The organism is Nocardia sp. NPDC005366, from assembly GCF_040606855.1.
GTDB lineage: Bacteria > Actinomycetota > Actinomycetes > Mycobacteriales > Mycobacteriaceae > Nocardia.
This window is the reverse complement of the sequence record NZ_JBEXFQ010000033.1, coordinates 1-57,671: the sequence shown is the minus strand read 5'-3', so window position 1 is coordinate 57,671 and position 57,671 is coordinate 1. Positions and strand designations below refer to the sequence as shown.

The window sequence follows — 57,671 nt, the reverse complement described above, 5'->3', positions numbered from 1 at the left end:
CCGCGCCGGGTGGGACTGACGGTGTAAACCGGGCCACCTCTGCCAATATCGTCCGCCCGCGCACCATTCGCGGGCAGTTGGCGCGAATTCTGTTGGTGTCGTTGGTATTGGTGCTGACCCTGCTCGGGGTGACGATCACCCGCGAGGTCCAGGCGTATCGGCACAGTGGTGACACCGTGGACGCGGTGGTACTCGCGCTGGCGGTGCAGGATGTGCTGCACGAGGCGCAGCGCGAACGCGGTCTCAGCAACGGGTGGCTCGGTGGCGACGGTCGGTTGCAGAATTCGGTGATCGATCAGCGCGGCAATACCGATCGGGCATTGCAGGCGCTCGACAAAGCGCTGGACGGTCAGAAACCGGGTGCGGCGCAGGTGCGTTCCGCGCTGGGCCAATTCGCGGCACTGAGCGCGACCCGAGCCGAGATCGATGCGAGGCGTATCGCCAGACCCGCTGCCTTCCAGTTCTATACCGACGGCATCAACGCGCTGAATCACCTGCGACTTGGCCTGGATCAGGCGGGTGACGCCGAGGTCAGGCACGGGTTGCAGACGCTCTACGCGCTCGGCGAGGCGAAGGAGCAGACCGCCAAGGAACGCGGCTTCCTCAACGGTGTTTTCGCGGCGGACGAATTCGGCCCCGGTGAGTACGTGCAATTCCTCGATATCCGTGCCGCCAAGATGGCAGGTCTCGCCGCCTTCGCCCGGGATGCCACCTCCGACCAGCAGGCCCGGCTCGACGCCGTATTGGCGGGTGAGAACGCGTCGAGAGCGACCGAATCGGAGAATGTCGCGATCCAGTCCACCGCGGGACCACTGGTGCGTTCGGTGGATCCGTTCGACTGGTGGTCGCGGATGACCGCGGTGATCGACGAGGAACGCGCGGTGCAGCAGGTGGTGGGCGACGCGGTCCGGGACCGTGCCGCGGATCTGCGTCGGGACGCCGCGTCGACTCTCGGCGGTTTTCTCGTCGCCGCGCTGCTCGCGATCGCCGCGCAGATCGCGCTGGTCGTCGCCAGTATGCGGGCCATCGTCAGGCCGCTGGCCGCGCTGGCCGCCGAGGCAGACCAGGTCGCGAGCCATCGCCTGCCCGAGGTGATCGCGGCCTGGCATGACGCGGGTGACAACCCGCCGGACCCGCCCGCGCCGGTATGTACTCCGCCCGGCGCGAGTAGGGAAATCGCCGCCGTGGCAGGGGCTCTCGATCGCGTGCAGAGCACCGCGTTCGAACTCGCGTCGGAACAGGCGGTGATGCGGCGTAACAGCACCGAGTCCATGTCGAATCTGGCCAGGCGCAACCAGAATCTGGTGCGCCGCCAGCTGGGATTGATCAGTGAATTCGAGCAGGAGGAATTGGATCCGAAGGCGCTGTCGAACCTGTTCGAACTCGACCATCTCGCGACCCGCATGCGTCGCAATGCCGAAAGTCTGCTGGTCCTGGTGGGTGAGGGCAGTCCCCGCCGCTGGGCCGAGCCGATTCCGCTCACCGATGTGATCCGCGCGGGACTGTCCGAGGTCGACGACTACCGCCGGGTCATGTTGCGCCGCATCGACGATGTCGCCATCACCGGCGCGGTGGTCACCGAATTGGCGCATATGCTCGCCGAACTCATCGAGAACGGATTGGCTTTCTCCCCACCGGATCTGGAGGTGGAGATCTACGGCCGCAAGTTGCCGAACGGTTATCTGCTCGCGGTGGTCGATCACGGCGTCGGCATGCCCGCCGACCAGTTGGCCGAGGCCAATGCCCGGCTGCGCGGCGAACGTGACTTCCTGGTCGCACCGACGCGCTACCTGGGACATTACGTGGTCGGCCGTCTCGCTCGGCGGTTGAATATCGACGTCGAATTGAATACCTCACCGGTGAGCGGCATCGCGGCGCGATTGCTGATTCCGGGGGAAATCCTCGACGGTGAGCACGGCAAGTCCGACCCGAACAAGGGCGAGCGCGCGGCGCGCGAGGAGTTGTCGCTGTTCGCCTTCACCGATCCGGAGGGCGGCGTCGTCGCACCCGCGGCTGCTGGAACAGCCCCGGCTCATTCGACAGATCCCGGCGAAACGGCGGACGGTCGTCGCCCGGCGCATTCCGCTCCCGACGGAGCGGGATTCGGTCTTCCGGCGGCGGCTGCCCGCAACGGCTGGACCGGACCGGGCCCCGCGCACGCGGCGGGAGGTTCGCCCCGTACGACGGATGCCGGGCATCGGGCCGATGATCTCGGGCACACGGTCGGAGATTCGATGCGGAACGGGCGCGATATCGCGCCCACGGTCACCGCAGCGGCTTCCGCGACGCCGACGCCCGATGAGCGGAGACATTACTCGAACACGCCGGTGGACTCGGCGCAGAACGGGCACGGGGCGATGGGGCGAGAAGCGGGCGCACCCGGCCGCGGCGCGGAGCAGGCCCCCGAACACCCCACCAAGTGGTGGAACGTTCCCGAAAATGACACTCCGGCAAGCGACTCCGCCGCTCCGGTGCAGCGCACCCGCAACGGACTCGTCAAACGCAACAAGCGCCATCGGGTATCCGAAAACGTCGCGGCGGTACGCCCGATGCCACCCCGCCCCCCGGCGCCCGAACGGTCGCCCGAGGATGTGCGGGGCATGCTGTCGGCATTCCGCACCGGAATTCAGCGCGGTGCGGTCCCGGTCGACCGTGCCGCCGACGGTGTTGCGTCGCCGGGGGCGCGGCCGTCGATCGTCTCACCGGATGGCCCGTTGCCCTCGGCGGTGTCCACCGCGACGCGCGGCCAGGAGTCGCAGGTCCGCCCGCCAGGGCCCACGGGGGGAATGCCTTCCGCTCACGCATCGCCCGCCGCACCGGCATCGCGCTCGGACGGGTCACCGATCCCGCACCGCAGGGCGCTGTCGCTCGACACGACCGTCCACCCGGCATCCGGTGCGCGCACCGGCCCGAACACCGCAGGAACATCCGAATCCGCAACGCGCGCCGGTGATCCGGCGCGCGGCCCGCTCGACAACTGAGTACCGAAGGGGAGTTTCGTGACCACCTATACGCAACCCGCGACCAGCACCGACCCGCAGGCCTTCAACTGGTTGCTGGCGAAGTTCGTCCGTGATACCGATGGCGTCCGCGATACTGTCGCCGTCTCCTCCGACGGACTACTGATCGCCATGTCCGATGGTCTGGACCGGGCGGGCGCGGATCGTCTCGCCGCCATGGTCTCCGGTTTGGCCAGCCTCGCCAAAAGCGCTTCGCGCAGTTACGCGTTCGACGGATTGAAGCTGATCATGATCGAGATGAAACGTGGATTTCTGCTGGTGTCGGCGCTCGGCGACGGCAGTTGCCTCGGTGTCATCGCCGACGGCGGCAGCGATGTCGGACTCGTCGGTTACGAGATGGCGGTGCTGGCCGAGCGGGCGGGCACGCTGCTCGACCCCGCGTTGATCACCGAATTGCGAGAGACGTTGCGCAGATGAGAGATCCTGACCGGCCGCGGCTGCCGGATCCGCGGATGATCCCGGTGACCCGATCCACGGGGCGGTTCGATCCGCCCCGACCCGGCGCCCACGGTCCGGCCGAGTCCGGCGTGGACCGCGACGAAACCTTTGTGCGCCCCTTCGTCATGACCGCGGGGCGTACCACCCCGCTGGTGGACGGGCTGCGTATCGAAACCCTGGTGCAGGCGCTGCCCGCGGCGCTGTCCGCGCCTTTGCGCTTCGAGCAGCGCACCGTTGTACAGCTTTGTCAGACACCACATTCCATCGCCGAGATCGGCACCGTGCTGCGGGTGCCGGTGGGCGTGGCACGAGTCATCGTGAGCGACCTCGCGATCCAGGGGTATGTCACGGTGCGTGCCGCTGCCGAACTTTCCACCGCTGCCATCGAGAGGATCAGGGACCTTGTACGGGCACTCTGAATATCGGCCACCGACCGCGACGGCACAGAACATGCCGATGCCTTCCTCGGTGAAGATCGTGATCAGCGGTGGATTCGGGGTCGGGAAGACCACGTTCATCGGGGCCATCTCCGAGATCGAGCCGCTGGTCACCGAGGCCGCGATGACCGAAATGGCGCTCGGCGTCGACGATCCCGGTCGTCGCGCCGACAAGACCCAGACCACTGTCGCGCTCGACTTCGGCCGCATCACACTCGACAGTTCGCTGATCCTCTACCTGTTCGGCACTCCCGGCCAGGACCGATTCGTCTTCCTGTGGGACGACCTGGTGGACGGTGCGCTGGGGGCGGTGATCGTGGTGGATACCAGCCGGGTCGAGGACTGTTACCCGGTACTGGACTATTTCGAGGAGCACAACACCCCGTTCGTGGTGGTGGTCAACCGATTCGACAACGGCGCGGTTTTCGACGTGGACGAGGTGCGCGAGGCGCTGGAGCTGGACGACTGGATTCCGGTGCTCGAATGCGACGCACGGCAGCGCGATGCGGTCAGAGATGTATTGGTGGCCCTGTTGGAGCAGGTGTTGTTGCACCGTCTGTCGACCCCGCACCTGCGGTCGAGGTCGGTCGGCTGAGGGTGCCCGTCGGACCGGAGGACATCGGTGCGACGGTCACGGCCCTGGGCGGCGCGGCTCGAGCGGTTAGCCTGACCGGATGGGTGAGCAGAGGGATCGGATGCTGCGCGGCGAGCTCTACCGGGACAATGATCCGGAATTGGTCGCGCAGCGGATACGCGCCCAGGGGCTCTGCGACGAATTCAACCGGACCGGTCCGGGGGAGACCGGGCTACGCACGTCGGTGCTGCGTGAATTGCTGGGCGCATTGGGGGAGGGCTCGTGGATCATGCCCCGATTCCAGTGCGACTACGGATATCTCATCGAGATCGGCGCGAACAGCTTCCTGAACTACGACGCGATCCTGCTGGACTGCGCACCGATCGTCATCGGCGACGACGTGTCGATCGGCCCCGCTGCCAGCTGCTGACCGCCCTGCATCCGATGGAGGATCACGAGCTGCGCAGGCAACGGTGGGAGTCGGCGGCACCCATCAGGATCGGCGACAACGCGTGGTTCGGCGGCGGGGTGATCGTGTGTCCCGGCGTCACCGTCGGTGATGACACCGTCGTCGGTGCTGGCAGTGTGGTCACCCGGGATCTCCCGCACCGGGTTTTCGCCGCGGGCAATCCGGCGCGAGTAATCCGGCAGCTGTAGCTCGGTCTGCGGAGCGGAAGAATTTCTCGATCAGGACCGATGATCTTTCCTCGCGGGCTCCGTCCTCAGTACTGTCCCGCTCGACATCGAGGAAAGGCAATCACATGAGCAACGGCAAAGATTTCGCGCTGACCCACGTATCCATTCTGGTCGGCGACCAGGACGAGGCGTTGGAGTTCTATCGGGATGTCATCGGTTTCGAGGTGCGCCAGGATGTGGCGTTTCCGGGTGGCCGGTGGCTGACGGTGGGCCCGGTGGCGCAGCCCGGCCTCGAATTTCTCCTCGAAAACCCTGATATGGTCCCGGTTCCCGCCCTGCGGGAGGCGGCGCTCGCCCGGCTCGCTTCCGGCGCCCAGAGCACGCTGATCTTCACCACCGAGGACGTGGACGCGACCTTCGCCCGGCTGCGCGACGCCGGTGTCGGCATCGATCAGGAGCCGATCAGCCAGCCGTATGGCGTGCGGGACTGCGGTTTCCGGGATCCGTGGGGCAATCACCTGCGTTTCTCCCAGATCCTGGGCTGAGGCAATCCCGCCGGTCCGGCTGCTGGAGAGCGCGGACGCCACGGTCTCGACGGATGTGATCTGCGCAGATCCGAGCGCTTGCTCGGGGTCTTTCGGCAGTAGTGTCGGAGGATGACCGAACCGCGGATCGAGACCGAACAGGACGCCATCCGGCCGCTGCGCGATGACATCCGGTTTCTCGGAGGAGTGCTCGGCGACACCATTCGCGATCACGAGGGCCCCGAGGTCTTCGACCTGATCGAACAGGTGCGCACCGAGGCCTTCCGGGTCAGGCGCGAGGAGGTCGGTCGCAGCGCGGTGGCGCGAAAACTGGAGGGCGTCGACATCTCGGTGGCATTGCCGCTGATCCGGGCGTTCAGCTATTTCGTGCTGCTGGCGAATCTGGCCGAGGATATCCAGCGCGATCGACGTCGTGCCGCGCACGAGGCGGCGGGGGAGCCGCCGCAGGATTCCTCGCTGGCCGCCACCTACCGCAAACTCGACGCCGCCGCGCTGGACGGCGCCGCTGTCGCCGACCTGCTCGCCGACGCGTTGGTCTCCCCGGTGATCACCGCGCATCCGACCGAGACCAGGCGGCGCACGGTCTTCGACGTGCAGACCAGCATCACCGACCTGATGCGCCGTCGTCAGCGCTACACCGAAACCGAGCGCGAACGCCTCGCGTTCGAATCACAGATCCGCAGGCAGGTGCTCGCCCTGTGGCGCACGGCGCTGATCCGGTTGCAGCGGTTGCGGATCCAGGACGAAATCGCGGTGGGTCTGCGCTATTACGAACTCACGTTGTTCGACGTGATTCCGGCGATCAACGCGGAAGTGCGGGCGGCCCTGCGGTCGCGGTGGCCGGGTGTCGAATTGCTGCCGCGGCCGATGCTGCGGCCGGGATCGTGGATCGGCGGCGATCGCGACGGGAATCCCTATGTCCAGGCGGAGGTGGTGCGCCAGGCGGCGGGGCAGGCCGCGGGGGTGGCTTTCGGCCGCTACCTTCGGGAACTGGAGGAATTGGAGAAGTCGCTCTCGCAATCGGCGCGTCTGGTGCCGGTGAGCACGCGTGTCGCGGAACTGGCCGCCTCGGGCTATCCGGATCCGGCGCCCCACGCCGACGAACCGTATCGCCGTGCGCTGCATGCCATTCGGATCAGGCTCTCCGCGACGGCGGCGCGAGCGCTCGGCGCCGTCGGGGCCGGGGTGTCGGTGGACGCGCTGCCGGGTGCGGTCACCGGTCGGGACACGGAGACGGCACCCGTGTATGCGACGCCGCAGTCGATACTCGACGATCTCGACGCGATCGACGCGTCCATGCGTGCGGGCGGCGACGATCTGCTGGCCGACGATCGGCTGGCCGCGCTGCGCCATGCGGTGGAAACCTTCGGATTCCACCTGCAGGGTCTGGATATGCGGCAGAACTCGGAGGTGCACGAACAGGTCGTCGCCGAGTTGCTGGCCTGGGCGGGGGTGCACCCGGATTACGCGAGCCTGACCGAACACGAACGGGTGGAACTGCTTTCGGCAGAATTGCGCACGAGGCGACCGCTGCTCGGCCCGCACGCCAGGCTGAGCGAACTCGCCACCAAGGAACTCGGAATCATCCGCGCCGCACGCGATGTCGTCGCCACGCTCGGACCCGAGGCGGTGCCGAACTACATCATCAGCATGTGCACCTCCGTCAGTGACATCTTGGAGGCGGGGCTCCTGCTCAAGGAGGGCGGCCTGCTCGACCCGGGGGAACCCGACGGTCCGCCGAACTGCACGGTGGGTATCGTGCCGCTGTTCGAAACCATCGAGGATCTGGGCGCGGGCGCGGCAACCCTGGCCGCGGCGCTCGAAGTGCCGGTGTACCGGGAACTGGTGACCGCCGCGGATATGCGCCAGGAGGTCATGCTCGGCTACTCCGATTCCAATAAGGACGGCGGATATCTTGCCGCGAACTGGGCGCTCTACCGGGCCGAACTGGATCTGGTCGAGGTGGTGCGCAAAACCGGGATCCGGTTGCGGCTGTTCCACGGTCGCGGCGGCACCGTCGGTCGCGGCGGCGGTCGCAGTTACGACGCGATCCTCGCCCAGCCCGCGGGTGCGGTGCGCGGTTCGCTGCGACTCACCGAACAGGGCGAGGTCATCGCGGCAAAATACGCGGAACCCGGTGCGGCGCACCGCAATCTGGAGTCGTTGATCGCGGGCACGCTGGAGTCGACACTGCTCGATGTCGAAGGTCTCGGCTCCGAGGCCGAGCCCTCCTACGAACTGATGGACGAATTGGCCGCTCGCGCCCGCGCGGCCTACGCCCGACTGGTTCACCAGACCCCCGGTTTCGTGGAGTATTTCCGGCAGTCGACCCCGGTCGCCGAGGTCGGCGACCTCAATATCGGGAGCAGGCCCGCCTCGCGCAAACCCACGAGTTCGGTATCGGATCTGCGTGCCATCCCGTGGGTGATGTCCTGGAGCCAGGCCAGGGTCATGCTGCCCGGCTGGTACGGAACGGGGACGGCGCTGGAGGAGTGGATCGGCGGCGACGACGAGCGGCTGGCCACGCTGTCGGATCTGTACCGGCGCTGGCCGTTCTTCCGGACCGTGCTGTCCAATCTGGCCCAGGTGATGGCCAAGAGCGATCTCGACATCGCCGCTCGTTACGCCGAACTGGTCGTGGACGAGACCTTGCGCGACAACATTTTCGGCATGATCCGCGACGAGCACGCCCGCACCATCCGCATGCACGCGGCCATCACCGGTAACGATCATCTGCTCGCGGACAACCCGTCGCTGGCCGAGTCGATCCACAACCGTTTCCCCTACCTGGAGCCGCTGAACCAAATGCAGGTGGAACTGCTGCGGCGGCTGCGTGCGGGCGATGATTCCGAACTGGTCAAGCGCGGCATCCTGCTGACCATGAACGGCCTGGCCACCGCGCTACGCAATTCGGGGTAGGGAAGTACGCCGCTCGATGGGAGACGGAGGGAAGGCGCGGTGACGATCGACGCGAAAGCCGTTGTGGCGCTGGCGGATCGACTACTCGGACCCGAACACAAGAGTGTGCCGCCGACGGCATGGGGTCGTACGGTGCGGGATTTCCTGGAAACCGCACCGTACCTCGATGATTTCGAAACACCCCTGCTGACCATCGATCGCGCCGCACTCGACACCAATATCGCGGTGATGCGCGATTGGGCGGACGCGACCGGGGTGCGGTTGGCTCCGCACGGCAAGACCACGATGGCTCCCGCCCTGTGGGCCGAGCAGTTGGCGGCCGGATGCTGGGGCATCACCCTCGCCACCGGGTGGCAGGCGCAGATCGCCCGATTGTTCGGGGTCGCTCGGATCGTGCTGGCGAACGCGCTCGTCGATCCCGTCGGATTGCGCTGGGTGGCGGCGGAATCGGAGCGAGATCCGGCATTCGAGTTCGTCAGCTGGGTGGATGGTGTCGAGACTGTCGAAGTGATGGATCGGCACCTGCGCTCGGCCCCGGGTTCCGCGCGCATACCGGTGCTGGTCGAACTGGGCGGTCCGCGGGGCAGGACGGGGGTGCGTCGAGTCGAGGACGCGCACGCTGTCGCCGAGGCGGTGACGCGGTCGCACCGACTGGTGCTGGCCGGGGTCGGCGGATACGAAGCGGCGCTGGCAGAGGATCGGACGCCGGAATCGATCGCGGCCGTGCGCCACTATCTGGGCGAACTCGCTCGTCTGCACCGGGAATTGGCCGATCGCGGTCGCTATCCCGGTCCCGCGATCGTCACCGCCGGTGGCAGCGCCTATCAGGACCTGGTCGTCGAACATCTGGCCGAGCTCACGGATGAGCAGGGCGCACGGGGTATTCCGACCACCGTGGTACTGCGCTGCGGCGCGTACCTCATCCACGATGACGGTTTCTACGCGAAGATCTCACCTTGGACGGCCGCCCGATCGGATCGCCCGTTGCGCTCGGCGATGCACGGCTGGGCGCGGACCGTGTCACGCCCGGAACCGGAGTTGGCGCTACTGGACGCGGGCAAACGCGACCTCCCCTATGACAAGGGGCTTCCGGTTCCGCAATACGCGGTGGCGCAGGGTGTTTCGGTACCGTTCGATTCGTCCGCCGCCGTCACCGCGCTCAACGATCAGCATGCCTTCCTGCGCCTGCCCGGTGCGTCAGCGGACGACCTACCAGTAGGAACCGTCGTGCGGCTCGGCCTGTCCCATCCGTGCACGGCCTTCGACAAATGGCGGTTGATACCGGTCATCGACGACGCCTCGTCGGCGCGTCCCCGCGTGGTCGACCTCGTGCACACCTTCTTCTGACGCCGCGGCGGCCGTGCGCGTGCGAGGTGACGTTCGCCGCCTCACGCCAGAAGCGCGCGGACCGTCCTGCTCAACGCCGGGGATGGATCGAAAGCCCTTGCCGGACTGATCAATTGATGCAGGATAACGCCGTCTAAATAGTCGACCAGGATTTTCGGGACCGAAGGGTGCGCCCCGAATGCGTCCAGCATGGTCGCGGCCCATGCGGTCAGCCGATCATGGCCGCGCCGCACCGATTCCAGCAGGACGGGCGACGTCTGGGCCTCCACGAACAGCGCGTAGCGCGCGAGGGTGCGAGTGCGGTCGGCGCCGGCGGCGTGAACGGCGAACAGCGCGAGCCCGTCGACGAGCTGTTCGACCGTGGTTGGCGCGGGCAGTCGGCTCAGGACCGCCCAATCCGTGTGGTCGCGTTCCTCGAGGCGTTCGGCCACACCGATCAGCAGTGCCTGCCTGGTGCGGAAATAGTTCGACGCCGAGCCCGACGGCATGGCCGCGGATTCGTCGACCGCGCGGTGAGTGAGGGCGCGGAGTCCGCGGGTTCCGAGCAGTTCGATCGCCCCGTCGAGAACGAGTTCACGTTTCGTAGGCACGGCTGCACACTATGTCAAGGGTGGTGAGACTACAAATGTTGTATGTGAACTACATATGTAGTAGATTTCCTCTCGGTCGGACGGATCGCGGGCGACCCAGTCGGTGGAAGAGGAGAGCGAGATGTCCAAGGCGGTCATAGTCGGCGGCGGCATCGGCGGTCTCGCCACGGCTATCGCCCTGAGTCGGCGGGGTTGGGATATCGAGGTGCTCGAGCGGGCCGCCCGAATCGAAGCGCTCGGTGCCGGATTGTCACTGTGGCCCAATGCGCTTCGCGCGCTCGACGCGCTCGGCGTCGGCGGTGAGGTGCGATCGCGGGCCAGGGAGGAAGGTTCCGCCGGGATCAGGGACGATCGGGGGCGTCTGCTGTCGCGCACCGATGTGGCGGCGATTCGCGATCGCTACGGCCTGCCGATCATGCTGCATCGCGCCGACCTGCTGGAGATCCTGCGTGCGGCCGTCCCGGAAACCGCGGTGCGAACCGGTATTTCGGTGACAGGTGTCGCCGCGGACGGTGTGGTGACGCATGCGACGGGCGAGGTCACCGGCGATCTGATCGTCGGCGCTGACGGTATCCACAGCGTGGTGCGTCGCGCGGTATGCGGCGATATCGCGCCGAAGTACGCCGGCTATACCGCCTGGAGGGTGGTGCTCGCCCCGACCGAGCCGATGGGCGATCTCGGCGAAACCTGGGGCCGGGGTGAACGTTTCGGCTTCGCCGCGCTGCCCGACGGGCGTGTCTACTGCTTCGCCACGGCGAATCTGCCCGCGGGCACCGAAACAGATGGACTCGCCGAACTGCGTCGCCGCTTCGGCGACTGGCACGACCCGATTCCGGCGCTGCTCGCCGCCGCCGATCCGGCCGCGGTCCTACAGCACGATATCTACGAACTGCCGCCGTTGCCCACCTATGTGAGCGGACGGATCGCGCTGCTCGGCGACGCGGCACACGCCATGACCCCGAATCTCGGCCAGGGCGCTTGCCAGGCGCTGGAAGACGCGGTGATCCTGGCGCGCGTCGCCGACGAGGATGTCGACCTCACCCGCTACGACCGCGAACGTCGCCCACGCACCCGGATGATCGCGGCGCGCTCGGGCCGCATCGGCGTCGTCGCCCAGTGGTCATGGCGACCGGCGGTGGCGGTCCGCAACACCGTGCTCCGACTGGTTCCGGCGTCGGCGCAGGTAGGGGCGCTCGGTACGGTACTCGACTGGACCTGTTGAACACGTCGCTGATCCCGGCGAGGTGGATCGCTACGGCGACGTCAGGCCATCTGTGGGCGCGACGGCGCCGTAGCGCTTCGCCATCGCCGCGGCGATCGCCGATATCTGCGCGCGCAATTCGGGTGGTCCGAGGATTTCCACGTGCTCGCCGATCATCAAAATACCGTGCAGGAGAACCGGATACGATTCGGAGGCGACGGTGATCTCGACCCAGCCCCGCGCATCGGGTTCCGACATCGACGCGTAGGCCTCCGCGACGGCGACGGGTTCGAAACTCAATCGGAGCATGCGCATGTGCTCGGCATCGATGCGGCATCGCGCGCGGACACGCAACATCGAGCGGGCGAAATCCTCCTGAGCCTCGGACCAGTGTGCGGACAGATCGAAATCATCAGGGCGGGTGAAGAATTCGTCGGTGGCACGGGCGGTCTCGATACGGCTGACCCGATACGAACGAATATCGGAACGCTGTCGCGCCACCAAGTACCAGGTGCCCGCCTTCAGTACCAGGCCGAGTGGGTCTATCAGGCGCTCGACGACGCGATCACTGCGGCGGTAGCGCACCTGGAGTCGGCGGTCGTGCCACAGCGCGTCGGTGACGGTGGCGAGGGTCGGGGTTTCGTCGGGCCGATGGAACCAGCCTGGCGCGTCCACGTGCACTCGTTCGGCGATGCGGGTGGCGCGCCCACGCAATTCCGGCGGCAGGGCCGCCAGCACCTTCAATTGTGCCGTCGCCAGGACGGTGCCAAGGCCCAAGTCGGCGGCGGCATCGGGGAGCCCGGCGAGCAGCACCGCATCGGCCTCGTCGGAAGTCAGGCCGGTCAGGCGGGTGCGATAGCCGTCCACCAGTCGCACCCCACCATTGCGGCCCGGCTCGCTGTACACGGGCACGCCCGCCGCGGACAGCGCCTCGACATCGCGGTACACGGTGCGCACCGACACCTCCAGTTCGGCGGCGAGTTCAGGGGCCGTGACCCGGCCCCTGGTCTGGAGGATCAGGAGCAATTGCACCAGCCGACTCGCGCGCACCGTTCGACAATATCCGCCCGAACCTGACAGAAGATGACAGGTTTTCGTCGTACCGTCGTCCCTATGACCACTTGGAGCGAGTTCACCGCGCAAGCACCGAAGATCGCGACCATCTTCGAACGTCGGCATCGGGCCACGGGCAACCTCTGCATGCTCGCCACTCTGCGCGCCGACGGCTCCCCGCGAATCAGCCCCGTCGAACCGCGCATATTCGAGGGCATGCTCGTCATCGCGGGTATGCCGAACACCACCAAATTCAAGGATCTGGCCCGCGACCCGCGTTTCTGCCTGCACACCGCGACGGTCGACACCATGGTCGGCGACGGTGACGCGAAACTGTTCGGCACCGTCACCGACCTGCCGGACAGGGAGGTCCACCGGCGCTTCGCCCAAGATCTTTTCGAGGAGAGCGGTTTCGACATTCGCGGAGAGGAATTCGATCACTTCTATGTGGCCGAGTTGACCGGGGCCTCCACCGTCGAAGTCGGAGACGACACACTGCACATCACCATTTGGAAGCCGGGCGAGGGAGAGCGCGTCGTCGAACGCTGAACACCGCGGATCGGCCTCGCGCACCACCGTGGTGGCACCGGGTGGATGCAGTCCGGCGGCGAAAACCCACGCACCCGCCCGCGCGGATCTCTTCGTTGACCGCCGCCAGATCCCCGCATGATCTCCTAGGTCTTCTCCGGCGGCATTCTCCGGCGGCATTGTTCGGCGGCATTGTTCGGCGGCCTACATCATCCGGTTGATCGGCACCGTGGCCGACATTCATCGCGCGTGGTACTGCACGTCGCGGTAGGTCGGGATCCCGCCTGCCACCGGCGCGCCGTCGCGCACCGCGCAGGCGATATCCACGGTCGCCGCCAGCGCCGCCCGGTACAGCAGCGATCCGGTGCTCACCCGCCGCACACCGAGGGCGGCCAGTTCGGCGACCGACGGCCCGGTCGTCAGATAGAGGATGTTGAGGGGCAGCGGCACCGCCGTGACCACCGCACCGATTTCCGCGGGATCGCTCAGCCCTGGCACGAAGATGCCGTCCGCGCCCGCTCGAGCGTAGGCGTCGGCGCGTGACAGAGTGGATTCCTGTTCGAGTTGGAGCCAGTAGGTATCGATCCGCGCATTGACGAATATCTCCGGTGCGACAGCCTTGATCGCCGCGATCACCTCGGCCTGCTGTCCCGGCACGGCCAGGGAGGTCTCGGTGCGGCCGTCCTCCAGATTCACCCCGGCGATGCCGATTTCGGCCAGCCGAGCGACGTAATCGGCCACTGCTCCCGGATCGTCACTGAATCCGCCCTCGATATCCACGGTCACCGGTACCGACAGGCGCGCGAGCCGGGTGGCGATGGTCAGGGTTTCGTCGCGGGTGACGCCGGCGCCGTCGGTGAGTCCGGCTCCCGCGGCCACGCCGAGGCTCGTGGTTCCGACGGCGGGGAATCCCTCGGCCACCAGCATGGCCGCCGAACCGAAGTCCCAGGCGTTGGGCAGGACGAGGGGGGTGTCGCGATGGTGCAGCTCGTGGAAGACCTTGGTCTTGGTCATACCCCGACGGTATCCCCGATGCGGTTCGGTAGGTTGCCGAATTCGCCCCCCGTTAATGAATGGGATTGCATAGTCGTGCATAATCATTTCATGGTTGATACGTCGGGCGAACCTGTCACGCGGGTCGCCGTTGCCGGTGCGAGCGGATACGCGGGCGGCGAAGTGCTGCGCCTGCTGCTCGGTCATCCCCGATTCCGCGACGGTCGTCTCGAGATCGGGGCGGTGACCGCGGGGTCGAACGCGGGCAGCAGACTGGGTAAACACCAGCCGCATCTACTGCCGCTGGCCGACCGCGTGCTCGCGCCGAGTACCGCCGAGGAACTGGCCGGACACGACATCGTCTTCCTCGGCCTTCCGCACGGCCAGTCGGCGGCGCTGGCCAGGGCCCTGCCCGAATCGACCGTCATCATCGATTGCGGCGCCGATTTCCGGTTGCGTGACGCGGCGGCGTGGACCAAGTACTACGGCGGCGAGCACGCGGGCAGTTGGCCGTACGGCCTGCCCGAACTGCCCGGCGGTCGCGAAACCCTGCGCGGTGCGCGGCGGATCGCGGTGCCCGGCTGCTATCCCACGGTGGCCAGCCTTGCGCTCGCGCCCGCGATCGCGGCGGGAATCGTCGAACCGGCGGTGCATGTGGTCGCGGTCAGCGGCACCTCCGGCGCTGGTCGCAAACTCGACGTCGGCCTGCTCGGTTCGGAAGTGATGGGCTCGGTGCGCGCCTACGGGATCGCGGGCGCGCACCGGCACACCCCCGAGATCGCGCAGAATCTCGGCGCGGTGGGCGCAACCGATGTCGCGGTGTCGTTCACCCCCGTGCTCGCGCCGATGCCGCGCGGCATCCTCGCGACCTGCACCGCGCCGGTGCGGGTCGATGCGGCCCAGGCCCGCGCCGTCTATGAAAAAGCCTATGCCGACGAACCTTTCGTGCACCTGCTGCCGGAAGGGGTGCTGCCCCAGACCGGCTCGGTCCTCGGTTCCAACGCGGTCACCCTCCAGGTGGCCGTCGACACCGACGCGGGCCTGCTCGTCGTGATCGGCGCGATCGACAACCTGACCAAGGGCACGGCGGGAGCCGCGGTCCAATCCATGAACCTGGCCGTCGGATTCGACGAGACCGAAGGACTTTCCACCGTAGGAGTGGCACCGTGACGACAGTCGAGAGTGCGAGCGGCAAGCTGATCCGGACCCAGGGCGTCACCGCCCCGCTCGGCTTCCGCGCGGCGGGTATCGCCGCGGGTATCAAAGCCAGCGGGAAACCTGATCTGGCACTGGTATTCAGCGAGGGCCCCGATTACGCGGCGGCCGGTGTCTTCACCCGCAATCAGGTGAAGGCGGCCCCGGTCCTGTGGTCGCAGCAGGTGTTGACCTCGGGCCGGTTGCGTGCGGTCATCCTGAATTCGGGCGGTGCGAACGCGTGTACCGGGCCCGGAGGTTTCCAGGACACCCATCGGACCGCCGAAGCTCTCGCCGCGGCGCTGAGCAACTGGGGAACCGAAACCGGTGCGGGCGAGATCGCGGTCTGCTCAACGGGTTTGATCGGTGACCGGCTCCCCATGGACAAACTGATCCCGGCGGTCACCGAGATCGTGCACGAAATGGGCGGCGGCCTGTCCGGCGGTCTCGACGCGGCGCACGCCATCATGACCACCGACACCGTGCCCAAGGAAGCGGCATTCCACCACCGCGACACATGGAATGTCGGCGGGATGGCCAAGGGCGCGGGCATGCTCGCGCCCTCACTGGCCACCATGCTGGTGGTCCTGACCACCGACGCCCGCGCCACCGCCGAACAGTTGGATCACGCGCTGCGCAATGCCACCCGGCTCACCTTCGACCGGCTCGACGTGGACGGCTCCTGCTCCACCAACGACACCGTGCTGCTACTGGCCAACGCCGCCAGCGGAGTCACGCCGTCGCAAGAGGAACTCGACGCGGCGGTGCTCGCGGTCTGCGACGATCTGGCCGAGCAGTTGATGGCCGACGCCGAAGGCGTCACCAAGCGGGTGCGGGTCACCGTCACCGGCGCGCTCAGCGAGGACGAGGCGCTGATCGCCGCGCGCGCCGTCGCTCGCGACTCCCTGGTCAAAACCGCGCTGTTCGGGTCCGACCCCAACTGGGGCCGGGTGCTCGCCGCAGTGGGCATCGCGCCGATCACCCTCGACCCCGACCGGATCTCGGTGTCGTTCAACGGCAATCCGGTCTGCGTCGACGGCGTCGGCGCACCGGGTGCGCGTCAGGTCGATCTGTCCGGCATGGATATCGAGGTGCGAATCGACCTCAATGTCGGCGAGGGAACCGCGACGATCCGCACCACCGATCTCTCGCACGCTTACGTCGAAGAGAATTCGGCCTACAGCTCATGAACAGCCCACTGCTGCACGAACTCTCGGCGGTGGACAAGGCGCATGTCCTCGCGGACGCGCTGCCATGGCTGCAGAAGTTCCGTGACAAGGTCGTCGTCGTGAAATACGGCGGCAACGCCATGATCGACGATGATCTCAAACGCGCGTTCGCCGCGGATATGGCGTTCCTGCGCACCGTCGGGGTGCATCCGGTGGTGGTGCACGGCGGCGGCCCGCAGATCAGCGCGATGCTGAAGAAACTCGGGCTGCAGGGGGAATTCCGCGGCGGATTCAGGGTAACCACACCCGAAGTGATGGATGTGGTGCGGATGGTGCTGTTCGGTCAGGTCGGTCGCGAACTCGTCGGGTTGATCAACGCGCACGGCCCGTACGCGGTCGGCATCTCCGGTGAGGACGCGCGTCTTTTCACCGCGACTCGCCGCACCGTCGACGTGGACGGCGAGCCGACCGATATCGGTCTCGTCGGCGACGTCACCCGGGTGAATCCCGATGCGGTGCTCGATCTGATCGGCGCGGGACGAATCCCCGTCGTCTCCACGATCGCCCCCGATATCGACGGAGTCGTGCACAACATCAATGCCGACACCGCCGCCGCCGCGCTCGCCGAGGGTATCGGCGCCGAGAAATTGGTGATCCTCACCGACGTCGAGGGCCTCTACACCGACTGGCCGGACCGCTCCTCGTTGACCAGCAGCATCGACGCCGTCGATCTCGCGGCCTTACTGCCGCACCTGGACGCGGGCATGGTGCCGAAGATGGAAGCCTGCCTGCGCGCCGTCGAGGGGGGTGTGCCGACGGCGCACGTCATCGACGGGCGCGTGCCGCATTCGGTGCTGCTCGAACTGTTCACCGGCGAGGGGATCGGCACGATGGTGACACCCGCCGCGAGTAGGGCCATGCCATGAAAGCCATGCCATGAAAGCCCAGTCATGAACGAACCTGTCAGCGATACGGGCCGCAGTGCTGTGAGCCGCGAGGTCCTGGGTCCGAGCGAATACGGAGTCGACGAATGAGTACAGCAGACCTACAGCAGCGGTGGTCCGCCGCGCTGATGAAGAATTACGGCACCCCGAAGATCGCGCTGGTGCGCGGCGCGGGGGCTGTGGTCTACGACGCCGACGGCAACCGTTATGTCGATTTCCTCGGCGGTATCGCGGTCAACAGCCTCGGCCACGGGCATCCCGCGATCCTCGAGGCGGTGACCAACCAGTTGGGCACCCTCGGGCACACCTCCAACCTCTACGCGAACGAACCGGTCATCGAATTGGCCGAGCGGCTGCTCGCGCATTTCGGCGACGGCGAATTCGGCGACGGGCACGGCCGGGCGTTCTTCTGCAATTCCGGCACCGAGGCCAACGAAGCCGCGTTCAAGATGGCGCGGCTGACCGGGCGGCGCAAGATCGTCGCCTGCGAGGAGGCGTTCCACGGCCGGACCATGGGCGCGCTCGCCCTGACCGGGCAGCCGTCCAAGCGTGAGCCGTTCGAGCCGATGCCGCCCGGTGTCGTGCACATTCCCTACGGCGATGCCGCCGCGCTGGAGGCCGTCGTCGACGAGGACACCGCCGCGGTCTTCCTCGAGCCGATACTGGGGGAGAGCGGCGTGGTGGTGCCACCGATGGACTATCTGGTCAAGGCCAGGGAGATCACCGCGCGGCACGGCGCGCTGCTGGTACTCGACGAGGTGCAGACCGGGATCGGTCGCACCGGGAAGTTCTACGCGCATCAGTCCTGCGGCATCGTGCCGGATGTGATCACCCTCGCCAAGGGGCTCGGCGGCGGCCTGCCGATCGGCGCGGTGCTCGCCACGGGGCCCGCCGCCGACCTGCTCACCCCCGGCCTGCACGGCACCACCTTCGGTGGTAACGCGGTCTGCGCGGCTGCCGCCCTCGCGGTGCTGCGGACCATCGATGAGCAGGATCTGCTCGCCCATGTCGAATCGCTGGGCAAGCGGCTCAGCGACGGGATCGAACTGCTCGAACATCCGCTCGTCGACCACGTGCGCGGCGCGGGATTGCTGCTGGGAATCGTGCTCACCCAAGATATTTCCGCCCAGGTCGAGAATCGGGCAAGGGAGGCGGGCTATCTGGTGAACGCGCCGAAGCCGAATGTCATCAGGCTGGCCCCGCCCCTTGTGCTCACCGAAACCCAGTCCGATAATTTCGTCGCCGACCTTCCGGGAATCCTGGACGGCGCGGCCGACGACGCGAAGGGAACCACGGCATGAGCGAGGCAACCGCGCGGTTACGGCATTTCCTGCGCGACGACGATGTGTCCCCGGCCGAGCAGGCCGAAATCCTCGCGTTGGCAGCCGAACTCAAGAAGTCGCCGTTCTCGCGCCGCCCCCTGGAAGGTCCGCGCGGTGTCGGGGTGATCTTCGAGAAGAATTCCACCCGCACCCGTTTCTCCTTCGAAATGGGCATCTCCCAGCTCGGCGGGCACGCGGTCGTCGTCGACGGTCGCGACACCCAACTGGGCAGGGAGGAAACCCTCGGCGATACCGGCAGGGTGCTGTCGCGCTATGTCGACGCCATCGTCTGGCGCACCTTCGAGCAGGTCCGCCTCGACGAAATGGCCGAGGCGGCAACGGTTCCGATGGTGAACGCGCTGTCCAACGAGTTCCATCCGTGCCAGGTGCTCGCGGATCTGCTGACCTTGAAGGAGCGCATAGGCGAACTCGCCGGGCGCAATCTCAGCTACTTCGGTGACGGCGCCAACAATATGGCGCATTCGCTACTCCTCGGCGGCGTCACCGCGGGCATGAATGTGACCATCGCCGCGCCTGCGGGTTTCGAACCGCTGCCGTGGATTCTGGAGGCGGCGCGCAAGCGGGCCGCCGAGACCGGCGCGACCATCACCATGACCGGCGATCCGGTGGCCGCGGCTTTCGGGGCGGACGCGCTCGTCACCGACACCTGGACCTCGATGGGCCAGGAGAACGACGGTCTGGACCGGGTCGGCCCCTTCCGTCCCTTCCAGCTGAATTCCGAGCTGCTCGCCAAGGCGCAGCCCGATGTCGTTGTGCTGCACTGCCTTCCGGCTCATCGTGGCGAGGAGATCACCGACGAGGTGCTCGACGGCCCGCGCAGCGCGGTATGGGACGAGGCCGAGAACAGGCTGCACGCACAGAAGGCGCTGCTGGTGTGGTTGCTGGCCGCACATCGCGGAGACGCGTTGTGAACGAACGAACCGGTGGCGTGGCCGCTTCGGCCGCGCCACCGGCTGATTCAGAGCGGCCCTCGGGCCGCGGCGAGGTGAGAGCATGACCGTGCAACCGGACAACGGCAGAGGCGCTGTCGCCAAGGGCGCGGCGATCGCCCGCACCCGCGCCGGTCGTCAATCACGCATCATCGAACTGCTTTCGGCTCACGCGGTCCGCAGTCAGACCGAACTCGCGGCCCTGCTCGCCGCCGAGGGGATAGAGACCACCCAGGCCACGCTCTCGCGTGACCTCGATGAACTCGGCGCGGTCAAACTGCGTGCCGCCGACGGTGGTGCGGGCGTCTACCTCGTCCCCGAGGACGGCAGTCCCGTCCGCGGGGTCACCGGCGGCACCGACCGGCTGTCGAAACTCCTCGGCGACCTGATGGTGTCCACCGATTCCAGCGGCAATATCGCCGTGCTGCGCACGCCGCCGGGGGCCGCGCACTATCTCGCCAGCGCCCTCGACCGTGCCGCCCTGCCCTTCGTCGTCGGGACCATCGCGGGGGACGACACCATCGCCGTCATCGCCCGCGAACCGCTCACCGGCGCGGAACTGGCGGCGAAGATCGAAGAACTCGCCTGAATCCGCCGAATTGTCCCGGGATCCGGCACTTGGACGCAATGTATTGACGTAATGATCACATCAATGCATCATGGGGTGATGTTATATCCGACTCCGCAGCTGACCGGACAGGACAAGCAGGTCTTGGCCGAGGTCGACGGCATGCGTGAGCGGCTGCGTCATCAAGTACAGAGCGTCCCCGTGAAGTGGACGGGCGGGCTTCGGAAGTTTCTTACAGCCGATGCTGTAGCGGCGTCGAACTCGATCGAGGGATTCAAGGTCTCGACGGTCGACGTCGAGGACCTGATGGCCGGTGAGCAGGATGTCGACGTCTCCGACGAGAACCGCGAGGAAACCCTCGCCTACCAGCGGATGATGACCTATCTGCAAACGTTGCACGATGCCCCGGACTTCCGATTCGGTAAGGGGCAACTGAACGCGCTCCACTGGATATTGCAGGGCCATAGGCATACATCCCGAAAGCCCGCCGGTCAGTGGCGCTGCGGTCCGGTCTACGTAACGGACGCGCGTGACCCCAGCATCGCGGCCTATACCGCCCCGCGCGCCGAGCAGATACCCGCACTGGCAGATGAACTGGTGGACTGGCTGAACGCTCCCGATGACACGCATGCCCTCGTTCGGGCGGCCATGGCACACCTGCATCTGGTGTCGATTCATCCCTGGTGTGATGGCAACGGCCGCATGTCGCGTTCCTTGCAGACATTGCTGATCGCACGCGAAGGTGTGCTGGCGCCAGAATTTTCGTCGATCGAGGCGTGGCTCGGACGTCCTGGCAACACCTGGGAGTACTACCAGGTCCTGGCCCGCCGTGGCGCCCACTACCGGCCGGATCAGGATGTCTCCGAATGGATCAGCTTCAACTTGCTCGCGTATCACCAGCAGGCACAGACGGTGCGCGCGAGGTTCGAGCGGTCAGGGCGGGTGTGGGAGCGATCGTCGGAGTTCGCGACGCAGTCCGGACTCGACGAGCGGGTGGTGTCCGCACTGCATGACGTGGCGATGGCGGGCCGGGTTCGCAGGTCTCGGTACGGAGCGAGTGAAGGGCTGAGCGTGCAGCAGGCTCAACGAGACCTGAAGGTGCTGACGCAGCGGGGCGTGCTGACGCCGGTCGGGCGGACGAGGGCGCGCTATTACGTCGCGGGAGAACGGTTTCCGAATGCTGTGCTGGAGATCGCACGAACGCCGATCAGCTTGGTTGATCCGTATCGGCCGTAGTGGGCGATCTTCGTCGAGATCGGCCATTTGGTGATCGCGAACGTGTATGTGCGGGATGCGTCGGTGACAGGTTGTCGCAGGGGTGGTGAATGAATCTGAGTGCGGGCGTATCGACCATGACGTTCGGCGCGGGTCGCGCAGTTCTTGGACGAGCGTCAACATAAAGCGTGATGCCCCTCGCGCCGGGCAATTGGCCGTCAAAATCGAAGAACTTGCCTGAGGCCATAGGGATGCCCCGGGATCCGGCTCGGGCGAACAGTCCTTACTGGATTCGACGGGTATTCCCGCATCCCGCGACGGCGAATGTCGGCTCAGGCCGACCCCGGTCTGTCAGTAATGTCCGGGCGGGTATTCGGAGAAGAACTGCTGAAGCAGCGGAGTGGCCGCGTCGAGGCCCCATTTGGTGATTCCGAGGACATTGTGCCACCTGGTGGCACGATGCGGCACATCGGCGTATCATGGTCCTCATGAGCGCTCCCGAGATCACCCAGCGGGACCTGCGCAGCAGGTCCCGGGAAATCATGGACGCCGTCCAGAACGGGCAGTCGTTCACGGTCACCCGCGACGGGCATCAGATCGGCCAACTCGTCCCTCTGCGCCGCCGCCGCCGTTTCGTCTCCCGCGCGGAATTCGCGGCGATGTCCAGGACCGCCCCCGAAATCGACCTCGATGCCTTCCGGGCAGACCAGGACGCCACCGCCGAGGCTTACGCGGACGACCCCTATGACCGCTGAACCACATTCTCTCACCCAAGGTTTGGTCGACACCAACATCATGATTCTACGGCGGTGGTTGGATCCGGCCGAACTCCCGGACGAAATGGCGATCACCGCCATCACCCTCGCCGAATTGTCCGCCGGCCCGCACGAAGTCCGGCGCGGTGACGAGCAAAGCGGCTACGACGAACATGCCGAACGCGCCCGCCGCCTCGATGTGCTGCAACGCGCCGAGAACGAATTCGACCCCATCCCGTTCGACGCGGAGGCAGCTCGCATCTATGGTCGCGTCAGCGCGGCGGTGATCAGCGCTGGACGCAAACCACGGCGTCGTATCGCCGACCTGATGATCGCCGCGATCTCCATCGCTGAAGACCTACCGCTGTTCACCACCAACCCCAACGATTTCAAAGGACTCGAAAACCTGCTCACTGTCGTGCCCGTCACCCGACCGGCGGTGCCCCAGGAAAGCTGACCAGCGATTCCCCAGTACGGCACGCAGGAAATCGAGAACCGAGCCGGCCGGGCCAGAAGCCGGTTATCGCCTGCGTCCGAACCTCTTCCGCGCTCCCGCGGACAAGCTGTGAATATGATCGATTCAGCCGCCTCCGCACACTTATCTCCGGACACGGCCCCGACACGCCGGTCGCGATCGTCGGACCGGGCCGAGCGGTCGGGGCGTTGCGCTAACGTCGAGGTCCCGCTTCGAGTCGGTCCCACGGAGGCATTCGACCACGAAGATCACAAGCGGCTGGGTTCGCTGGGCCACCCGATCAATTCGCCGACGTCACTCGCAGTTGCGGCTTGATCCCGGGAGGCTGGTCCGGGGTGAGCACCGTTCCAGGATGGACTACCTGCGTGCCGGTTCGCCGGAAGTCGAGTTCGTTGTCTGTGGGGAAGAGCCACGACGCCGCCCGCAAAGGTATGCCGTCCCGGAGGTACAGGTAGTAGGCCGTCGTCGCCACGTCCTCATCGTATGAACCGTCGGGCAGGTTCTCCCAGCAGGTATCGATGATGTTCGTGAGTTCATTCAGCCGGTGCGGTGTCATCGACGGCGTGATGACGACCACGGTGTCCCATTCGTCCAGGAATCCCGCGGCTCGGGTGATTTCGGCCATCGTGACCGGAGTGTTTCCCGTTGCCGCGTGTTGAGCGGCCGACAGCAGCGTGAAGCTTTTACCGGGTGCTTTCCCGCCCACCGGGACATCGAAGGTGTTGCGGCAGTCTCCGGGAATCGCTTTACCTGTGGCCGGGGGCCGATTCGAGTGGGTCACGGCGAATATCATCACGGTAAGCAACGCCGAGGCGGCAACGAATGCGACAGCGGAAGCAGTAATACTCGAACGACTATTGGTAAGGCGGGATATCACTCGAGCAGTCGCCAACCCGTCGCCACCTGAATATGCACGCCGTGCTCGACGATCTCGGACCAGTCGGCCAGGTCGCCGAGCGGCAGACGGGACGAGTCGCGTCGGGTGACCGTGGTGTACCAGTCGCCGTCCGGACGGCCGTCGTCGATATTGAGCGCGGCCAGATAGTTCGAGCCGATCGTGAAGCGGACGACGGCTCGATGTTCCAGGATCCGTGTGTCGCCGTGCGTGCCGACCGGTGCCCAGTCGGTGGCGATGTCGAAAGTGCGCACTCGTGACGCCAGATCCGACCAGGTCATCACCTCATCTATCGCGGCGCTCATGGAGGATGTTGTCTCCCAGTGAGTTCCGCGGCGGACCGCGACGTAGGTGTAGCTCCCGCCTTTCGTGAACCGGACGACCGACCCGTCCACGGGTTCGATCGGAATTGGCCTCGGCGGAACCGGTGGCGGCGGAGGAAGTGGCTCGAGGTGGGCTTGCATGGCGGTCAGGTCGTAAGCGAGCGGATCGCGCATTGCCGGGAGCAGACGGGGGACAGTGACCGGCGGACCGTCCAGCACGTCCGGGCTCGCCTCGTTGGCTTTGATCGCGTCGATCCGCACTTTTGCCGCGACCGCCGATCCGGTGATCTCGCCCCAGCACGCGGTGACGAGACCCCGCGACTCCAGATGCCGGATCATCGGCAGAAAACGCTGGCTCATCTGCGGAGTCAACTGCCCGATCCGTTCGTCGTCGATGCGTACTTCGATGTGAGGATTGGCTCGGCTGCCCTGTGTCGAGTTCTCGTGCAGAGTGACGAACAGCAGGCCGATCCCGCCCTCAGGCACGAACTTCGACAGCGCGTCGAAGTGTTCGTGTTCCTTCGTCACCTGGATGATTCTCGATCGCGGGAGCAAGGTGTAGGCGGAGTTCGGGGGATCGTTGACGGGGATCGCCAGGCGCGGGTCTTCGAGACCGATGAACACATTCGCGCGCAGATCGAGGCCGCCGTCCCAGGTCTCGTACTCGCTGACCCACATCTTGCTCGACGTCGTCGGTAGGTATCCCGAAGCAAGGATTCTCCGGAGAACCGCCGACCAGTTCTGTGCATCGTCGTCGTTCAGGTACCCGATCGTCCGGCCTCCGGTCCTGATCGACACCGCATATGCCCCTCGCGGCCCGTTCGGCTCGGGAATCAGTTGGGCCTCGGGAGACGAGTTGCCGTCAGAGTCGGAAAGCTCGCGGGGATACAAACTTCGGATCGCAGGCAGGAACTCGTCATCGATGGTCAACTCATAGCTCTGCCAGCCCCGGTTCTGTCCCCACAGTCGATAAGCCGAGTCGGCGGGCTGTTCGACAGAGCGCTGGGGCGCATCATTGCGTACGACTTCGGAGGGACCGGCGTCGTCGTCCACGGATACCCCGAAGTCTGTAGCCAGGCCCGCTAATCCGGTATCCCAGCCCTGTCCGACAGCACGTACCTTCCATGCGTCGGCCCGGCGGTAGATCTCTCCGAACAGGTATGCGGACTCGGTGGTGGCCTCGTGAGTGACGAACTTCGCCAGAGTGCTGCCTGTGTCATCGAGGATCGTCAACGACAGCTCGCCCAGTGTGCCGAAGGTATCGGAATCGATGCTGCCTACGAGCGCGATGGTGTGTACCTCATCGGGCACTGCTGGCAATTCGATGTCGATCGTTGCCTGGTTGCTGCTCGCATCGCCGACTCGAAACCGCACGGATCCATCCGCGGATCGCGGCTGGTTGTAGAACACGAAATCGGCGTCGGACCTGACCTTTTGATCTGCTCCGAGCAGCAGCGCCGAGGCATCCACTTCGGTGCTGGAGTCGGCCCAGCCGATGACCGCGACGACGCGGCGAACGGGTGCGGGCAAGGTGAGGTTCTGTCCGCGCGACAGTATCGGAGACGTCACAGCGGACGACCTTACTAGCTCGCGAAATGCATTGTCCCTGAAAGCTTGTTGCCGAATGTCAGCTGGAATAGAGGTGGAGCACGATCGTGCGTGTCGTCAAGTCGCCACTGCGGGCCCTATCTCGGTGCGACCACCTGCGGAGTCAGCGCATACCCCTGAGCTTCGGCGCGTACCGCCACTTGGCCGCCCGCGATGATCTCGACGCCATCGTGCACCTCGGCGACTACATCTACGAAAACGACGGTACGGGCGGGGGATAGCCGACCCGTGGGGCAAGCGCAGTGTCAGTAGTGCCCCGGCGGGTATTCGGAGAAGAACTGCTGCAGCAACGGGGTCGCCGCGTCGAGGCCCCATTTGGTGATTCCGAGAATGCCATTGCCGAGCCCGATGACGACGAAACCGATCAGATCGCGATTCTGTTCGGCCAGATCCCGCAGGGGTTCGATGATGTTGGTGAACATCGGTCGCTCCTAATCCGAGTCGGATGGATAGGTCCAGAGTTCCACAGCACCGGGGCGCGTCCAAGGCTTCGTCGGGCACAATCTGTGCAGGTAGCGGGAGTTCGACACCCCGATTATGAATGAGCTTGCATCATCGTGCATAATCATTTGTATGACGGCGCGGGCCGGTCGAGGTGGTCCCGCCGCGCCGGGTTCGGGCTGTGACCGCCGCCCACGGCCCACCGCTCAGGCGCGGGCCTCATACTGCTGAGACACGAAGAGAACCGAGGAGCACACAGACATGTCCGATCGCGTCGTACTCGCCTACTCCGGTGGGCTGGACACCTCCGTCGCCATCAGCTGGATCGGCAAGGAGACCGGCGCCGAGGTCGTGGCCGTCGCCATCGATCTCGGTCAGGGCGGCGAGGACATGAACGTGGTGCGCCAGCGCGCCATCGACTGCGGCGCGGTCGAGGCGATCGTGGTCGACGCCCGCGACGAATTCGCCGAGGAATACTGCCTGCCCACCATCCAGGCCAATGCCATGTACATGGGCCAGTACCCGCTCGTCTCCGCCATCAGTCGCCCGCTGATCGTCAAGCACCTGGTGGAGGCCGCCAAATTCCACGGCGCCACCACCGTCGCGCACGGCTGCACGGGCAAGGGCAACGACCAGGTCCGGTTCGAGGTCGGCATCGGCGCACTCGCGCCCGATCTGAATGTCATCGCACCGGTCCGCGACTACGCCTGGACCAGGGAGAAGGCCATCGCCTTCGCCGAGGAGAACAAACTCCCGATCAACGTCACCAAGAAGTCGCCGTTCTCCATCGACCAGAACGTGTGGGGCCGCGCGGTCGAGACCGGATTCCTTGAGGATCTGTGGAACGCGCCGACCAAGGACGTCTACGACTACACCGCCGACCCGACGGTCAACTTCGAAGCCCCCGACGAGCTGATCGTCACCTTCGACAAGGGTGTGCCGGTCGCCATCGACGGCCGCCAGGTCAGCGTGCTCGAGGCGATCGTCGAGCTGAACCACCGTGCGGGCAGGCAGGGCGTCGGCCGTCTCGACATGGTCGAGGACCGGCTCGTCGGCATCAAGAGCCGTGAGATCTACGAGGCGCCGGGCGCGATCGCGCTGATCACCGCGCACCAGGCCCTCGAGCACGTGACCATCGAGCGTGAGCTGGGCCGCTACAAGCGTCAGGTCGAGCAGCGCTGGGGCGAGCTGGCCTACGACGGCCTGTGGTTCTCCCCGCTCAAGCGCGCCCTCGACGCCTTCGTTCAGGACACCCAGCAGCAGGTTTCCGGCGATATCAGGATGGTGCTGCACGGCGGTACGGCCGTCGTCAACGGCCGCCGCTCCGAGCAGTCGCTCTACGACTTCAACCTGGCCACCTACGACGAGGGCGACACCTTCGACCAGTCGCTGGCCAAGGGTTTCGTGCAGATCCACGGTCTGTCCTCCAAGGTCGCCGCGCGCCGGGATCTGAACCAGAAGTAGCGGCGGAGACGTCGGCGGTCCGATCGGGTCGTCGGCTCCGTTGTGGGCGCACTCGGCCCGATGAACCGACGTCCCCCCGACTTGGAGGAGAGCACACGATGACACCGAGCGAGCACTCGTCGCAGAGCGGCGGCACGAACGAGGGTGCGCTCTGGGGTGGCCGTTTCGCGTCGGGCCCCGCCGCGGCCATGGCCGCGCTCAGCAAGTCGACGCATTTCGACTGGGTGCTCGCGCCCTACGACATCCGCGCGTCCAAAGCGCACGCGCGGGTGCTGCACAAGGCGGGACTGCTGTCCGACAGCGATCTGTCCGGAATGCTCGTCGGACTGGATCAGCTTGCGGCGGATGTGGATTCGGGTGCGTTCGGTCCGCTGGAATCCGACGAGGACGTGCACGGCGCGCTGGAGCGCGGACTCATCGAACGGGTCGGCACCGAACTCGGCGGCAGGTTGCGGGCCGGCCGTTCCCGCAACGACCAGGTCGCCACGCTGTTCCGGATGTGGTTGCGCGACGCGGCCCGCCGCGTCGCCTTCGGCCTGCTCGAGGTCGTCGACGCCCTCGTCGCACAGGCCGCCGCGCATCCCGACGCGGTGATGCCGGGCAAAACGCATCTGCAAGCGGCGCAACCGGTTCTGCTCGCCCACCATCTGCTCGCGCACGCGCACCCGTTGCTGCGCGATATCGACCGGCTGCGCGATTTCGACAAGCGCGCCGCCGTCTCGCCCTACGGTTCGGGTGCGCTCGCCGGTTCCTCGCTCGGCCTCGATCCGGAGCAGATCGCGGCGGAACTGAATTTCTCCGCCGCCGCGGCCAATTCGATCGACGCCACCTCGTCGCGGGATTTCGCCGCCGAGGCCGCCTTCGTCCTGGCCATGATCGGCGTCGACCTGAGCCGGATGGCCGAAGAGGTCGTCATCTGGAGCACACCGGAATTCGGCTACATCACCCTCGCCGACGCCTGGTCCACCGGCTCGTCGATCATGCCGCAGAAGAAGAATCCGGACGTCTCCGAACTCACCCGCGGCAAGGCGGGCCGGCTCATCGGCAATCTCACCGGCCTGCTCGCCACCCTCAAGGCGCAGCCGCTGGCCTACAACCGTGACCTGCAGGAAGACAAGGAACCGCTGTTCGACTCGGTCGCCCAGCTGGAACTGTTGCTGCCCGCCATCGCGGGTCTGGTCGCCACCCTCAGCTTCCACACCGACCGAATGGCCGAATTGGCCCCCGCCGGATTCACCCTCGCCACCGATATCGCCGAATGGCTTGTGCGCCAGGGGGTTCCGTTCCGTGTCGCGCACGAGGCGGCGGGCGCGTGCGTCCGCGCCGCCGAAGCCCGCGGCGTCGGACTCGACGAACTCACCGACGAGGAATTCAGCGCCGTCGACCCGGCACTCACCCCGCAGGTCCGCGAGGTGCTGACGGTGCAGGGGTCCATCGCCTCGCGCAACGCTCGCGGCGGCACGGCGGGCGTGCAGGTCGCGGCCCAGCTCGACGAGGTGCGCGCGGAGGCGTCGGCACTGCGCGACTGGCTGCGCTGACCGACTCGCACACCACATCGGACTCGGCTGTCGGCCGGATCACGCCGGTCCGGTCGACAGCGCATCCGTGCTGTCGCCGGACAGCGAATGCCCGAATTGCGACAGGACGCCATGACCGGTCCGGCTGGCAGTGACTGTGAGCACGAGGAACACTGCCAATAGTGCCACCGGCGTGATGAACAGCGCTCCCATCGCCAATCGCGTCGACAAGTCCACGGTCGTCCCCCTGAATCTCCGTTACGCGGCCCACCCCGGTCCCCCCCATCCCCGATCGTATCCTCGCTATTGTGCCGCAATGACCTTTCTGTTCCTGCTGTTGGCGATCGTCTCCGAGATCTCCGCGACCATCTCGTTGAAACTGTCCGAGGGGTTCAGCAAGGTGATCCCCTCGATCATCGTGGTGATCGGCTACTGCGCCGCGTTCTTCTTCCTCTCCCAGGCATTGAAACGCGGTATGGCGATCGGCGTGGCCTACGGAATTTGGTCCGCGATCGGCGTGGCCGCCGTCGCCGCGATCGGCGTGCTTTTCCTCGACGAGAAACTCACCCTGGTGCAGGTCGGCGGCATCGCGTTGGTGATCCTTGGCGTGCTCGCGCTGGAACTCGGTGGGGCGCACTGAGATACCCGACGCGGGCACGCTCGTCGAATGTCCCGGCCGCCCCCGGCGACGGGGGTCAGGCGTTCTTGGCGAGATTGTGGGCGACCGCGCCCAGCCTGGCCAGCCTGGCATCGCCGAGCGGTGTCAGCCTGCCACCGAGCCGATTGGTGACGAATCCGAGCGACATACCGGTGCTCGGATCGGCGAAGGCGCCCGATCCGCCGAGCCCGAAATGGCCGAACGCCGAAATCGGTTCCGCCTTGGACGGTTTCATCGGCACACCGTGATACCCGAGGCCCCAGGGAATGCGGAACGCCAGCACATAGTCGGGCGTGAACACCTGGCGCGTGCTGATCGCCGCGATGGTCTCCGGGCGCAGCAGTTGGTATCCGTCGAGATCGCCGCCATTGGCGAGCGCGCCGTACAGCCGGGCCAGCGCGCGGGCGGAGAATACGCCGTTGACACCGGGCATGACCGAGTCGTGCAGGCGCGGATCGGAGACCAGATCGGCGAACCCCGCCGGGGTGGTCTCAGCGGCAGCCGAGGTGAAGCGGCTGCGGCCGAGCAGCTTGGCACTGGCATCCCAGCTCATCCCGGCGATCGTCAGACGCGGGAAATTGGGGGCGATGCGGTCGCGTTCGGACTCGGGCACCCGGAACCACAGTTCCTCGGCCCCGAGGGGGTCAGCGATCTCGGTGCGCAGCAATTCGGTGAAATCGCCGCCGCTCACCCGGCGCACCAGTTCGGCGACGAGATGTCCGAAGCTGATGCCGTGATATCCGCTGGTCACGGTGTGTCGCGGATCGGGGGTGGCGGCGGCGAGGGCCTCGGTGACCGCCGCGTCGTCGAGGAAGTTCTGCGCGGGCCCGGGGAGCAGTCCGCGCAGGCGGTGCAGCCCGGCCCGATGGGTGAGCAGTTCGCGTACGGTGATCCGCTCTTTGCCCGCCGCCGCGAATTCGGGCCAGTAATCGGCCACCGGGGCGTCGTAGTCGAGCAGGCCGCGTTCGGCGAAGCGGTGCAGCAGCGTGGACGCGACGCCCTTGCCGGTCGAGTAGGCCATCGCGACCGTATCGTGCTGCCACGGCCGGTCGGGGGCGGCGAATCCGGCCCAGACGTCGACAACGGGCTCGCCGTGCTGGTAGACCGCGAGGGCGCCGCCGCCGTCTCCCGGGCGGCGGAACAGCCGGTCGAATTCCGCGACGAGGGTCGCGTAACGGCGGTCCACGAACTGGGTGCTCGGAATCGTGGTCATCGGTAGTCCTCTCTTCCGTCAACTCGTACAGCGTATGACGTCCGACCGAATCGTCATCTCACCGCCCGCTCCGAGTGATTGTGCATTTTCCTGAGCGTCACATCGGGAACCGAGATCGCAACACAGCTGTCCTACGGTGGGTCCATGCCTCCACGGAGACGTTCGGCGCTGCTCGCGAGGTTGGTTGTCGACGAACCGGGCAGGCCACAGATCATTCTCGGCGAACTGCGCCGAGTCATCCTCGACGGCGCGGTGCCGCCCTGCACCGCGATCCCGCTACGCGAGGTGGCCGAATTATTCGGGGTCAGCCACATTCCGGTGCGCGAGGCACTGAAGACGCTGATGGGGGAGGGGCTGGTCACCCACGAACCGCACGGCGGATACACCGTCGCCCAGTTGACGGCCGCGGAACTGCGCGAAATGTATATCGTGCGTGAGACTTTGGAGACAGCGTCACTGGCCGCCGCAGTCGCGAACGCCACCGATGCCGACCGCGAGACGCTGCGGGAGATCAACGCGCTGCTGGAACAGGCGATCCGCGACGACGATCCGGCCGCCTACCATCGGCAGTCCCGCTATTTCCACGTGGCGCTGACCCGGCCATCGCGCATGTTCCGCCTGCTGCACATGCTGGAATCGGCGTGGAATGTGACCGAACCGGTTCAATCGATGGTGCATATCGGGCGTGCCGACCGGGTGCGACTGCATACCGACCACGCGCTCATGCTCGACGCCTTCCTCGCCCGCGATATCGACCGACTGCTGCTCATCGCCGAAGGTCACCATCGCAGACTCGAAAAGGTGATCGCGACCCTGCCCACCGACACCGGGCTACTTGCCCCCGCGGCAGACATATCTGTCGTGCAGTAGTCGGGCAATAACAGCGCAATTGCCGGGCAATGCGAGATTCCTACCGTCGAACCCATCACAGTTTCACCGTCGGATGGGAATCGCCATGGCCGAAACGCTCGCTCCCGTCGCGTCGGCAGATTCGGGACCGGCGACGCCGCCCGTGCCGGCGACGCCGGACTACGATCCGCGGCTGACCAATGACGATCTGGCCCCGCTTCGCGAACAGAAGTGGGGCTCGTACAACATCTTCGCGTTCTGGATGTCGGACGTGCACAGCGTCGGCGCCAATAGCCCCGCGATCATCCGCGGCCTGATCGCGGTGGCGTGGTACGGCATCCAGACCTTCCTGGCGTCGACGGGTACGTCATCGCCTGCTTCGGGGATCCCGGCTTGGACGCCGCCCGCGAACTGGCGGCGGGACCGGTGATCGGCATTGCGGAGGCCGCCATGCGGACGGCCTCGCATCTCGGCCGTGGTTTCAGCATCGTGACCACGCTGGATCGCACGGTCGGGCGCGCGGTGGATCTGGCCGAGCGCTATGGGATGCGACGCTACTGCCGCGGTATCCACGCCTGCGAAATCCCGGTGCTCGCGTTGGATTCCGACCCGAATGCCCGCAAGGTCGTCACCGAGACATGCCGGGAGGCGGTCGAATCGGACGGCTCCGACGCGATCGTGCTCGGCTGCGCGGGAATGGCCGACCTGTGCGCGCATATTCGCGCCGAGATCGGCGTTCCCGTTGTCGACGGGGTCGCCGCCGCCACCGTGCAGTCGCTGATCACCCTCGGTCTCAGGAAATCCGGGACCGGGGAGTTCGCCGCGCCCCCGTCGAAAACGTATCGCGGCGTCCTCCACCCGTTCGGCCGGTGCTGAACGTCAGGCAGCGACGGCCCAGGTCAATTCCTCCAACGCGGCATCCGGATCGGCGACGTCGACAACGATGCGGGTGAATTCGGTGCCTGCCAGGTCGATGCGAATGGCGCGCCCGCCGAAGCGGGTGTCCCAGAATTCTTTCCGGTGTCTGCCCCGATAGGTGCCCGCGGCGATCACACCGGGGAAGAACGCGCCGGGGGCGCGCACCCACGGCGGGCGCAAGTCCACCTCGGCGATGGCGATTTCGGTGATGTCGGAGACGTCGACGGTCACCTGTTCGCGCAGCGAAAGGATTCGATCCATACCGAGCACATTCACCGTCACCTTGTCATCCGTGACTTCGACCTCGACCATGGTGCACCTCACTTGCCGCTGATATTGCGTACAACTCCAGAATCCTCTGCGCGCCTGGTGTGACCCTGTGGCAAACCTGTGATTTAGCCAAACTTCCGGAGCCGACCTGGGATTTTCGCTGAGCCGACCCTGAGGGCCCCTACCGCTGCGAAACATGGTAGTACGCTGATATGCGCATCAAACGATGTGTTCTCCCGGTATCGAAGCAGGCCTCCCGGATGGATAGGCCCGTGGCGATCCGCCGGGGCTACCGCACGGCTTGGTGATACGCCTCGTCGGCGATGTCGAGGACGGACCCGAGCCAGGGTGAATAATTCGTCGGATCGTCGCAGAGCCGCATGCGGAGCACATCGGGCCGCACCCATGCGAAATCGGCCACCTCGGCCGGATTCGGATGCGGTTGCCCCGCGTCCAAGCGGCCGACGACGACGTGATCCCATTCGTGCTCGACCCGCCCCGTGTGGGAGTCTTCCGCGTGATAGCGGAAGACTCCCACCTCGGTGAGGTCGGTGACCAGGCCCAATTCCTCGGCGAGGCGGGTCGCCGCCGCGTCGGTCACCGATTCGCCGGGGGCGGGATGGCCGCAGCAGGTGTTGGCCCAGACCAGCGGAAAACGGGTTTTCACCGCCGCACGCTGCTGTAACAGCACGCGGCCCGTGCTGTCGAACAGCAGCACCGAGAACGCGCGATGCAGCAGTCCCGGCGGTTGATGCGCCCGCGAGACCGGGCAGGCGCCGATCGCGCGGCCCGCGTCGTCCACGAGTTCGACGGGCAGCGCCTCGCGATCGGTCAGTGCTTCGGCGGTCTCGGTCACTGCCCCAGCTTATCGGCGGCGATCAGCGGCTATCTTCCTGGCGGCGGTGACCGAGAGCCTGCCGGGCGGCGCTGTCGCCCGTGACGGGGCGGGTGTGCGTCCGCGAGCGTAGGTGCCACCCGCTGGCCCTGCCCGATCGGTTTCGGTGACCGGGGACCGTGAACGATCGTCGAGGACGTAACCGGTCCGCGGGGGCGCAGGGGAATCGCGGGTGGATGCGGTCCCGTCGGACCGACCCCCTGCGGCGGTCCGACGGGAACTTCTGCCGCGCCGGTCGGTGCGCGGTGTGTGGAGGTAGCGGGATGATCGTGTGCGGTTCCTATCGATACTCAATCGACCCGCACCGCAGTGGTTTCGGGACACCCGGGTAGGGCGGCCCGGACCGGGCGGGCGACCGGTGGGTCGCTGTGCGGTGCATGCGAATCGATGACGGTTCGGAATTGTGGACGAACACGGGCAGGTGGATCCAGTCACTCGAACGAATTGACTTACACGACACTGCGTTCCAGACCTGTCGATGCTAGGACGCGGAGAGCGGGCGGCGCAGCGGAATTCGTAGATTCGGCAGACATGTCCAGCCGGTGAGCCGCGCGTGTCGGTGACGTCACTTCTCGCCGATGCCAACCGATCTCAGTTCCGCCCGCGACGCGCCAGTTCGCCGATGATCGACGTCAGGAATCGACGAGCGTATCCACGCGGTCTCTGAGCGTGAAATCCCCGGCGTGAGCAGTGGGGAGCCGATATTCTTTGTTCGTCTACCTACGACCAGGTCGGCGGCACCGCATCGTTGAGGATGATCCATGCGCTTCACCCCTGCCCGAACTCGACTACGCCGGGCCGCGAAGGCCGTCCTCATCGGAATCGCCGCAACCGTTTTCGTCGGCGCGGTCCTCACCCCCACCCCCGCCGCCGCCCGCCCCGGTACCGACGTCTACGTGGCGCTCGGAGATTCCTACGCGGCGGCCTCGGGCGTGCTGAACCAGAGTGCGGGCCTGTGCACACGTTCGGACCGCAACTACCCCAGCGTGGTCGCCGCCGCGCTGCGACCGGTGACGATGCGCGATATGACCTGCGGCGGCGCGGTGCTGAAGGATCTGACGGAGCCGCAGATCAGCCAGATCGGCGGCATCGTGATCAACACCCCGCAAATCGACGCCATCGGCTCCGACACCACCCTGGTGACGCTCACCATCGGCGGCAACGATCTCGGATTCGCCGATATCGTGGGGCGGTGCGCGGCGTTGTCCGTGCACGATATGTACGGAGCGCCCTGCGCCGCGTCCTTCGGATCGGACTTGGCCGAGCGCACCGTGCAGCTCGCGCCCCGCGTCGCGGACACGCTGCGGGCGATCAAGACGCGGGCGCCCGGCGCGCAGGTACTCCTCGTCGGATATCCGGCGACCCTTCCCGACGACGATGCGGGCTGCCTCGGCGACCAGCTCATCGCCGTCGGCGACGTCGCCTTCGTCCGTTCGACCATGTACGACTTCGCCGCGATGCTCGCCGCGCAAGCCGCGGCCAACGGCGCCACCTACGTCGACACCTACACCCCGACCATCGGCCACGGCATCTGCGAGCCGCCCGCCGAGCGCTGGGTCGAAGGGCTGATCCCGTTCCAGCCCGCCGCGCCCGTGCATCCCAACGCCGCAGGGGAGCGGGCGATGGCCGCCGCGGTACTGACCGCGCTCGGAGAAGTCGCGCCTGCCTGACGCCGGTGCGCCGACAGCTACCGACTCGCCGGCTCGCTCGTTCCGAGCAGGCCGAGGAACGCTCGGAACGCGGCGGTCATATCGACCGTCTCCGGATCGAGCAGCCATTGGATCTGCAGACCGTCGAGTACCGAGATGAGCAGCGGCGCGGCCTGGTCGGGGGTGAGGCCACCCGGCAGGCGCTCACCGAATTCGGCGGCGAGGATCTCGGTGAACACCGTGCGCGCGTTGGTATAGCGCTGCCGGAAGAATTCCTGCGCCGGATGATCGGATCCGGTGACGCTCTCCCCGGCCAGTGCGGTGAAGGTCTGCACGAGGCCGCGCCGGGAGGCGTTGTATTCCACCAGTTGTTCCAGGTGGCTGAGCCGCCAATCGCCGCACCGGTCGAGGGGGACGGCGGCGGTATCCCACCGATCGCGCGCTTCCAGGACCGCGACGAGAAGTAATTCCTTACTGGGGAAGTAATGCAGCAGTCCGGGCTGGGTGAGCCCGACACGCTCGGCCACCGCGGCCAGTGACGCGCCCCGGTACCCGCGCTCGGCGATCACATCCATCGCGGCGCGCAGAATCGCTTCCCTTCGCTCCTCGGCCTGAGCGGCCCGACCGCCCCGCTGTCGTGGATTCACAGCGAAAGCCTATCGGTGGGCCTATCCCGTCACAGCGGCCACATAATGGACAGACGATGTGGGAAGCTCGTTGTGATCATGTCGCGATATGTGTTGTGGGTCACGTTCATGCTAGGCCAGGAGCGATCGTGAAGTTGAGTGCGAAGGATATGGTGAGCTCGGTACAGCGGTTGATGTCGACCGCGCAGAACGGGCTAGAGGTGCTCCGTTTCGGCGGATTGACCACCGATGTGGAGTCGTCGCCTTTCGAGGTGGTCGAGCGCAGGCGCATGTATCGACTGCGCCATTACTTCCCCGACACCGCGACGCCCGGTCGCCCGGTGGCCCTGCTGGTGCCGCCGCTGATGGTGAGCGCCGATATCTGGGATGTGAATGCAGAGGACGGCGCGGTCGGCATCCTGAACCGGGGCGGAATCGATTGCTGGGTCGTCGATTTCGGCTCGCCCGCGACCGAGGAGGGCGGCTGGAAACGGGATCTCGCCGACCATGTGCTCGCGGTGAACAGCGCCGTCGACACCGTCAGCGAGGCAACCGGCTCCCCGGTCCACCTGATGGGGTATTCCCAGGGCGGCATGTTCGCCTATCAGACCGCCGCCTATCGCTACGGCAAGAGCGTGGCGAGCATCGTGACCTTCGGCAGTCCGGTCGACATCGTCGCCGGTATGCCGTTCGGACTGCCGTACGGGCTGGTCTCCGATGTCGCGGACTTCCTGGCCGATCACGTCGTGACCAGGCTGCCCATCACCGATTCGATGGTGCGCTTCGGCTTCCAGATGCTCGATCCGGTCAAAACCGCCAAAGCGCGCATCGATTTCCTGCGCCAGCTGCACGATCGCGAGGCATTGCTTCCCAAGGAACGTCAGCGCCGATTCCTCAACAGCGACGGCTGGGTCGGCTATGCCGGGCCCGCCGCAGCGGATCTGCTCAAACAGTTCGTCGTGCACAACCGGTTGATGTCGGGCGGATTCGTGATCCGCGACCATCCGGTATCGCTGGCCGAGCTGAAATGCCCGATCCTCGCCTTCGTCGGCGAGGTCGACGATATCGGCCAGCCCGCCGCGGTGCGTGGAATCCTGCGTGCCGCACCCAATGCCGAGGTGTACGAGGCCGGATTGGTGGCCGGACATTTCGGCCTGGTGGCGGGCAGTACGGCGACCAACCGGACCTGGCCGTTGGTGCGGCAGTGGATCGACTGGATGGACAAGGACGCACCGCTGCCCTCGGACATCTCCCGTATGACCGAACATATCGAGACCACCGTCCCGCGCTCGGCCGCCACCCGGGTACTGCACACCGCCGCGACGCTGGCCGAGGCCGGAGCGGGTATGGGTAAGGCGCTCGAGGGTATCGCGAGCAATACCGTGCGCGGTTCGGTCGAACTCGCGGGTGAGGCCGCGCGGGCGCTGCCCCGGCTGACACGCCTCGGCATGATCCAGCCGAGTACCCGAATCTCGTTGGGCCGCTTGATCGCCGAGCAGGCACGTCGCGCGCCGCTGCGCGAATGCTTCCTGTTCGACGACCGGGTGCACACCAACGCGGCCGTCGACGCTCGCATCGACAATGTGGTGCGCGGGCTGATCTCGGTCGGCATCAGACCGGCCGAGCGCGTGGCCGTCGTGATGGAGACGAGGCCGAGTGCGCTCGCCACGGTCGCCGCACTCTCGCGTCTTGGCGCCGTGGCGGTGCTCCTCGCGCCGGGCAGCGAGCTGGGTCGCGCCATGGAACGCACCGGGGCGCGAACCGTCGTCACCGATCCGGAGAATCTCCGGCAGGCCGCCGCCATCGGCGCGCGGGTGCTCGTGCTCGGTGGCGGCAGTGCGCGCACGCTCGATATTCCGTTGAGCGAGCAGGTGATCGACCTCGAACAGATCGAACCGAGCGAGGTTCGCCTGCCCGCGTGGTACAGCCCCGATCCCGGCCTGGCCCGCGAATTGGCCTTCGTACTCGTCACCGGGACCGGCGACCGGCTGGAGATGAAGTACATCACCAACCACCGGTGGGCGCTCTCCGCGTTCGGCACCGCGACCTCCGCCGATCTCGATCGGCGCGACACCGTGTATTGCCTTGCGCCGCTGCATCACTCGTCCGGCCTGCTGGTCAGCCTCGGTGGCGCCATCGTGGGCGGCAGCCGGATCGCGCTGGCCCGCTCGCTGGATCCGGCGCGTTTCGCCGAGGAGGTGCACCGCTACGGGGTCACGGTCGTCACCTACACCTGGACGATGCTGCGCGACATCCTCGACGCCGAGGTGTTCCCGGCCGGTCACGCGCATCCGATCCGACTGTTCATCGGATCGGGTATGCCCGCCGGGCTGTGGCGGCGCACGACCGAACAGTTCGAACCGGCGCGGGTGCTGGAGTTCTACGCCTCCATCGAAGGAGATGTGGTGCTGGCCAATGTGACCGGCGTCAAAGCGGGCTGCAAGGGCAGGCCGGTGCCCGGCACCGCCAAGGTCGAACTGGTCGCCTACGACCCGAGCGCCGAACGCGTCCTCACCGACGAATCCGGTTTCGCCCGCCGTTGTGCGGACAACGAGGTCGGCCTGCTGATCGGCAAGGCCTCCGACGGTATGGACATCTCCGACGGCGGACTGCGCGGGGTGTTCACCGCGGGTGATTCCTGGATGCCCACCGAGAACCTGTTCCGCCGCGACAGCGACGGCGACTACTGGTTGGTCGATCGCACCGATACCGTCATCAAGACCGCGCGCGGTCCGGTCTTCACCCAGCCGATCGTCGATGCGCTCAACGACATCACCGCCGTCGATCTCGAGGTCGCCTACGGTCTGCCGGTCGGCGACGATATTCTCGCCGTGGCGGCGGTGAGCCTGCGCGCGGGATACCGGTTGACGCCCGGTGACGTCACCGAGGCGGTCCGCGCGCTCCAGCCCGATCAGCGCCCGGATCTGGTCTACGTCGTCGACGAGATCGCGCGCAGTTCCTCCTACCGGCCTTCTGTCAGTGCGGTACGGGCCGCGGGTAGGCCGGAACCCGGCCAGGACACCTGGTGGTACGACCGGGGGGCCGAGACCTACGAAATCCTCACCGTCGACGCGGCGGGGGTGCTGTTCGGCGGCTGACGTTATCGAAACGTGTTGTCGAACGCGGGCTTCACCTGGACGGAATATCGCGGCTGTGTGCCGATCGGCTTCTGCCCGTAGCATCCGAGGGTGTGAGGGCGAGTGTTATCTACCGTAATCGGACCACCTATGAACTGCTGATGCGGGGACTCTACGGCCGCCATTACGGGGCTCGGTACCGGGCCATCGCCGAACTCGTCCCCGACGGGGCGGCGGTGGTCGACGTGTGCTGCGGGCCCGCGACGCTCTACACCCGTTACCTGCGCGAAAAGGATGTCGAGTACACGGGTCTGGATCTGAACGAGGGTTTCATCGCCCGGCTCGACGAGGCCGGAGGTCACGGTCGAGTGTGGAATATGCATTCCGATGACGCGCTGCCGGTGGCCGATTACCTCGTCATGCAGGCGAGCCTGTACCACTTCCTGCCCGATCCGGCCCCGGTCCTCGACCGCATGCTGGCCGCGGCGCGTAAGCAGGTGATCGTCGCCGAACCGGTTCGCAATATGGCGACCAGCGACAATCGGGTGCTCGCCGCCGCCGCGCGCCGCTTCACCGATGCGGGTGACGGCGCACAGGAACACCGATTCACCGAGACGAGCCTGGACGACTTCTTCCGCGCCTACCAGACCCGGGTGGCGCAGCGGTCGCTCATCGCCGGCGGTCGCGAGAAGCTGTACGTGCTGACGGCCTAGAAGTCCTAGACCGTGAACGCGGTGACCGCGTCGACAACGCGGTCCACCTGCTCGTCGCTCAGCGCGGGCCACAGCGGCAGCCGGACGACCGTTCCCGAGAACTCCGCGCTGCGCGTACACGGCACCGGGGTACGGCCGAGTTTCAGACCCGCCGGGCTGGAGTCCAGCGGGACGTAGTGGAACGGCGCGGAGATCCCACGCGAAGCCAGATGCGCGATCAGATCATCACGCCGCTGCTCGGTGGGGGTGCGCAGGTAGTACAGGTGGGCGGTATGTCCGCGGTCGGCGGGGATCCGCATCAGTCGGACGTCGTTGCGCGCGGCCCACTCGGGTAGCGCGGCGGCGTAGGCGTCCCACACCCGGTGCCGCCCGGCCTGGATGGTGTCGAATTCGTCCAGTTGGGCGTCGAGGACCGCGGCGTTCAGTTCGCTCGGCAGGTAACTGGAGCCGATATCCTGCCACGAGTACTTGTCCACCGCGCCGCGCAGGAAGCGGGCACGGTCGGTGCCCTTCTCCCGGATGATCTCCGCGCGCGCCATCAGGATCTCGTCGGTGAGCAGCAGCGCGCCGCCCTCGCCGCAGTGCACGTTCTTGGTGTCGTGGAAGCTCAGCGACCCCATGGTGCCGATGGTGCCGAGCCGCTGCCCGCGCCAGGTGCCGCCGAGTCCGTGCGCGTTGTCCTCGACGATCGCGAAACCGTGGGTGTTCGCCAGATCCAGCAGTCGGTCCATATCGGCGGCGACACCGCCGTAGTGGATGACGACGACGGCCTTGGTCCGTTCGGTGACCACAGCGGCGACCGATTCCGGGTCCAGATTGCCGGTATCGAGATCGATATCGGCGAAGACGCAGGTGGCGCCGCGCAATGCCATGGCGTTCGCGGTGGAGGTGAACGCGAAACTCGGCACGATCACTTCGTCGTCCGGGCCCAGCTCGAGCAGCAGTCCCGTCATTTCCAGCGCGGCGGTGCACGAGGTGGTCAGCAGCGCGTGCGGCGCCCCGGTGATGGTCTTCAGCTTGGCGGTGGCCGCCGCGGTGAACTGTCCGTCACCGTGGCTGTGATCGGAGGCGAGTACCGCCTCCAGATTGGCGAGTTCCCGGCGTGCCCGGAACGGGCGGCTGAAGATGACGCGGTCAGTGCTCAACCCGGTCGTTCCCCCTGCTGGCGACGGTGGTGGAAAGTTCCCGGTGCTCCGCGGTGTCCGCGGATCCCGGTGTGGTTAGCGAGGCTACCTCTTCGGGCGCGGCCTCCGCCGGGCGCGGTGTGGGTGACTCGACGGTCAGGTAGAGCGGTTTGCCGACCAGGATGTGCAGCGCTACCCCGAGATATTCGGCGATGAGACCGAGGGAGAACAGCACCGCGCCCGAACACAGCAGCAGTACGACGATGATGGACGCCCAGCCCTCGGGAGCCCAGTCGTCGGGGGTGGTCAGCGCTTCGAAGACCACGACCCCCGCCATGACGACACCGCCGAGCGCCAAGGTCACGCCGAGCAGGCTGACCAGGCGCAGGCCGCGGGTGCCGCTGCACAGCACCATCTTCCAGAACAGGGAGAACAGCCGCCGGTAGTTGTAGCCGGATTCCTCGCGACCCTCCGCGCGCAGCACCACCGGCACCTGCGCGACCCGGCCGACCACCCAGGTCAGCGCGACGTCGAGGTAGACGCCGTTGGAGGCGACCTCGGCCAGTTGGCGGCCGATATCCCCGCGGATCAGGCGGTAGCTCTCGAACCGGGTGGAATCGGGGAACGCGAAAACCGTCGCGAGCACGAGTTTCGCGCCGCGCGAGGTGAGGTTGCGCAGAAATCCGTGCGGGCGCGTATTGCTCGGTTTCGAATACACCAGATCGGCGCGCTCGGCGAGCGCCGCGTCCAGGAAGGCCCCGATGAACGCGGGATCGTGCTGACCGTCTTCGTCCATGGTGACGATCCAGTCGCTGCGTGCCGCCGACATTCCGGCGATGGTGGCGGCGTCCTGGCCGAAGTTGCGGCTGAGCCAGATGGTGCGCACGTGGTCGTGGTCGCGAGCCAGCTCCTGTAACACCACATCGGAGCGGTCCGGTCCGTTGTCGTGCACAAGGATGATCTCGTCGACGACGAACGAGGTGCCCGCCGGGGTCGTGCCGGGTACGGTCAGCCGATGCAGTTCGGCGACGAGTTCGCCGATGGTGCTCTCACCTCGATACACCGGGACGACGACCGATACCGTATGCGGCCGGTCGGCGCCGGGGCGACCGCTCGACGCGACATCGGCGGAGCGGTGCGGGCGTGGTGGGGGAATCGGCATCAGCTGGATCGACTTTCGAAGACGGTGCGTGCCGGAACACCCCGCTGAACAGCGGAGTCCGAGCCGCCGTGAACTCTAGCACGGCGCACACCGAGCATTCCGGGGCTGATCATCACACCATCATGGTGGCGTCCAGGGCCGATGCCAAGCACACCGGTCCCCTGTAGGGTTTGGAACTCGTGACCGATAGCGCAGTACCGAAGGCGGCGCACGAACGACCCACCCGGGTCGAGGGGGATGCCGCCTCCACCCCCGATCCGGTTGTCTCGGAGCGTGATCCGCGCCGTGACGTGTTGCGGTGGGGTTTCGTCACCACCTTCGGCGTCATCGCGGGATATCTCGCGGTGCTGCTGGCAAACGCCAGGCATTTCTTCACCGACGACACCGAATCCCAGTACACCTCGCTGTGGGTCGGGCTCGGTCGTTCACTGCGGGACGGGAACTTCCCCGTCATGGTGCCCGAACAGTGGATGGCGGGTAACAACACCATGGACGACGCCGGGTTGTTCAATCCACCACAGTTGCTGATCGATCTGATCGCGCCGTCGGTGGACAACGTGGCGCTCTACGCGACCGTCGTCAAGCTGATCTTCGCGATCATCGCCGCGCTCGGCGTGTACCGGATCGCCCTCGCCTACGGCGGCAAACCGGCGTGGTCGGCGGTGGCCGGAGTGGCCTTCCCGCTGTCGGGTTTCTTCCTGTTCTTCGATCAGGCCAGTTGGATGACCGCGCTGACCGGCACCGCGTGGATGGTGCACGCGTGGGCCTCCTCGGTGCGCTACACCAGGGGCGAATCCGGGCCGATTCCGGTCTTCGTCTTCCTCTACCTGACCATTTCGACGCAGTACATATTCCCCGCGGTCGAGGCGGCGCTGATGCTGCTCGCGGTAGCGGTGGGTGAACTCGTCTACCAGCGTAAATGGCAGCCGGTGCTGCGTTTGACCTTGGCGTCGGGCTGTGCCGGACTCGCCGGTCTGCTCACCTTCCTGCCGAGCATGCTCTCGGCGAAGGTGACCTGGCGCGGCACCGCCCAGATCATCAACGACCAGTTCCTGACCGTGCCGTGGTCGGAATCGCTCAACGCGAGTCTGCCCAGTTCGCTGCCCGCGTTCACCTCATGGTGGGGATATGTGCAGCCGATGCCGGTCACCTATATCGCGTGGTTCCTCATCCCGGCGCTGGCCTTCGTCGACTGGGACCGGGCCCGCGCGGCGTGGCGGGAACTGAGCGCGGTCGGGCTGTTCTCGATCATGATGCTGATGTGGACGGCGGGTCCAGGCACCATCGGCCCGTTGCGCTGGCCGGTCCGTGTGCTGCCCATGCTCGCGATCGGCCTGCTGGTGCTGGTCTGCGTTCTGCTCGGGCGTTTCGGCAGCTTCCGGGAGCCGAAGCGGCGGGCGATCGCCGCCGCCGTGCTGATCGGCTTGCTGTGGGTCAGGACCTTCTCGGCGGACCCGCACGATGTGCTGTGGCATGTGCTCGCCGCCGCCGTGGTCGCCGCGCTCGTCGCGGCCGTCGTGTGGCTCGGCCGGACCAAGGGCGTCGCCGCGGCCTGCGCGTTGACCATCGTCGCGATGTTCCCGATCGCCTATGCCCAGGTGCGCGCCGCCCAGCCGACGCCGATGGCGTGGAACCTGCCGGTGAAACGCTCGGACGCGAAGGCCGCCTTCCCGGATTTCACGGGCACCACCATTCAGCTCGCGGATCGTGGGCTGCTCGGACCGGGTGACAAGAGCGTGGAGGGGGCCTACGGTTCCCTGGTTTTCGGCAACTACGCCAAGGGCCTGGAGCTGAGCTACGTCAACGGCTACACCCCCACCGGCCACTTCTACTTCGGCGAGCTGCTGTGCATGCGCTGGGACGGCAGTGTCTGCCCCGATGCCTACCGCCGGATGTTCGCCCCGGAGGCGAGTACCGGGCGACCGCTGGTCGACCTGATGAAACTCGATCGGGTCGTGCTGCAGCGCGCGCTGTTCCCCGACGCACTCGACCAGCCCGCGCCGGAGGGGTGGAAGTGGGTGGAATATCCGGGGCACGAGCGCTACATCGCCGTCCTCGAACGCCAGGACGGTCTGATCTCGACGGTGAACGGTCGCGTATCGGATGCCGCGAAGGTCACCGCCACCTCGATCTCGGAAACCGATACCACCAGCCGGGTGCGGGTGTCCTCCAGCGAGGGCGGCAAGGTGGTCTTCGCCCGGCTGGGCTGGCCCGGCTACCGGGTCACCATCGACGGTAAGCGGGTCGATATCACGACGGTCGCGAAATCCTTTGTCGCCGTGAATATCCCGCCTGGCACTCGGAATGCCGAACTGGTGCTCACCTGGCGTCCGCCGGGCTGGAAGATCGGCATCGCGACGATGGGGGCCGGAGTGGTCGGCCTCGGCGTGCTCCAGTGGCTGTACGTGCGGTCACGGCGTCGCGGTGAGCCGGACCTCGCGACCGATCCGGCGCCGCGTGAGCCGGAACGCGAACTGGCCGACGCAGTCTCGTAGCCCCGGCGTCCCGGTCGAGGCAGCCGGGCGGACCATGAGCCCCCGGCGCCGATCGCAGAGTCCGGGGTGAGCGCCCGGTCCGGCACTGTATGGTCTGGAACTCGTGGTGGAAAGCAACGCCCCCGCGCGGCGGGACATATACATCTGGGGCCTGGTGACCGCGCTCGGTGTGATCGCGGGATATGTTGCCGTCCTGTTCGCCAATGCTCGGCATTTCTATACCGATGACACCGAATCGCAGTACGCCCCGCTGTGGGTGATGCTCGGCCGGACGCTGCGCGACGGACATTTCCCCACGATGGTTCCCGAGCACTGGATGGCGGGCAACTACACCATCGAAGAGGCGGGACTGCTGAATCCGCCGCAGCTGCTGATCGATCTGATCGCGCCGTCGGTGGACAACGTCGCGCTGTACGCGACGGTGGTCAAGCTGATCTTCGCGATCATCCTCGGACTCGGCGTGTACCGGGTGTGCAAGGAATACGGGGCGGCCTTGCCGTGGGCCTCGGTCGCGGGCGTCGCCATTCCGTTCACCGGCTGGCTGCTGTTCTTCGACGAAGCCAGTTGGTACACCGCGTTGACCGGTACCGCGTGGCTGGTGCAGGCGTGGGCATCGGGGGTGCGCTACGCGCGCGGGCGCACCGGAGCAGGTGGCCCGATACCGACATTCGTCTTCCTGTACCTCGCCATTTCGGTGCAGTACATCTTCCCCGCCGTCGAGGCCGGTCTGATGATCGCCGCCGTGGTCGTCGGGGAGCTGATCTATCAGCGCGTGTGGTCGCCGTCGCTGCGTTTGCTCGCGGTATCCGGATGCGCTGCCCTCGTCGGGCTCGCGACCTACCTGCCGAGCATGCTCTCGGCGAAGGTGACCTGGCGCGGCACCGCCCAGATCAACAACGACCAATTCCTGACCGTGCCCTGGTCGGAATCGCTCAATGCCAGCTTGCCGAGCACCCTGCCCGCCTACAACTCGTGGTGGGGATATGTGCAGCCGATGCCCGTCACCTATATCGCGTGGTTTCTGATCCCGGCACTCGCCTTCGTCGACTGGCGCCGGGCCCGCGAGAACTGGCGCGAATTCAGTGCGATCGGGCTTTTCGCGCTCATGGCGCTGATGTGGACAGCGGGCCCCGGTGCCATCGGCCCGCTGCGCTGGCCCGCGCGGGTGCTGCCGATGGTGGCGCTGGGACTGCTACTGCTGGTCTGCGTACTGCTCGGGCGTTACGCGACGGCGCGTGACTGGCGTCAGCGCGCCGTCGCGGCCGCGATACTGATCGGATTGCTGTGGGTGCGAACCTTCTCGGCCGCGCCCGACGAGCTGGTGTGGCATGTGGTGTCGGCGCTCGGCGTCGCGGCGCTCGGTGCCGCGGTGGTGTGGCTCGGCCTGCGGCGTGGGACCGCGGCGGCCTGCGCGCTGGTCATCGTCTCGATCTTCCCCATCGCCTACCTCCAGGTGCATGCCGCGCAGCCGACGCCGATGGGGTGGAATCTGCCGGAGAAGCGCTCCGAGATGAAAGCGGCCTTCCCCGATTTCACGGGCACCACGTTGCAACTGGCCGATCGCGCTCTGATCCCGCCGGAGGAGCGGACACTGGAGGGCGCGTACGGATCGCTGGTCTTCGGCAACTACGCCAAGGATCTGGAGTTGACCTATGTGAGCGGCTATACCCCCAACGGCCACTTCTGGTTCGGCGAGACATTGTGCATGCGCTGGGACACCAGCGTCTGCCCCGACGCGTACCGCCGGGCCTTCGCGATCGAGCCGTCGACCGGTAAGAGCATCGTCGACCTGATGAAGGTGGATCGGGTCGTACTCCAGAAAGCACTCTTCCCCGATGCCATGGCCCAGCCCGCGCCGACCGGTTGGACGTGGGTCGACTATCCCGGCCACGAGCGCTATATCGCGGTGCTGGAACGCCAGGACGGATTGCTGTCGACGCGCGAGGGTCGTATCGCGGCGGCTGAAGGCGTCACCGCGGTGTCGGTGGCGGAATCGAATCAGGCGAGCCGGGCGCGTGTGCATTCCGACGGCGGCGGCCGAGTGGTCTTCGCGCGCCTGGGCTGGCCCGGCTACCGGGCGACCCTGGACGGTCGCGAGATCCCCGTGCGACTGGTCGCGAAAACGTTCGCCGCCGTGGATATCCCGGCCGGAACCCACGACGGCGATCTGGAACTGACCTGGCAGCCACCCGGCTGGAAACTCGGCGCGGCGGCCGCACTGCTCGGATTGCTCGGCGTCGGCGCGCTGCAGTGGTTCTCCCTGCGGGAACGTCGCCGAGGTTCCGATAGCGACGGTGATGTCCCGCCGGACGCGCCCGCCGCCGAAACCCCCGATCTCGCCGGCGCGATGCGATGAGCGCCGAACCGCTCGACCACGAGACCGCGATCCACGCGGGCGTGACGGGAACCGAGGATCCGGGGCCACTGTTGCGTCTGGTGCGTCGGCAAGAACTGGCCTTCGCGGTGGTCGGCGGTTTCAACACCGCACTCGGCATCACGATGACGGTCGTATGGCTTTCGGTACTCGGGGAGCGCACCCAGCCGTTCGTCGCGGTGGCCCTCGCCTACGCCGTCAGCATCGTGGTGGCGTTCGTGCTGCACCGCACGCTGGTCTTCCGGGTACGCGGGCATGCGTTACGCGATTTCCTGCGTTTCTGCGCGGTGAATTCCGGCGGGTTGCTCTTGAACGCGCTGCTGATCGAACTCGCGGTGACGGTTTTGCACTTTCCCGAAAAGCCGTCGGCGGTGATCATCATGGGACTGGTCGCGATCGCCAGTTTCTTCGGCCACCGCTACATCTCGTTCCACCGGCCGAGGCCGGTAGCGGCGGACGGTGGCGGACCGAATCCGGCGGCCAGGTAGGTTATCGGTCATGCCGGACGACACCGCCTTGGACACCACACTGCTGAGTCTGCTCGCCTGCCCGCAGGACAAAGGCCCGCTGCTGCTGGTGCGTGACGACGACGGCAACAGCCTGCTCTACAACCCGCGTCTGCGCCGCGTCTATCAGATCGACAACGGCATCCCGGTCCTGCTCATCGATGACGCCCGCGACGCCACCGAGGCGGAGCACCAGGCGTTTATCGCCCAGCGCGCCGACGCGTAGCGGGGTTCGGCCCTCCCCGTCCCAGCGGCGACGTGCGATTCACGGGCTCGGGTGTTGTCCCAGTGACGTACGTTCCGCCGATAGCGGCGGCCCGGTTCCATCCGCTTCGCGGGTCAGTCGCCGGACAGGTCGAGCGGCCCGGTGAGGTAGCGCTGCAATGTCGGCCCGACGGCGGCGACCAGCGCGGGCAGCGGCATCGACGCGAGCGGTTCCACCCCGATGAGCTTGCGCGCCATCAGAACACCCATCATCTGCGAGGCGACGAGTGCGACCCGCGCGCGGCCGTCGTCCTCGGGGGTGGCTATGCGATGGCGGACTCGCTCCAGCACCACTTCCAGCACGAAGGTGCGGGCCAGGGTGAGATCACCACCCGCGATCATGCTGCGGAACGCGGCGACGACACCAGGTCCCGCGGGCGAATCCCAGACGCCGACAACCGCGCGCAGAATCGTTTCCCCGAGTTGGTCCACGGGTGCGTCCGCGATCAGTCGCAGCGTGGCTTCGGGGTCGATCGGCAATTGGACCACGGCGGTGAACAGTTGTTGTTTGGTGCCGAAGTAGTGATGAACGAGCGCGGGATCGACCCCGGCGTCGGTGGCGACAGCGCGGATCGAGGTCTTGTCGAAACCGTGCTCGGCGAACCGGGTGCGGGCCGCGGCGAGAATCGCGTCCTTCGCCCCTGATCGGCCGGGCCTGCGTCCGGAGCGCGCCGATCGTTCGCCGTCGTCGGTGGTGTTCGCTCGTGCGGCCACCTCCGGCTCGCCGGGCCCGGAGCCGACTTTCTGACGTCGACCGCCGCCGGATTCGGCCGCACTCATGGGGTGCGCCGTCGTAGCGTCGCCGCACCGAGGCCGAGCGCGACGATCGTGAACAGCGCGACGATTCCGAGGTCACGCCACATCCGTCCGGTCACCTCCGGATTCTGTGAAACCTGTTGCAGCGCGTCGACCGCGTAGCTCAACGGCATCACATCGCTGATCGGTTGCAGCCAGCCGGGCAACTGATCGCGCGGAACGAGCAGGCCGCACAGGAAGATCTGCGGCGCCACGACCACCGGCATGAACTGGACGGCCTGGAATTCGGTGCGCGCGAAGGCACTTGCGAGCAGACCGAGCGCGACCCCGTTGATCGCGTCGACCACCGCGATCAGCACCACCCACGCCGGATCGCCTGCGGCGTCGAGTCCGAGCAGTCCGAAGGAAACCAGGCAGGCGACGACGGCCTGGGCGGCGGCGGCCAGCGAGAAAGCCGTGCCGTATCCGGCCAGCAGGTCGATTTTCGACAGCGGCGTGGTGAGCAGTCGTTCCAGCGTGCCCGAGGTGCGTTCGCGTTGCATGGCGATCGCGGTGATCAGGAACATCACGATGAACGGAAGAACGCCGAGCATGCTGATGCCGACCCGGTCGAACAGTGGCGGGCCGAGCGGCGGGTGCGGGGCGTCCTGGTAGATGAAGTACAGCAGCGTCATCAGCAGCGCGGGCACCAGCAGAATCATGGCGACCGTGCGGTGGTCGTTGCGCAGTTGGCGCAGGATGCGAGCGGTGGTCGCGAGGTAGGGACGCAGCGTAGGACGGGTGCGGGCGAGAGTGGCGGTCATGCTGTCGGTCCCGTCGTGATGAGGGTGAGGAAGGCCCTTTCGAGGTTCTGTTCGCCGGTTCGCGCGCGCAATTCCTCTGGACTCGATTCGGCGAGGAGCCTGCCTTCGCGCATGAGCAGCAATCGGTCGCAATGTTCGGCCTCGTCCATCACATGGCTGGAGACCAGTAGCGTGGTCCCACCCGCGGCGAGTTCATCGAACTGTCTCCACAGTTCCACCCGCAGTACGGGGTCGAGTCCGACGGTCGGTTCATCGAGGACAAGCATGTCCGGTCGGGCGACGAGCGCGCAGGCCAGCGACGCGCGGGTCTGCTGGCCGCCGGACAGTTCGTCGCCGCGTTGACGCGCGTGCTCGAGTAGGCCGACGGCCGCGATGGCGTTGTCGGTGTCGTCGCGGTCGCGGCCGTAGAGCGCCGCGTAGTAGGCGACGTTGTCCCGGACGCTGATATCGGGGTAGATACTCGGCGACTGCGTGACATACCCGATGCGCCTGCGCAATTCGGAGGAGCCCGCGGGCAGTCCGAGCGCGGAGACCGTACCGGACTCCACGATCTGGGTTCCGACGACGGCGCGCATCAGCGTGGTCTTGCCGCATCCGGACGGTCCGAGCAGGCCGGTGATCGACCCGCGCGGAATGGTCAGCGAAATATCGTGCAGGACTTCGCGTTTACCGCGTCGCACGGTCAGGTTCCGAACCTCGACCGCGACGGATGACGAGGGCTGCGACATGGTCGCCTCAATTCATCGAGTGTTGAATTCACTATGTGATGAATTTAGCGTGCCCGGCCCCGCCGAGGCAAGACCTCAGTGACCGTGATGCGGAGGTCCACCGGCGCTCTGACCGGGCTCGACGACGACGAATTGGCCCATCATCGCCTGGTCCTCATGCCATAACAGGTGGCAGTGATACATATAGGGCGCATTCGGGTCGGCCGGTCCGTCGAAGCTCATGGCCAGGCGCACGGTCGTGTTCGGCGGCACGAAAATGGTGTCCTTCGGGCCGGCAAGTTCCGGTGGCGGCGGCGCGTCGTTCACCGTCAGCGCCCGAAACCGCACATCGTGGACGTGGAAGTTGTGCGGCATACCGTCGGCATTGCGCACCACCCAGGTTTCGGCGGTGCCCCTGGTGACGGAGAAATCGATGCGGTCCATATCCATCGGCCGCCCATTGATGCCAGCGAGGCTCAGCTCGAACCGGCGCTCGCGTACGGAGTCGGATCCGTCGGGAGTGGAGGAGGAGGCCAGGGCCGCCGGGAGTTCGGGGGAGGGACGCAAGGTGGTGGACGCGCGTAATTCGAGCACGTCGAAACTGTCGTCACCGCCGGAGAACCGCTGATTCCAGAAGTCGAGACCGGCGTCGAGTGTGTTGGCGCGCACTATCGTTCGCTCACCCGGACGCATGCGGACGACGATTTCCGCGCGTTCGCCCGGTGACAGTCGCTGCCGATCCGCGGTCACCGGAAACTCCAGCAGACCGCCGTCGCTGCCGATCAGGGTGAAGGCACGGTCGTCGCCGAAGCCGAAGTCGTAGACGCGTGCGGTGGAGGCGTTGAGCAGTCGCAGGCGAACGAGTTCGTCGCCGACTTCCCGGTACGGGGCCAGGGTGCCGTTGACCAGTATCCGATCGCCGAGGAATCCCGTGTCACGGAAGATCCTGTGCGAGCCGTCCAACTCGTCACCGTCGAATCTCACGTCCTGGACGATGACCGGCAGATCGTCGACGCCGTACTCGTGGGGCAGCGGTAATGATTCGGATTCGGAGTCGTCGAGGATGAACATTCCCGCCAGTCCGCGCCGGACGTGGGATTCGGTCGCGCCGTGCGGATGCGGGTGATACCAGAGCGTCGCGGCGGGCTGGGCGACCGTCCACCGCGGAGACCATTCGGCGCCCGCCCGCACCATCTGGTGCGGGCCTCCGTCCATGGCGGCGGGTAGACGCATACCGTGCCAGTGCACCGTCGACGCCTCGGGTAGGGCGTTGCGGATGTCGACGCGGACGCGCTCACCGCGGTGGGCGCGCAGGGTCGGTCCGAGGTAGTCACCGTTGAACCCCCAGGTGTTCGTCAGCCGTCCAGGCTGGAATTCCTTGCGGCCCTGGCGCATTTCGAGTTCGAATACCCGGGTGCCATCGGGTTCGGTCGTGCCGGTCGCGAGTGGCGGAATCGCCAGTTCCTCGGTGAAATCCAGCTTCCCGACGGTGGAGATGTCCGCGCCGGTATAGGTCACGGCGAAACATCCGCCCACCGTCGTCGTCACTACGACAACCAACGCGACGACACCGATGGACAACCGTCGCAACGTAGGCGACCGGTGATGGATCGAAGACATGGCATCACGGTAGGGATCGGCGGTGTTCCGCCACATCCGGGAGCGTCCCCATTTCGGCACCGGTCCCCCCTGATTTCCGGCAGCGTATACCTGTCCAGGCCACCGTTGTGACGGGCGTCACTACAAGGACTTGTCACGTTCGGTGCGGTCGAGTGGTCCCATGGTCGTCACCATCCCCGAACCGGTGACACCGACCATCGGGAGCGAACGCCATGAACGCAACGAACGCCATGAACGCAACGAACGCCATGAACGCAACGAACACCATGAACACCGAATATCGCCTCGTCGTCCTCGGCGCGGGCTATACCGGCATGCTGGCCGCGATCCGGCTGGCCAGGCGAACCCGCAACCGGACCGTACGGATCACCCTGGTCGATCCGTCGGCTCGCTTCACCGAGCGGTTGCGCATGCATCAGATCGCCACGGGACAGGAGCTCGCCGAATATCGCATCGCGGACATCCTGGACGGCACCGGCATCGAATTCGTCCAGGGCCGAGCCACCGCGATCGACGCGATCGCGGGGCGAGTCACCGTCGACGGCACCGCGACCCTGCGCTACGACGAACTGATCTACGCCCTCGGCAGCGGCACGGACAGCTCGGCGATCCCCGGAGCCGCCGAACACGCCTGGACCCTGAACGATCCGCGCAGCGCGCACCGTTTCGCCGAGCGGCTCACGGTGGCCGAGGCCCGTGGCGGCGCCGTCGCGGTCTGCGGCGCGGGTCTGACCGGTATCGAGGCTGCCACCGAAATCGCCGAACAACATCCGGGCCTGCGGGTCACCCTCGTGAGCAGCGCTGAGCCGGGGTCGATGATGGGCGAGAAAGCACGCGCCTACCTGAACAGGGCGCTGGACCGGCTCGGCATCACCCGTGCGATCGGACAGCGGATCACGAAGGTGCTGCCGGACGCGGTGGAACTCGCCGACGGCACCCTTATTCCCGCCGATCTGACCCTGACCACCACCGGGGTCCGGGTGCCGCCGCTGGCCGAGGAATCCGGAATAGCCACCGACCAACGCGGTCGCGTCGTCGTCGATGCCACGCTGCGATCTGTCTCGCATCCGAATATCCACGCGATCGGCGACGCCGCCGCGGTCCGCCAGCCCTGGGGTGAAATCCACGGAACCTGCCAGTCCGGAATGCCGACCGCCGCCTACGTCGCCGACGCGATCGTGCGGCGGCTGCGCGGCAAGAAGGTCGCACCGTTCCGATTCGGCTACATCCATCAGCCCGTCGGCCTCGGCCGCAAGGACGCGGTCATCCAGTTCACGAAGGCCGACGACACCCCGGGGCGTTTCTATCTGACCGGGAAAGCGGCCGTGTTGTACAAGGAGACCGTCAGCAGCAGCCCGGTCCCGATTTTCGGGCTCAGCCGGCGATTCGCCGCCGTTCCGGTCCAACCGTACAAAGGCGGCAGGGCGACCGCGCATCTCGCGTGAGGGACGCGAGCACGAATGCAGTGAGGAGCAGATCCGATGGACGACGAGGCGGACTTCTTCATCGAACATCGGCGGCTGCTCTTCGCCACCGCCTACCGGATGCTCGGCACCGTCGCCGATACCGAGGACGTCCTACAGGACGCCTGGCTGAAATGGCACGATATCGACCACTCCGCGGTTGAACACCCGAAGTCCTACCTGGTACGCGCGGTGACCAACCTGTCCCTGACCCGGCTCACCTCGGCGCGGGCGACCCGTGAGACCTACGTCGGTCCCTGGCTGCCCGAACCCCTGCTCACCACACCGAATATCGCGGAGGAGACCGAATTGGCCGACACCGTCTCCACCGCGATGCTCGTGGTGCTCGAAACCCTCGCTCCGGTGGAGCGCGCGGTGTTCCTGCTCCACGAAGTCTTCGGCTACAGCCATGCCGAAATCGCGGAAACCCTGGACAAATCCGAGGTCAACATCCGTCAGATCGCCCACCGGGCCCGCGCGCACGTGCGATCGCGTCGCCCGCGTTTCGATACCGACCGGGCCGAGCGCGAACGGATCACCGCGCAATTCATGGCCGCTTGCGCGGGCGGGGATCTGAACACCCTGATGAGTCTGCTCGCCCCCGACGCGACCCTGTGGTCCGACGGCGGCGGTGTGGTCTCCGCGGCGCGCCGTCCGCTCTACGGCAAGGACCATATAGCGCGCTGGACCCTCGGCGTGCTGGCCAAGCCGGTTTCGGCGGGCGTCACCTTCCGGCTCGCGACGATCAACGGGGAACTCGGCGCGCTGGCCGTCATCGACGGCAATCCCGTCGCGGTGTTCACCTACGACCTCCTCGACGGACATATCCAGAATCTGAGAATCCAGGTCAACCCGTACAAACTCACCGGACTTTTCAAGGGCGTCGACGTACTCGGCTGAGGGCGGGCCAGGAGACACCGGCCAAAGGAGACACCGGGCCGGGGGCCACAACCCGCGTGCGCCCGAGCGGTCCGGGGACGAATCTCTCGCCGACGCGTCCCACTGGTCCTCGGACGCCCGCGCGGGACGTGAACTCATCGCTGGCAAGGTGAAGGCGCGGGCATCTAGAAGAATGACCCACTGTGTCCGTTGATCAACTTGCCGTAGCACCCCCCGCCGCCGCCCGTCGTCTACTCGGTTCGGTGCTGTGGTCGGGCCCGGTGGGTGTGCGAATCGTGGAGGTGGAGGCGTACGGAGGGGATCCCGGCGGACCGTGGCCGGACCCCGCCTCACATTCCGGACGCGGCCCGACCAAGCGCAACGCGGTGATGTTCGGTCCATCCGGCGTGCTCTATGTCTATCTCAGCTACGGCACGCATATCTGTGTGAACGTGACCAGTGGCCCGAATGGCAGCGCGAGCGCGGTACTGCTTCGTTCCGGCGAGGTGATCGCGGGCCTCGACGAGGTGCGGGCGCGCCGCCCCACGGCCCGTGCCGAAGCCGATTTGGCAAGGGGGCCAGGCAATTTCGGCAGCTCCCTGGGAATCACGCTGGCGGACTACGGAACCGAGTTGCTCGATCCGGCCGCACCGATCCGGCTTGTCCTGAATGATCCGACCGACCCGGAGCGGATCGCGGTCGGCCCCAGGGTCGGCGTCAGTCTCGCGGCCGATACGCCGTGGCGATTCTGGCTCCCCGACTCGCCTGCGGTCTCCACCTATCGGCGCAGTCCACGCGCGCCCCGACCGGTCCCGTGATCCGCCTCCACCACGACTTTCGCGGCACGCGATGAGTTTGCGTGGGGTGTCCCGTCCTACCTGGTGAACGCGCTGCCGACTCGGCGCGACCGACCTCGAAGGAAGACATCATGACCGCCATCACCGCCGCCCCGATCGCCTCGACCACCCGTCCCGGCAAGGCACTCAACCGCACTTTGTGGACGCTGCAGATCCTGCTCGGCCTCTTCTTCATCCTCGCCTCGGGCGCCCCGAAACTCGTCGGCCAGGCCGACGCCGCGCGCATCTTCGCCGACATCGGCTTCGGCACCTGGTTCATGTATTTCACGGGCGCGGTCGAGGTGGCGGGCGGTATCGGCCTGATGGTCTACCGTCTGAGCGGGCTGGCGGCGCTCGGTCTGTCCATCACCACGGTCTTGGCCGCCGCCACGCAGGCGTTCCTCCTCGACGCCCCGGGTCTCGCGATTTTCCCGCTGGTGCTGGCCGCGATCTTCGGCTGGATCGCCTACCAGCGCCGCGACACCATCGACGCCATGTGGGCGCTGGTGAAGCGCTGATCACGTCGACGATCGACCGGCGACCGGCGGGCTGACCCCGCCGGTCGCCGCATTGCGCGTTTCGCGGACGGTCGCCCGTAATGGGTCGGTGGCGACCGTCGCGGACGCACGTCGGTGCTCGACGCAGTACGGCGGCCCGTCGCCCGGTGGACCGCGTCGGCGGATTCGGAAACCCTCCGACACCGAAAGCCCCCGTCCGTCGCGATCACCCTCGGCACCTGCGCATCGGCGCAGGACCGCGGTGCGGAAAGATGGGACAGCGTGAGCGGCGACATCATCGACGAACTGACCTGGCGCGGATTGATCGCGCAGTCCACCGACCTCGACGCCATGCGCGAGGCGCTGGCCGGCGGACCGCTGACCCTCTATGCCGGCTTCGATCCCACCGCCGCGAGTCTGCACGCCGGTCACCTGGTCCCGCTGCTGGCGTTGAAGCGTTTCCAGCGCGCCGGTCACCGCCCGATCGTGCTGGCGGGCGGCGCCACCGGGCTCATCGGTGATCCGCGCGATGTCGGTGAGCGGACCATGAACTCGACCGACACGGTGGCCGAATGGGCGCTGCGGATCCGCGCGCAACTCGAGCGCTTCGTCGATCTCGACGATTCGCCGACCGGCGCGGTGATCGCCGACAACATGGATTGGACCGGTCCGCTCTCGACCGTCCAGTTCCTGCGCGATATCGGCAAACACTTCTCGGTGAACGTCATGCTGGCGCGCGACACCGTCAAGCGCCGCCTCGACGGGGATGGCATGTCCTACACCGAATTCAGCTACATGCTGTTGCAGGCCAACGACTACCTGCAGTTGCGCCGCGAATACGGGTGCCGGTTGCAGGTAGGCGGATCCGATCAGTGGGGCAACATCATCGCGGGCGTGGAACTGAACCGCCGTGTCGACGGCGAATCGGTGCACGCGCTGACGGTGCCCCTTGTCACGTCGGCCGATGGCAAGAAGTTCGGCAAGTCCACCGGCGGCGGCAGTCTGTGGCTCGATCCGGAGATGACCAGCCCCTACGCCTGGTACCAGTACTTCGTGAACACGGCGGACGCCGATGTGGTGCGCTACCTGCGCTGGTTCACCTTCCTCTCGCGGGAGGAACTGGCCGAACTGGAGCAGGCGACCCAGGAACGCCCACATGCCAGGGAAGCGCAGCGCAAACTCGCGGCCGAGATGACCACCCTGGTGCACGGCGAGGAGCACACCCGCGCCGTGCAGTTGGCGAGTCAGGCCCTGTTCGGCCGCGCTGATCTGCGGGAACTGGACGAGAAGACGCTCGGTTCCGCCCTGCGCGAGGCCGCGGTGGACGGCACGATCGCCGAGACCGCGCCGGACCAGCCGGCGACCATCGTCGACCTCCTCGTGGCGAGTGGACTGTCCGAAAGTCGCGGCGCGGCTCGACGCGCGGTCAACGAGGGCGGCGCGTACGTGAACAACGAGAAGGTCTCCGACCTCGAATGGACCCCCGCCGAGGGCGACTACCTGCATGGACGCTGGCTGGCGCTGCGACGAGGAAAGCGCAATATCGCGGGGGTGCTGCGGTCCGGCGATTGACGCATTTCGTGGCTTGGGTCACATTTTCGTGACCCTGGCCGCGATTCCACCCTCTCGCAAGCCTCTGACCAGCGGAATTACATGGGTGTAGTGCGGATTTGACGCCGCGTTCTCTGCCGCGTAACTTAGTCCAGGTCAGAGCGACACGGACACCGACCCGGAGCCCAAACGCCCAGCTCAGAGGCTGGAAATAGGGACCGGGAAACGAGGTAGGACGATGAGCGCCTGGCCAACCTATAGAACACCGGCCGGAAGTGATCGACCGCGCGGACTTGACTCCGTGGGGGAGGTCAGTTAGGCTGGAAAAGTTGCCTCACAGAAGGTCCGGGTAGAAACGGGCGCCGATGTGTGTGCGTGTGTTCTTTGAGAACTCAATAGTGTGTCGATGAATGTCAGTGCCAAATGTTTTATTTGGTTCCGGCTCTTTCATACCCCCGTATGGATAGGGTTGGACATTTAGTCAGCAAATACTTTTTGTTGGCGTTTTGTTTTGCTGGGTTTTCGGACTCTAGTTTAGATCTGATTGCACTCCTTTTGGGGTGTGGTTGTGAGTCTTCAACGGAGAGTTTGATCCTGGCTCAGGACGAACGCTGGCGGCGTGCTTAACACATGCAAGTCGAGCGG

General features: G+C 66.7%; 52 protein-coding genes, 1 rRNA gene and 3 pseudogenes. 39 read left to right on the top strand and 17 right to left on the bottom strand.

All coding sequences use genetic code 11. The features are described 5' to 3' along the window. Positions 1-95 precede the first annotated feature (95 nt). The 8 genes and pseudogenes from ABZS43_RS29560 to ABZS43_RS29525 all read left to right on the top strand — a co-directional run bounded on the left by ABZS43_RS29560 (position 96) and on the right by ABZS43_RS29525 (position 9,916). Positions 96-2,981, top strand: a complete 2,886-nt coding sequence (locus tag ABZS43_RS29560) for a nitrate- and nitrite sensing domain-containing protein (RefSeq protein ID WP_355039258.1) — start codon at positions 96-98, stop codon at positions 2,979-2,981. Positions 2,982-2,999: 18 nt separating this feature from the next. Next, positions 3,000-3,437, top strand: coding sequence for a roadblock/LC7 domain-containing protein (locus ABZS43_RS29555; protein WP_355039257.1), 438 nt, complete (start codon positions 3,000-3,002; stop codon positions 3,435-3,437). A gap of 35 nt (positions 3,438-3,472) precedes the next feature. Then, positions 3,473-3,877, top strand: coding sequence for a DUF742 domain-containing protein (locus ABZS43_RS29550; protein ID WP_355039282.1), 405 nt, complete (start codon positions 3,473-3,475; stop codon positions 3,875-3,877). A 37-nt stretch (positions 3,878-3,914) separates the two neighbouring features. Next, a complete protein-coding gene (locus tag ABZS43_RS29545) occupies positions 3,915-4,490 on the top strand; it encodes an ATP/GTP-binding protein (RefSeq protein ID WP_355039256.1) in 576 nt (191 codons plus the stop codon). A gap of 79 nt (positions 4,491-4,569) precedes the next feature. Next, positions 4,570-5,126: pseudogene (locus ABZS43_RS29540) on the top strand (sugar O-acetyltransferase). Between the two features lie 104 nt (positions 5,127-5,230). After that, positions 5,231-5,650, top strand: a complete 420-nt coding sequence (locus ABZS43_RS29535) for a VOC family protein (RefSeq protein WP_355039255.1) — start codon at positions 5,231-5,233, stop codon at positions 5,648-5,650. A gap of 111 nt (positions 5,651-5,761) precedes the next feature. Then, complete coding sequence (ppc, locus tag ABZS43_RS29530) at positions 5,762-8,569, top strand: phosphoenolpyruvate carboxylase (RefSeq protein ID WP_355039254.1); 2,808 nt, start codon at positions 5,762-5,764, stop codon at positions 8,567-8,569. A gap of 39 nt (positions 8,570-8,608) precedes the next feature. Next, positions 8,609-9,916, top strand: a complete 1,308-nt coding sequence (locus ABZS43_RS29525) for an alanine racemase (RefSeq protein ID WP_355039253.1) — start codon at positions 8,609-8,611, stop codon at positions 9,914-9,916. A gap of 41 nt (positions 9,917-9,957) precedes the next feature. Here the strand turns inward: ABZS43_RS29525 and ABZS43_RS29520 are convergent, their stop codons facing one another. Beyond that, positions 9,958-10,506, bottom strand: coding sequence for a TetR family transcriptional regulator (locus tag ABZS43_RS29520; protein WP_355039252.1), 549 nt, complete (start codon positions 10,504-10,506; stop codon positions 9,958-9,960). A gap of 121 nt (positions 10,507-10,627) precedes the next feature. On the opposite strand from ABZS43_RS29520, the gene ABZS43_RS29515 reads away from it, so the two are divergent. Continuing rightward, a complete protein-coding gene (locus ABZS43_RS29515) occupies positions 10,628-11,728 on the top strand; it encodes an FAD-dependent monooxygenase (RefSeq protein WP_355039251.1) in 1,101 nt (366 codons plus the stop codon). Positions 11,729-11,758: 30 nt separating this feature from the next. On the opposite strand, the gene ABZS43_RS29510 is transcribed toward ABZS43_RS29515, so the two are convergent. Beyond that, entirely contained in the window at positions 11,759-12,757 is a 999-nt protein-coding gene (locus ABZS43_RS29510; RefSeq protein ID WP_355039250.1) for a YafY family protein, read from the bottom strand. A gap of 63 nt (positions 12,758-12,820) precedes the next feature. Here ABZS43_RS29510 and ABZS43_RS29505 point away from each other — a divergent pair, with 63 nt between their 5' ends. After that, positions 12,821-13,309, top strand: coding sequence for a pyridoxamine 5'-phosphate oxidase family protein (locus tag ABZS43_RS29505; RefSeq protein ID WP_355039249.1), 489 nt, complete (start codon positions 12,821-12,823; stop codon positions 13,307-13,309). Positions 13,310-13,528: 219 nt separating this feature from the next. Here ABZS43_RS29505 and ABZS43_RS29500 read toward each other — a convergent pair whose 3' ends face one another. Beyond that, a complete protein-coding gene (locus ABZS43_RS29500) occupies positions 13,529-14,302 on the bottom strand; it encodes an isocitrate lyase/phosphoenolpyruvate mutase family protein (RefSeq protein WP_355039248.1) in 774 nt (257 codons plus the stop codon). Between the two features lie 90 nt (positions 14,303-14,392). Between ABZS43_RS29500 and argC the strand changes: the two genes are divergently transcribed. The 9 genes from argC (at position 14,393) to ABZS43_RS29455 (ending at position 22,855) form a co-directional block, all read left to right on the top strand. After that, positions 14,393-15,451 (top strand): N-acetyl-gamma-glutamyl-phosphate reductase, encoded by a 1,059-nt coding sequence (gene argC, locus ABZS43_RS29495; RefSeq protein WP_355039247.1) that lies wholly within the window; start codon positions 14,393-14,395, stop codon positions 15,449-15,451. Further along, positions 15,448-16,665, top strand: a complete 1,218-nt coding sequence (gene argJ / locus ABZS43_RS29490) for a bifunctional glutamate N-acetyltransferase/amino-acid acetyltransferase ArgJ (protein ID WP_355039246.1) — start codon at positions 15,448-15,450, stop codon at positions 16,663-16,665. The genes argC and argJ overlap by 4 nt, the downstream gene beginning before the upstream one ends. Beyond that, the gene (gene argB / locus ABZS43_RS29485; RefSeq protein WP_355039245.1) at positions 16,662-17,570 is read left to right on the top strand and encodes an acetylglutamate kinase; all 909 of its coding nucleotides are present in this window, start codon (positions 16,662-16,664) and stop codon (positions 17,568-17,570) included. The genes argJ and argB overlap by 4 nt, the downstream gene beginning before the upstream one ends. 104 nt (positions 17,571-17,674) lie before the next feature. After that, positions 17,675-18,889: an acetylornithine transaminase gene (locus ABZS43_RS29480; protein WP_355039244.1), complete on the top strand. Its 1,215-nt coding sequence runs from the start codon at positions 17,675-17,677 to the stop codon at positions 18,887-18,889. Beyond that, a complete protein-coding gene (gene argF, locus ABZS43_RS29475; protein WP_355039243.1) occupies positions 18,886-19,842 on the top strand; it encodes an ornithine carbamoyltransferase in 957 nt (318 codons plus the stop codon). The genes ABZS43_RS29480 and argF overlap by 4 nt, the downstream gene beginning before the upstream one ends. A gap of 82 nt (positions 19,843-19,924) precedes the next feature. Continuing rightward, entirely contained in the window at positions 19,925-20,449 is a 525-nt protein-coding gene (locus ABZS43_RS29470) for an arginine repressor (protein ID WP_355039242.1), read from the top strand. Positions 20,450-20,572: 123 nt separating this feature from the next. Further along, positions 20,573-21,664, top strand: a complete 1,092-nt coding sequence (locus ABZS43_RS29465; RefSeq protein WP_355039241.1) for a Fic family protein — start codon at positions 20,573-20,575, stop codon at positions 21,662-21,664. A gap of 467 nt (positions 21,665-22,131) precedes the next feature. After that, on the top strand, positions 22,132-22,398 hold the full coding sequence (locus ABZS43_RS29460; protein WP_355039240.1) for a type II toxin-antitoxin system prevent-host-death family antitoxin: 267 nt from the start codon (positions 22,132-22,134) through the stop codon (positions 22,396-22,398). Continuing rightward, a complete protein-coding gene (locus tag ABZS43_RS29455) occupies positions 22,388-22,855 on the top strand; it encodes a type II toxin-antitoxin system VapC family toxin (protein WP_355039239.1) in 468 nt (155 codons plus the stop codon). Before ABZS43_RS29460 ends, ABZS43_RS29455 begins: the two co-directional genes overlap by 11 nt. Before the next feature lie 298 nt (positions 22,856-23,153). Here the strand turns inward: ABZS43_RS29455 and ABZS43_RS29450 are convergent, their stop codons facing one another. Together ABZS43_RS29450 and ABZS43_RS29445 are read right to left on the bottom strand one after the other, a co-directional pair. Beyond that, the gene (locus tag ABZS43_RS29450) at positions 23,154-23,654 is read right to left on the bottom strand and encodes a hypothetical protein (RefSeq protein WP_355039238.1); all 501 of its coding nucleotides are present in this window, start codon (positions 23,652-23,654) and stop codon (positions 23,154-23,156) included. 92 nt (positions 23,655-23,746) lie between these two features. Further along, a complete protein-coding gene (locus tag ABZS43_RS29445) occupies positions 23,747-25,660 on the bottom strand; it encodes a TerD family protein (RefSeq protein WP_355039237.1) in 1,914 nt (637 codons plus the stop codon). 86 nt (positions 25,661-25,746) lie between these two features. Between ABZS43_RS29445 and ABZS43_RS29440 the strand changes: the two genes are divergently transcribed. Beyond that, positions 25,747-25,920: an alkaline phosphatase D family protein gene (locus tag ABZS43_RS29440; RefSeq protein WP_355039236.1), complete on the top strand. Its 174-nt coding sequence runs from the start codon at positions 25,747-25,749 to the stop codon at positions 25,918-25,920. Positions 25,921-25,944: 24 nt separating this feature from the next. Here ABZS43_RS29440 and ABZS43_RS29435 read toward each other — a convergent pair whose 3' ends face one another. After that, complete coding sequence (locus tag ABZS43_RS29435) at positions 25,945-26,121, bottom strand: hypothetical protein (RefSeq protein ID WP_355039235.1); 177 nt, start codon at positions 26,119-26,121, stop codon at positions 25,945-25,947. A gap of 280 nt (positions 26,122-26,401) precedes the next feature. Between ABZS43_RS29435 and ABZS43_RS29430 the strand changes: the two genes are divergently transcribed. Continuing rightward, entirely contained in the window at positions 26,402-27,604 is a 1,203-nt protein-coding gene (locus ABZS43_RS29430; protein WP_355039234.1) for an argininosuccinate synthase, read from the top strand. 98 nt (positions 27,605-27,702) lie between these two features. Beyond that, a complete protein-coding gene (argH, locus tag ABZS43_RS29425) occupies positions 27,703-29,142 on the top strand; it encodes an argininosuccinate lyase (RefSeq protein ID WP_355039233.1) in 1,440 nt (479 codons plus the stop codon). A gap of 39 nt (positions 29,143-29,181) precedes the next feature. On the opposite strand, the gene ABZS43_RS29420 is transcribed toward argH, so the two are convergent. Continuing rightward, on the bottom strand, positions 29,182-29,334 hold the full coding sequence (locus ABZS43_RS29420; protein ID WP_355039232.1) for a hypothetical protein: 153 nt from the start codon (positions 29,332-29,334) through the stop codon (positions 29,182-29,184). Between the two features lie 103 nt (positions 29,335-29,437). On the opposite strand from ABZS43_RS29420, the gene ABZS43_RS29415 reads away from it, so the two are divergent. Continuing rightward, positions 29,438-29,761 carry a multidrug efflux SMR transporter gene (locus ABZS43_RS29415; protein ID WP_355039231.1) on the top strand — a complete coding sequence of 108 codons (324 nt, stop codon included), beginning with the start codon at positions 29,438-29,440 and terminating at the stop codon, positions 29,759-29,761. 55 nt (positions 29,762-29,816) lie between these two features. Here the strand turns inward: ABZS43_RS29415 and ABZS43_RS29410 are convergent, their stop codons facing one another. Then, positions 29,817-30,992, bottom strand: a complete 1,176-nt coding sequence (locus ABZS43_RS29410) for a serine hydrolase domain-containing protein (RefSeq protein ID WP_355039230.1) — start codon at positions 30,990-30,992, stop codon at positions 29,817-29,819. Between the two features lie 144 nt (positions 30,993-31,136). Here ABZS43_RS29410 and ABZS43_RS29405 point away from each other — a divergent pair, with 144 nt between their 5' ends. From ABZS43_RS29405 to ABZS43_RS29395, 3 genes and pseudogenes are all read left to right on the top strand, one after another. Then, entirely contained in the window at positions 31,137-31,862 is a 726-nt protein-coding gene (locus tag ABZS43_RS29405) for a GntR family transcriptional regulator (protein ID WP_355039229.1), read from the top strand. 85 nt (positions 31,863-31,947) lie between these two features. Beyond that, positions 31,948-32,202 (top strand): annotated as a pseudogene (locus ABZS43_RS29400) (hypothetical protein); the annotation flags it as partial. Continuing rightward, positions 32,193-32,717 (top strand): annotated as a pseudogene (locus tag ABZS43_RS29395) (aspartate/glutamate racemase family protein); the annotation flags it as partial. The pseudogenes ABZS43_RS29400 and ABZS43_RS29395, both read left to right, overlap by 10 nt. 3 nt (positions 32,718-32,720) lie before the next feature. On the opposite strand, the gene ABZS43_RS29390 reads toward ABZS43_RS29395, so the two are convergent. Both ABZS43_RS29390 and idi read right to left on the bottom strand, forming a co-directional pair. Beyond that, the gene (locus tag ABZS43_RS29390; protein ID WP_355039228.1) at positions 32,721-33,071 is read right to left on the bottom strand and encodes a hypothetical protein; all 351 of its coding nucleotides are present in this window, start codon (positions 33,069-33,071) and stop codon (positions 32,721-32,723) included. 247 nt (positions 33,072-33,318) lie between these two features. Beyond that, on the bottom strand, positions 33,319-33,885 hold the full coding sequence (gene idi / locus ABZS43_RS29385) for an isopentenyl-diphosphate Delta-isomerase (protein WP_355039227.1): 567 nt from the start codon (positions 33,883-33,885) through the stop codon (positions 33,319-33,321). An 800-nt stretch (positions 33,886-34,685) separates the two neighbouring features. On the opposite strand from idi, the gene ABZS43_RS29380 reads away from it, so the two are divergent. Continuing rightward, complete coding sequence (locus tag ABZS43_RS29380; protein WP_355039226.1) at positions 34,686-35,594, top strand: SGNH/GDSL hydrolase family protein; 909 nt, start codon at positions 34,686-34,688, stop codon at positions 35,592-35,594. A gap of 17 nt (positions 35,595-35,611) precedes the next feature. On the opposite strand, the gene ABZS43_RS29375 is transcribed toward ABZS43_RS29380, so the two are convergent. Continuing rightward, the gene (locus ABZS43_RS29375; RefSeq protein WP_355039225.1) at positions 35,612-36,220 is read right to left on the bottom strand and encodes a TetR/AcrR family transcriptional regulator; all 609 of its coding nucleotides are present in this window, start codon (positions 36,218-36,220) and stop codon (positions 35,612-35,614) included. Positions 36,221-36,348: 128 nt separating this feature from the next. On the opposite strand from ABZS43_RS29375, the gene ABZS43_RS29370 reads away from it, so the two are divergent. Both ABZS43_RS29370 and ABZS43_RS29365 read left to right on the top strand, forming a co-directional pair. Continuing rightward, positions 36,349-39,297, top strand: coding sequence for an acyl-CoA synthetase (locus ABZS43_RS29370; RefSeq protein ID WP_355039224.1), 2,949 nt, complete (start codon positions 36,349-36,351; stop codon positions 39,295-39,297). 92 nt (positions 39,298-39,389) lie between these two features. Continuing rightward, a complete protein-coding gene (locus tag ABZS43_RS29365; RefSeq protein ID WP_355039223.1) occupies positions 39,390-39,989 on the top strand; it encodes a methionine biosynthesis protein MetW in 600 nt (199 codons plus the stop codon). Between the two features lie 5 nt (positions 39,990-39,994). On the opposite strand, the gene rffA is transcribed toward ABZS43_RS29365, so the two are convergent. After that, positions 39,995-41,134, bottom strand: coding sequence for a dTDP-4-amino-4,6-dideoxygalactose transaminase (rffA, locus tag ABZS43_RS29360; RefSeq protein WP_355039222.1), 1,140 nt, complete (start codon positions 41,132-41,134; stop codon positions 39,995-39,997). Further along, the gene (locus tag ABZS43_RS29355) at positions 41,124-42,275 is read right to left on the bottom strand and encodes a glycosyltransferase family 2 protein (protein WP_355039221.1); all 1,152 of its coding nucleotides are present in this window, start codon (positions 42,273-42,275) and stop codon (positions 41,124-41,126) included. Before ABZS43_RS29355 ends, rffA begins: the two co-directional genes overlap by 11 nt. A 290-nt stretch (positions 42,276-42,565) precedes the next feature. Between ABZS43_RS29355 and ABZS43_RS29350 the strand changes: the two genes are divergently transcribed. The 4 genes from ABZS43_RS29350 to ABZS43_RS29335 all read left to right on the top strand — a co-directional run bounded on the left by ABZS43_RS29350 (position 42,566) and on the right by ABZS43_RS29335 (position 47,876). After that, positions 42,566-44,770, top strand: a complete 2,205-nt coding sequence (locus ABZS43_RS29350) for a hypothetical protein (protein ID WP_355039281.1) — start codon at positions 42,566-42,568, stop codon at positions 44,768-44,770. 106 nt (positions 44,771-44,876) lie between these two features. Beyond that, positions 44,877-47,126 carry a hypothetical protein gene (locus tag ABZS43_RS29345; RefSeq protein ID WP_355039220.1) on the top strand — a complete coding sequence of 750 codons (2,250 nt, stop codon included), beginning with the start codon at positions 44,877-44,879 and terminating at the stop codon, positions 47,124-47,126. Further along, positions 47,123-47,632, top strand: coding sequence for a GtrA family protein (locus ABZS43_RS29340; protein ID WP_355039219.1), 510 nt, complete (start codon positions 47,123-47,125; stop codon positions 47,630-47,632). The genes ABZS43_RS29345 and ABZS43_RS29340 overlap by 4 nt, the downstream gene beginning before the upstream one ends. Positions 47,633-47,642: 10 nt before the next feature. Then, positions 47,643-47,876, top strand: coding sequence for a Trm112 family protein (locus tag ABZS43_RS29335; RefSeq protein ID WP_355039218.1), 234 nt, complete (start codon positions 47,643-47,645; stop codon positions 47,874-47,876). 113 nt (positions 47,877-47,989) lie between these two features. Here the strand turns inward: ABZS43_RS29335 and ABZS43_RS29330 are convergent, their stop codons facing one another. The 4 genes from ABZS43_RS29330 to ABZS43_RS29315 form a co-directional block, all read right to left on the bottom strand. Further along, complete coding sequence (locus ABZS43_RS29330; protein WP_355039217.1) at positions 47,990-48,694, bottom strand: TetR family transcriptional regulator; 705 nt, start codon at positions 48,692-48,694, stop codon at positions 47,990-47,992. Continuing rightward, positions 48,691-49,473, bottom strand: coding sequence for an ABC transporter permease (locus ABZS43_RS29325; RefSeq protein WP_355039216.1), 783 nt, complete (start codon positions 49,471-49,473; stop codon positions 48,691-48,693). Before ABZS43_RS29325 ends, ABZS43_RS29330 begins: the two co-directional genes overlap by 4 nt. Continuing rightward, a complete protein-coding gene (locus tag ABZS43_RS29320; RefSeq protein WP_355039215.1) occupies positions 49,470-50,201 on the bottom strand; it encodes an ABC transporter ATP-binding protein in 732 nt (243 codons plus the stop codon). Before ABZS43_RS29320 ends, ABZS43_RS29325 begins: the two co-directional genes overlap by 4 nt. Before the next feature lie 75 nt (positions 50,202-50,276). Next, the gene (locus ABZS43_RS29315) at positions 50,277-51,761 is read right to left on the bottom strand and encodes a multicopper oxidase domain-containing protein (RefSeq protein WP_355039214.1); all 1,485 of its coding nucleotides are present in this window, start codon (positions 51,759-51,761) and stop codon (positions 50,277-50,279) included. A gap of 287 nt (positions 51,762-52,048) precedes the next feature. On the opposite strand from ABZS43_RS29315, the gene ABZS43_RS29310 reads away from it, so the two are divergent. The 6 genes from ABZS43_RS29310 to ABZS43_RS29285 all read left to right on the top strand — a co-directional run. Next, complete coding sequence (locus ABZS43_RS29310; RefSeq protein ID WP_355039213.1) at positions 52,049-53,245, top strand: FAD-dependent oxidoreductase; 1,197 nt, start codon at positions 52,049-52,051, stop codon at positions 53,243-53,245. 36 nt (positions 53,246-53,281) lie between these two features. Beyond that, a complete protein-coding gene (locus tag ABZS43_RS29305) occupies positions 53,282-54,163 on the top strand; it encodes an RNA polymerase sigma-70 factor (protein ID WP_355039212.1) in 882 nt (293 codons plus the stop codon). Between the two features lie 182 nt (positions 54,164-54,345). Continuing rightward, a complete protein-coding gene (locus ABZS43_RS29300) occupies positions 54,346-54,960 on the top strand; it encodes a DNA-3-methyladenine glycosylase (RefSeq protein WP_355039211.1) in 615 nt (204 codons plus the stop codon). Between the two features lie 110 nt (positions 54,961-55,070). Next, the gene (locus ABZS43_RS29295) at positions 55,071-55,496 is read left to right on the top strand and encodes a DoxX family protein (protein ID WP_355039210.1); all 426 of its coding nucleotides are present in this window, start codon (positions 55,071-55,073) and stop codon (positions 55,494-55,496) included. 261 nt (positions 55,497-55,757) lie between these two features. Further along, on the top strand, positions 55,758-57,047 hold the full coding sequence (tyrS, locus tag ABZS43_RS29290; RefSeq protein WP_355039209.1) for a tyrosine--tRNA ligase: 1,290 nt from the start codon (positions 55,758-55,760) through the stop codon (positions 57,045-57,047). A gap of 555 nt (positions 57,048-57,602) precedes the next feature. Next, positions 57,603-57,671, top strand: a 16S ribosomal RNA gene (locus ABZS43_RS29285); the annotation flags it as partial.

Excerpts from the sequence above, each read along its gene's own strand:
- ABZS43_RS29550 (WP_355039282.1), top strand. The coding sequence starts at position 3,473 with ATGATCCCGGTGACCCGATCCACGGGGCGGTTCGATCCGCCCCGACCC.
- ABZS43_RS29545 (WP_355039256.1), top strand. The coding sequence starts at position 3,915 with ATGCCTTCCTCGGTGAAGATCGTGATCAGCGGTGGATTCGGGGTCGGG.
- ABZS43_RS29535 (WP_355039255.1), top strand. The coding sequence starts at position 5,231 with ATGAGCAACGGCAAAGATTTCGCGCTGACCCACGTATCCATTCTGGTC.
- ppc (WP_355039254.1), top strand. The coding sequence starts at position 5,762 with ATGACCGAACCGCGGATCGAGACCGAACAGGACGCCATCCGGCCGCTG.
- ABZS43_RS29515 (WP_355039251.1), top strand. The coding sequence starts at position 10,628 with ATGTCCAAGGCGGTCATAGTCGGCGGCGGCATCGGCGGTCTCGCCACG.
- ABZS43_RS29505 (WP_355039249.1), top strand. The coding sequence starts at position 12,821 with ATGACCACTTGGAGCGAGTTCACCGCGCAAGCACCGAAGATCGCGACC.
- ABZS43_RS29500 (WP_355039248.1), bottom strand. The coding sequence starts at position 14,302 with ATGACCAAGACCAAGGTCTTCCACGAGCTGCACCATCGCGACACCCCC.
- argC (WP_355039247.1), top strand. The coding sequence starts at position 14,393 with ATGGTTGATACGTCGGGCGAACCTGTCACGCGGGTCGCCGTTGCCGGT.
- argB (WP_355039245.1), top strand. The coding sequence starts at position 16,662 with ATGAACAGCCCACTGCTGCACGAACTCTCGGCGGTGGACAAGGCGCAT.
- ABZS43_RS29480 (WP_355039244.1), top strand. The coding sequence starts at position 17,675 with ATGAGTACAGCAGACCTACAGCAGCGGTGGTCCGCCGCGCTGATGAAG.
- argF (WP_355039243.1), top strand. The coding sequence starts at position 18,886 with ATGAGCGAGGCAACCGCGCGGTTACGGCATTTCCTGCGCGACGACGAT.
- ABZS43_RS29470 (WP_355039242.1), top strand. The coding sequence starts at position 19,925 with ATGACCGTGCAACCGGACAACGGCAGAGGCGCTGTCGCCAAGGGCGCG.
- ABZS43_RS29460 (WP_355039240.1), top strand. The coding sequence starts at position 22,132 with ATGAGCGCTCCCGAGATCACCCAGCGGGACCTGCGCAGCAGGTCCCGG.
- ABZS43_RS29455 (WP_355039239.1), top strand. The coding sequence starts at position 22,388 with ATGACCGCTGAACCACATTCTCTCACCCAAGGTTTGGTCGACACCAAC.
- ABZS43_RS29435 (WP_355039235.1), bottom strand. The coding sequence starts at position 26,121 with ATGTTCACCAACATCATCGAACCCCTGCGGGATCTGGCCGAACAGAAT.
- ABZS43_RS29430 (WP_355039234.1), top strand. The coding sequence starts at position 26,402 with ATGTCCGATCGCGTCGTACTCGCCTACTCCGGTGGGCTGGACACCTCC.
- argH (WP_355039233.1), top strand. The coding sequence starts at position 27,703 with ATGACACCGAGCGAGCACTCGTCGCAGAGCGGCGGCACGAACGAGGGT.
- ABZS43_RS29420 (WP_355039232.1), bottom strand. The coding sequence starts at position 29,334 with ATGGGAGCGCTGTTCATCACGCCGGTGGCACTATTGGCAGTGTTCCTC.
- ABZS43_RS29415 (WP_355039231.1), top strand. The coding sequence starts at position 29,438 with ATGACCTTTCTGTTCCTGCTGTTGGCGATCGTCTCCGAGATCTCCGCG.
- ABZS43_RS29410 (WP_355039230.1), bottom strand. The coding sequence starts at position 30,992 with ATGACCACGATTCCGAGCACCCAGTTCGTGGACCGCCGTTACGCGACC.
- ABZS43_RS29405 (WP_355039229.1), top strand. The coding sequence starts at position 31,137 with ATGCCTCCACGGAGACGTTCGGCGCTGCTCGCGAGGTTGGTTGTCGAC.
- ABZS43_RS29390 (WP_355039228.1), bottom strand. The coding sequence starts at position 33,071 with ATGGTCGAGGTCGAAGTCACGGATGACAAGGTGACGGTGAATGTGCTC.
- ABZS43_RS29380 (WP_355039226.1), top strand. The coding sequence starts at position 34,686 with ATGCGCTTCACCCCTGCCCGAACTCGACTACGCCGGGCCGCGAAGGCC.
- ABZS43_RS29355 (WP_355039221.1), bottom strand. The coding sequence starts at position 42,275 with ATGCCGATTCCCCCACCACGCCCGCACCGCTCCGCCGATGTCGCGTCG.
- ABZS43_RS29340 (WP_355039219.1), top strand. The coding sequence starts at position 47,123 with ATGAGCGCCGAACCGCTCGACCACGAGACCGCGATCCACGCGGGCGTG.
- ABZS43_RS29335 (WP_355039218.1), top strand. The coding sequence starts at position 47,643 with ATGCCGGACGACACCGCCTTGGACACCACACTGCTGAGTCTGCTCGCC.
- ABZS43_RS29330 (WP_355039217.1), bottom strand. The coding sequence starts at position 48,694 with ATGAGTGCGGCCGAATCCGGCGGCGGTCGACGTCAGAAAGTCGGCTCC.
- ABZS43_RS29325 (WP_355039216.1), bottom strand. The coding sequence starts at position 49,473 with ATGACCGCCACTCTCGCCCGCACCCGTCCTACGCTGCGTCCCTACCTC.
- ABZS43_RS29320 (WP_355039215.1), bottom strand. The coding sequence starts at position 50,201 with ATGTCGCAGCCCTCGTCATCCGTCGCGGTCGAGGTTCGGAACCTGACC.
- ABZS43_RS29310 (WP_355039213.1), top strand. The coding sequence starts at position 52,049 with ATGAACGCAACGAACACCATGAACACCGAATATCGCCTCGTCGTCCTC.
- ABZS43_RS29305 (WP_355039212.1), top strand. The coding sequence starts at position 53,282 with ATGGACGACGAGGCGGACTTCTTCATCGAACATCGGCGGCTGCTCTTC.
- ABZS43_RS29295 (WP_355039210.1), top strand. The coding sequence starts at position 55,071 with ATGACCGCCATCACCGCCGCCCCGATCGCCTCGACCACCCGTCCCGGC.